This window comes from Martelella lutilitoris (assembly GCF_016598595.1).
GTDB lineage: Bacteria > Pseudomonadota > Alphaproteobacteria > Rhizobiales > Rhizobiaceae > Martelella > Martelella lutilitoris_A.
The window spans coordinates 2,271,391-2,326,966 of the sequence record NZ_CP066786.1 but is presented as its reverse complement, the minus strand read 5'-3'; the positions used below and the strand labels follow the sequence as shown (position 1 = coordinate 2,326,966).

The window sequence follows — 55,576 nt, the reverse complement described above, 5'->3', positions numbered from 1 at the left end:
AAGGGCGCGGATCTGGTCCTCCACGGCCTTGCGCATGGCCTTGGCGCTCTCGCGCGCCTCTTCGGGCATGTCGTGAATGCCGCGCTTGACCGCCTCGCGGGTGTTGTCGAGTTCGGCGCGGATCTCGGCGGATATCCGCTCGATTTCCTGCGTGGCGCCGGAGAACCGGCGGGCGGCGTCGTCCACCGAGCCGCGCATGGTTTCGGCAACCCGCTGCGACATGCTCTCGGCATCCTGCCCCGTCTTTTCCATCGTGGCGGCCACGGCTGCGGCGACACCCTTCAGTCCCTTCTCGATCTCCTGCGAACGCTCGGCGAGGCCCTGTGAAAGGAGGCCAAGCGCCTCCTGGCGTTCGGAAAGCGTGCTGGCGAGGTTCGACTGCGCGCTCTCGATCAGGTTCGAGGCGCGGTCGAGCACGCCGGCATGGCTTTCGATCTGCGCGACCAGGCTCTGCACTGTTTCAAGAGCGCCGGCGGCGCTGCCGTCGAGCGCGTCGACCTTGGCGCCAAGCAGGCTGCTGGACTGCTCGAGCGAGGCGGACGAACGTTCCGCGGTCTCGTTGATGCGGTTGGCGGTCGAAGCCAGTTGCTCGTCGGCGGAAGAGAGGCGGGCGGCGGCTTCATCCACCAGACCGGCGAGCATCTGGTGGCTCTGGGAGAGGTGGCTGACGAGCGCCTCGACATTGCCGGCAAGCGCGTTCCCGTCGGCGCGCAGTTGGCGGCTGCCTTCCTGCGAAGCCTGGTGGATCCGCTCGGCGGCGAGACGGCCGGTCTCGCCATAGCTCTCGATCAACGGGCGGGCCTTCTCCTCGATCAGGCTGCTGAGCGTGCTCGTGTGCCCGGAAAGCATCGAATTCATGTCGCGGGCGCGTTCGTCGAGCGCATTGCCGACGGCATCGCCGCGCGCAGCCAGCACGCGATCGACCGTGCCGAGCGTTTCCTCCAGCGCCTTCATCTGGGCGCCGAGGTTATCGCGCAGCGCCTGCGCCCGTTCGGTCATCGATTTCTCGGATGCCTCGAGTTGACCGGACAGCATGTCGGCCGTGCCGGCAATGCCGCTGTTCAGCCGTTCGCCGCGTTCGGCCAGCAATTGCTCGGCCTCGCCCATCGTCCGGCGGATCGTCTCGATCTGGTTGTCGATCCGGCTGCTGGTGGCAGACAGGATCTCGGAAATCCGCGTGCTGTTTTCCGACGCATGCTCGCCGGCAAGGGCTGCCTGACTGGCGAGTTCCGCCTGCATCTGACGGGCGCGGTCGAAGATTTCGTGGGCCGAGCCTTCCATGCTCTGCCGCGCGGAGGCGACGGCGCCGGAAACCTGTTCGGTGAAGCTCTGGCCGGCCTGTTCCAGCTTGAGGCGGGCGTCCTCGGCGCTGCGCTCCATATCGGCGGAGGTTTCGGAAACCGTGTCGCGGATGCGTCCGGCAAGCTCGCCGGAGCGGCGGTCCATTGTGTCGCTGATCCTGACGAGGCCCTGGTCGAGGGCGCTTTCAAGGCCGGAGAAGCGGCTCTCGATGTTTGCCTGGCCGTGCTCGAGCGTCGAAGCAATTGCGCTGCGGCGGGCGTCGAGGGTCTCGCCCAGCCGCTCGACGGCGGCGCCGCTCGCGGTCTCAATCATGCGCGCCTTTTCGTCCAGCGTGCCGCCGAGACGTTCGTCGAGCTGGGCGCCGGTCAGCATGAAGGCGTTTTCGTGGGTCAGCAATGTCTCGTTCAGGCTGTTGGCGACGGTTTCGCCCGCCTGTTCAAGCCGCGTTGCGTTCTCGGCAAGCGTATCGCTGATGCGGGTATGCGCGGCATCGGCGGAAGCGGTGAGCCGGTCTGCAGCTTCCCGCGAGGCGCGTTCGAAGCCGGAGTTCTGCTCCCCAAAGGTCGCCTCCAGCCGGTTGCGGGTGGTCTCGCCGGTCTCGGCCAGCCGTTCGACATGGCCGGAGAGCGAGGCGGTGAGGCGGCTCTCCACCGCGCTGCCGGTATTCTCAATGGCGCTTGCATGGTCGTTCAGCGCCCTGTCGAGCCGGCGTCCGGCCTCGTCAACGAGGCCTTCGATGCGGATGGCGCCGGCCTCCACGCTCTGGCCGTGCTTGTCGAGACTTTCCCCTAGCGCGCCGAAGGAGGATTCGACCCGGCCTGTCATGGTCTCGGCCGAGCGGGTGATCAGGCCTGCCGCGGTTGAGACCTTCTCGGCAATCGCGCCGGCGGAACCGCGCAGCCTGTCCTCAAGCGCCATGCCGGCCTTGTCGATGGTTTCGCGAAGCGCGGTCTCGCGGCCCTCCAGCGACATTTCGAGCAGGCTGGAGGAGGCGGCAATCGTGGCGGAAATGCTGGTCGTGCTGTCGGCGAGCGTCTCGGAAATGTCCGTGCTCGCCCGCTCGAGCGCTTTTTCGAGCGCGCCCGTTCCCGAACGAAGGCTGTCTTCGAGCCGCGTCTGGCCGTCTTCATAGGCGCTGCGAATGCCGGTTTCGCGCTCGGCGAAGGTTTTCGTGATGCGGTCGTCGATCTCGGAAATCCGGCCGTCGAACGCCCTGGCCTGGGTGTCGACCGTTTCCTGAAGGCTGGTTGCGACATCGCGATAGACGCCCGTCAGGCGCGTCTGGCCTTCTAAGAGCGTTTCGGCGAGACGCGTGGTCGAGGAATCGATTGTCTGGCTAAGGCTTTCCTCGCTGGTAGACAGCGTCGCAGCCAGCATCATGGCATGGTCGGAAAGGCGCTCGTCCAGGCGTTCGCCGGCGCCGGAGAGGGCGGCCGTGATGCTCTCCTCGCGGCGGCTCAGACCGGCCTCGAGCCTGTCGGCGGCGCCGCCGATCGTGGTCTCGAAGCGCTCGCCGGTATTGTCGAGTGTTTCCGCGATCCGCTGGCGGCTCTTCTCGCTCGTGTCGCTCATGCGGCGCTCATGCGCGTCGAAGGTTTCCTCAAGGGCTGCCTGCGCGGAAGAGAGCCTGAGGGAAAGCAGATCGGATTTCTCGGAAATCTGCGCCTCGATCCGTTCGGTCGCGCCGGAAAGGGCGGCGGTGATGCCGGCCTCGCCGCTGCCGAGGCGCTCGGTGAACTGTCCCAGCTGGCGGTCGATGTGACCTGTCGCTTCGCCAAGCGCGCGATCGAGCCGACCCTGGCCACCTTCGAGCGTTTCCCCGAGCCTTGCGGTCCTGGCGTCGATCGTCTGGGCGAAAGTCTCCTCAGCCGCCGAAAGCGTGGTGGCGAGCATGATGGACTGCTCGCTCATCTGCTCCCCGAGCTGTGCCGTGGCCGCGGAAAGCGTCGCGCCGATGCCGGTCGCGCCGTCATTGATCTGGGCGTTGAACCGCTCAAGCTCAGCTTCGAGACGTTCGGACGCGCCGGAAAGGGAGCCGTCGATGCGGCCATGGCCTTCGTTCAGCGTTTCCTGAAGCCTTTCGGAATGCGCGCTCAACGTCTGGCCGAAGGTCTCCTCGGCTGTCGAGAGCGTGTTGGCGAGCATGATCGCCTGATCGTTCATCTGTTCGTTGAGGCGCTCCGTCGCCGAGGACATCGCCGAGGCGATCCCCGTCTCGCCCGCGCTGACCGTGGCGTTGAAATTCGCAAGCTGCGACTGAAGCCGTTCGGAAGCGCCGGAGAGCGAGCCGTCGAGCCGCTCCTGGCCCTCGCGCAGGGCTATCTGCAGCCTTTCCGTATGCGCGCCGAGGCTTTCGCCGAAGGTATCCTCGCTGATCGACAGCGTCGTGGCCAGACCGGCCGCATGGTCGTTCATGCGCTCCTGCAGGCGTTCCGAGGCATTGTCCAGAACGGCGGCAATCCCGTTTTCGCCGTTGCCGATGCGCTCGTTGAACCGGGCAAGCTGGTCGTCGATTCGGTCCGATGCCCCCGTCAGCGTGCCGCTCAGGCGCTCGTTGCCCTCGCGCATCCGCTCCTCGATACGGGCGGTATGGCCTTCGAGCGACATCGCAAACGCTTCCTCGCTGGTCGAAAGCGTGGTGGCGAGCATGATCGCCTGGTCGTTCAGGCGCTCGCCGAGCCTTTCGCCGGCATCGTCGAGCGTTGCGCTGATATTGGCCTCGCCGCCGGTGATCTGCTGGCTGAAGCGGGTGAGCTTTTCTTCCAGCCGTTGCGAAGCGTCGGAGAAGACCTGCTCGAGTCTGCCGTGATCGGCTCCGATGGTTTCGCTGATCTCCTTGACGTTGGTCTTGAGCGTCTGGTCGAGCATTTCGGTGCTGGTCGACAGCGTCGTCGCCAGCGACAGCGTGTGATCGGTCATCTGCTCCTGAAGCCTGTCGGAGGCATGGGACAGCATCGTATCGATGCTCGAGCGGCCTTCGGAGACGATCTGGTTGAAACGTCCGAGCGTCGTGTCGATCCGGCCTTCCATGGCGCCGCCGCTTTCCTCGAAAGCGCTGGTGAAGGCATCGAGCCGGCTGTCGAGATCGGTCCCGAGGCGGGAGATCGTGGCCTCGAGGCGCTGGTCGACATACTGCGCGCGTTCCTCGACCTGACGGGCGATCTCGGCATCGGTCTCGCTGATCTGCCGGTTGAAACGGGCCTGGCTTTCGGTGAGCGTCGTCGACAGGCCGCCGACAACCCGCTCCAGCGCGGCGTTCATCGCGGTCTCGCTCTCTTCGGCAACGGCGCGCAGGGTCTGCGTGCGTTCGCCGAGAAGCGTTTCCAGCTGACCGCCGCGTTCGGAAAGCGCGGAAGTCAACTGTTCGGTCTCCGCGTTGAGCGCGGTGGCGCTTGCGGTGAAATCGCCGATCAGGGTACGGCCGCGTTCGTCGAAGCGCTGCGAAAGATCGGTGAAGCGTTGGTCAAACAGATCGGAAAGCGCGCCATAGTTTCGATCGAACTCGCTCCTGAGCGCGCTCGAGCGGTCCTCAAGCAGGTCGCCGATCGAGGCGACGGCGCGGGCGGTATTCTCGTTGATCACGGCGGCCCGGGTCTCGAGCATTTCGGCAACCCCGTCGCCGGCCGTGCTCACCTTGCGGGTGAGGTCATCCATGACCGTGCCGATCTGGTCCTTGAGCTGATCGTTGGTGCCGAGGATCGAGGTCCTGAGGCGGGCGGCGTGGCTGACCACGGCTTCGCGCTCGGCCGTCAGTTCCTGCACCAGGTTGCGGATGCGCATTTCGTTGTCGGCATAGCTGCGCTCCAGCGCATTGACCTCGGAATGAACGAGGTTCTCAAGTTCCGAAGCGCGGGCGATGGTGCGCTCGATGCCTTCGTTCATGGCATAGACTTCGCGGCGAACGGCCTGGCTGACGCTGCGCACCTGCTGGGCAGCGTTCTCGTCCGGATCGGAGAGGCGCAGCGCCACCTCGGCCATCGAGCGGGCGGCCTCCTGCATGTCGCGCGCGCGCGCCAGCATGATGTTGAAGGCGTAAAAGACGAAGATCGGTGCGACAGTCAGCGCCGCGGCGAGGCCGATGCCGTCAATGCTCAGAATGTCGGCGAAGGAGGAGGCGTTGAAGATGCGGCTGCCGAAGGCCACCAGCGTTCCCGTGACGCCAAGCGCCAGCCAGCCGGCTGACATGATCGTGGACGTGCGCAGGGCCCTGATGGTGGAGCGGCGTTCGAAGGCCTTGAGCACGCGCTGCGTCGACAGCATGCCCGGATCATTGGCGGGACGGAAGGCGGGCGATTTTGGCCGGGGGGCGTTGGCGCGCTCTTCCTCGGCGCGCGCGCTCTTGGCGGCCCGGCTCCCGAAAACGCTTTCCTTGCGCGGTGGCGCTTCCTGTTCGCGCGGCGTTTCGCCGTCGGCGTTCTGTTCGGACGGATCGGATGACAGGGCATCCTCCAGCGCGTGAAGTGCCTGATCGTCGAGCGAAGTGCCGCCTGATTGTTTCGCCATGGATACGCCTCGTGACACGCGGGCCGTTCCGGACGTCCGTCTTGAGTCGACGGGTCCGAAAAGCCCTGAAACTTCAAAACCGGTTCAGTCTGGCCCGAACTGGGCAGATGGCCGGCACACAGGTTCGAAACAGTCTTCATTTGCCTTGTCGCTGCGGCCCCCGCTTGAGGCGACGGGCGGTGGAAGACAGGCAAATGTCTTCTATTTCAAGGGATTACCCCCGTTTTCAATCGCATATTCACAAAAGCCGCACAACATCATCCGGCGTACCGGATCCGGCCGCAACGCGTTCCGGTGCTGAAATGCGGCCGGAAGGAGCTGCAAAAAGCGATCAAATTCCGTCATTTAGCAAATATTAACCATAATGCGCCTTTTCTGAGGCTTTCCACATATTGAACTTTTCTTTCCAGGGCGCCTTTTGCGATCCGGATCGTCACGTCGGACGCAAATATTGACTGTTCGCGCGGAATGAGGGAAGAACCGATCAATCCTCGATGCCGCCCGGCGCTTTGAACATTAAGGTCCATGACATGCTTAAACTGAAAATCATCGGCAATGATGACACCGTTTACGATCTCGAGGTGGAGGAAGGCTCGACGGTGATGGAAAACGCGGTGCGCAACGGCGTGCCGGGCATCGTGGCGGAATGCGGCGGCGCCTGCGCCTGCGCGACGTGCCACGTCTATGTCGATGAGGAATGGTTCGAAAAGGTCGGCGAGCCCGAGCCGATGGAAGAGGACATGCTGGATTTCGCGGTCGACCTTCGCGCCAATTCCCGGTTGTCCTGTCAGATCAACATGCGTCCGGAGTTTGATGGACTGACGGTGCGCGTGCCCGACGAACAGGGCTGATACGGGTGGCCGGGTGGCCGCTCGCGCCGCCGAAAAGACCAATCCGTCAGCACGCAAAGAGGGTAGGGCCATGATGCAAGCTCCGACGCCCTGTTTCAGGCCGCGCACGCTGTCCTGCGCTAAGGGCCGTACGCTTGCGCTTGGACCCGTCGGCGTGCTGATGGCGATCGTCAACGTGACGCCGGATTCCTTCTCCGACGGCGGACAGTTTGTCGATACAGAGGCTGCCGTCGATCATGCGCTGCAGGCTGTCGAGGAGGGAGCGGCCATCCTTGATATCGGCGGAGAATCGACCAGGCCGGGCGCGGCTCCGATATCAGCCGAGGAAGAGCAGGCGCGGGTTCTTCCCGTGGTAGAGGCGCTGGCGGAAAAGACCGGAGCGCTGATTTCCGTTGACACCTATCGCGCCGAGACCGCGCGGCTTGCGGTTTCATCCGGCGCCCATATCATCAACGACGTGAGCGGCGGCACGGCCGAGCCGAAAATCTTGCGGATCGCGGCGGAGACCGGGGCAGGTTACTGTCTGATGCATACGAGCCGGAACCGCGAAACGCTTGCCAACCCTGTCGCCGACCAGCTCTTTTTCCTCGACAAGGCGCTCGCAGCGGCGCGCGCAGCGGGCATTGACGACAGCCAGCTGGTCATCGATCCGGGATTCGGTTTCGGCAAGGATGTCGAGGACAACCTGGCGATCATGGCGCATCTCGACGCGCTTCATGCGCTCGACCTGCCGCTCCTGATCGGCACATCGCGCAAGCGCTTCGTTGCCGCAATCGGCGGCGCCGACGACAACCTGACCCGCGATTTCGCAACCGCATCGACCACCGCGATCACCCGCCTTGCCGGCGGCGCGATCTTTCGTGTCCACAATGTCGGCGCCAACCGCGCGGCGCTCGCATTCGCCGATGCCATGATTGCGCGACACACCGGAGACCCATCATGAACGGCCGCTATGTGATCACCCTGAAAAACTGCGCCTTCTTTTCCACCCACGGGGTGATGGAGGAGGAGGAGCGGCTCGGCCAGCGCTTCTATGTCGATATCATCATGCATATCGAGGACGAGGCGGCGGTGTTGCATGACGATTTCTCCGAGGCCGTCGATTACGGCGAGGTCTACCGCATCACCAAGGACGTTGTCACCGGCCGCCGCTTCAAGCTGATCGAGGCGCTGGCGCATGCGATCGCCGTTTCGGTTTCGCGCCACTACGATGCGATCAGGCGGATCGAAGTGACGGTGCGCAAGCCCGCCGCCCCCGTTCCCGGCCTTCTCGACCATGCCGAGGCCAAGGTCGCCTACGATGTCGAATGAGACGATCCGCGCCGCGCTCGGCCTCGGCGGCAATCTGGGGGAACCGGCCGAAGCCATGGCCCGGGCGCTGGCTCTTCTCGACGCAGACCCTCAGACCCGGGTCATCGCGGTCTCGCGCCTTTATCGCACGCCGCCCTGGGGGCCGGTCGAACAGCCGCCATTCATCAATTGCTGTGCCCTGATCGAGACGCAACGGGCGCCCGAAGAATTGATGCGCTTCTGCCTCGATATCGAGAAACGGTTGAAACGGGTGCGCGACAGGCGCTGGGGACCGCGCCTCATCGATATCGACATCCTGACCTTCGGCGACATCAGACAGGAAAGCGATCTTCTCACCGTCCCGCACCCGCGCATGACCGAGCGCGGCTTCGTGCTCGTGCCGCTTTCCGAGATCGCTCCGGACCTCGTCGTGGCGGGCCGCACGGTCGTCGAATGGCGTGATGAGGCGGAAAGGGGCGGCATCGATCCCGTCAGCGACGATGGGGACTGGTGGAAAAGCTAGGCCGTATCAGTCGATCGATCCGACCGAAAGCGGGTCCGTCTGGCGCTTCAGCGAGAGCCCGATGACCGGGACGTAGCGGGTGCCGCCCTTGATCAGGAGGGTGATGTTGAGGTCTTCCGGGCCTTTCAGGCTGGTGACCAGCGCGCCCTCGACATCCTCGCGTCTGAGTTCGATCACCGCCTTGCCGTCTTCGACCGAGCCGCCGGTCACCTCCAGGCCGTCGCCGTCCTCGCCGTCGAGAAAGCGACCGCGGTAACCGTCTTCCTCGCGAATGAACACGGCGGTCATCGGGTGGGAAAACAGGCCCGCGCGACATTTGCCGTCGAGCTTGAACCCGTCCTTCTCCCCCTCGATGGGAAGCCCGTCGAGTTCGCAGCGGAAGCGGGTGCCCTTCATCTTACCCTCGACGATCTTGCCGGGGCCCGACCATTTGCCCGCCACCTTGCGGAAGAAGGCGCTGTCGGCGCTTTCCGCGGCGGCGTTTGCGGGCAGGGCCGCGACGAAGGCTACGGCGATCATCGCGGAACTGAACAGGGGTGCTGGCCGTCGTTTCATCTTGGCGTTTCCGGGCAACTGCGCGTGGCAGGTCTGGTTTCGGTTGAGCGGCAAGAATGAAGAGGAAACGTTAAGCTTTGGTTTGTCTGCGCGCATCGCGGGTGGATGGGCGGTCAGGGAGTTGAGAGATCGCGCTTCTCGCCCGGGCCGAGATCGTTGATGAAATCGCCGATTCCCGGCCGCTTGAGGGCGGTGAACGGCATCGGGCGGCAGAGATCCATGGCGGCGATGCCGATGCGCGCCGTCATCAGCCCGTTGATCATGCCTTCGCCAAACCGGGCCGAAAGCCTGGAGGCGAGCCCGTGGCCGAGCACTTGCTGCACGAGGCTGTCGCCGACGGCGATCGAACCGGTGACGGCAAGATGTGCGAGCACGTCGCGGATCAGCCGGAAGAGACCGATCGAACCCGGTCGCCCGCCGTATAGCTCGGCCATGTTGCGGATCAGGCGGATCGATTCGTAGAAGACATAGAGGATATCGACCGCCGCGCGCGGACTGATGGCGGTGACCACGGAGACGCGTTTGGAGGCGTTGAGGATCAGCGCGCGCGCCTTGATATCGAGCGGCGCCATCATTTCGCGCTCGGCAAATTCCACCAATTGCGGGGCATCGATGATCGACTCCTCGAGTTCGCCGAGGCGCTTGCGTCCGCGGGCGGTTTCGGCCTTGCCGGCGACAAGCGATGCCAGCTCGCCCACGGCCTTGCGGGCGGCCTCCGCGTCGCGGCCGGCGTGGGCCTCGGCGATACGCAGCTTGATGGTCTGGATCGCGCCGAGCCTCAGGATCGCAATCGCCTCCCGCGTCGCGACCACGATCGCGGCCAGGACGCCGACGATGACCGCGCCGAGCGCAAGCCAGCCGAGCCATGGGGCGCGAGCGAACAGGCTGCGCACCAGATCGTCGATCCAGAGCCCGATTGCCAGCGACAGGACGATGGCGAAGGCGGCGGCAGCCAGTTTCGAGAAGGAGAAGCCGCGCTTCTTCATGGTCGCGACCGGCGGCTCGTCTTCTTCGGCGGCGATGGTTTCCGCTTCCCGCAGGAAGGGGTCCTCCTCATCCGGCGTCATCCTGACGTCCGGATCGTCAAAATGACGCGGCTTTCGCCTTTGGACGCTCTCTGCTTCGCGCTTTTCTTCCTCGATGTCGAAGGCGCCGGGTTTGCGCGGATCATTGGGTGTCATGCCAGCCGGTCTCCCAGAAGGAACTGCAGGGCGCGGTCGAGGCGGATATGCGGGATCGAAAGCCGCCCCTCCTGGCCCTCGATGTCGATCTCCGGCGGACGGAATCGCACGGCATTGATATCCGCCAGATTGTCCGGCGCCTTGCCGCCGCGCCGCAACAGCCGGAAAAAGGCATCCGGATTGGCCGGAAGGTCACCGGGAAAGATCGCCGTTTTCCGTTTTCCGTCAAAGGTTTCCGAGCCGATCTTCTCACCTTCCATCGGCGTCCCGACGATCACCGGCAACAGGCTTTCGCCGCTTTCGACCGTTGCCTCGCGGGTGGCCCGGACGGAGGCGAGCGCCATCACCTCGATGCCGGCGCCCGAGGCGCCGATCGTCTTTGCCGCATCGTCGACGAGGCGACGCGTCAGCTTTTCAAGCCGGTCATGGCTTTCGTGATGCAGGTGATCGGCCTTGGTCGCGGCGATCAGAACCCGGTCGATGCGCCGCCGCACCAGCGACGAGAGCCAGCTATTGCGGCCCGGCCGGAAACAGGCGAGGACCTCGCAGAGCGCGCGTTCCAGGTCGGCGACCGCTTCAGGGCCGCGACTCAGCGCCTGAAGCGTGTCGACCAGAACGATCTGACGGTCGAGACGGGCGAAGTGATTGCGGAAGAAGGGCTTGACGACCACGGACTTGTAGGCCTCGTAACGGCGCTCCATCAGGGCGGCGAGCGAGCCGCGTTTCGGCGTGCCCTCGCCAAGACCGGCAAGCGGCGCGAAGGTCAGCGCCGGCGACCCCTCAAGGTCTCCCGGCATCAGGAACCGGCCGGGTGGCAGCGTGGAAAGAGAGTGCTCGTCGGCCCGGCAGGCCGTCAGATAGGTCGTGAAGGTCTCATGCAGGGCCCTGACCGTCTTTTCGTCTGCCGGCGCGTCATAGTCGAGACCGTTGCAGGTCTCCAGCCAGCCTCGGGCAAGCGCCGCGCGTGCGCCGCTTTGCGCGCGCGCCTCGGTTTCAGCCGAGAAAGTACGAAAATCCTGGCCGAGAAGCGGCAGGTCGAGCAGCCATTCGCCCGGATAGTCGACAATGTCGATTGCGATTCTGCCGCGCGAGAACATCCGGTTCCAGCGGCTGGCGCTTTCAAATTCGATGGTCAGCCGCAATTCGGAGATCGCACGGGTTGATTCCGGCCAGATCCTGTCATCCACCAGCCGGTCGATATGGCTCTCATAGTCGAAGCGCGGAATCTGGTCGTCCGGCTGCTCGTCGAGGCTGACATTTGAAAGCCGGCCCGAACGCATGGCCTCGAACATCGGCAGCCGTCCGCGATGGAGAAGATTGTGGACGAGCGAGGCGATGAACACGGTCTTGCCCGCGCGCGAAAGCCCGGTGACGCCCAGGCGCAGCGTCGGCTGGATGAGATCGGATGCGCGATCGGAAATCGTGTCGAGCGTTATGCGGGCATTGTCGCCAAGCGACGTGTGGATCGGCATGAAGATCGGCTTCCTTTTCCGGTTCTGACCGCAATATAGGCAGGGCCGGGCCGGGTTGAAAGGCAGGATGCCGCCGGCTGGTTCACGGCGCCAGGAAAGCCGTGACCTTCCATTCGGGCGCTCCGTCGCCGGCCTGTTGCTGCGCGCCGGCATGGTCGAGCACGGCGATGCCGGCGGTGGGAAAGCCATAGGGGCAGGTGGCGTTGAAGGCCTCGTAGCCCACGAGCATCAGGAGCGTTTCCTCGATCCCGGGATTGTGGCCGCAGATCAGCACGGACTGGCGGTCGGCGTGGTCGGAAATCGCCTCGATATAGGTGACCGGCGCGGCCTGATAGAAATCGTCGATGAACCGGCAGGAGGGAATGCGATCAAGCGCGCGATAGGCCGCATCGGCGGTCTGGCGGCAGCGCATCGCGGAGGACGAAAGGATGACCTCCGGCACATAACCCGCAGCCTTCATCCGGCGGGCGATTTCGGCGGCATCATCGACGCCGCGCTTTGACAGCGGGCGCTCGAAGTCGCGCATGGTCGGTTCCGGCCAGACGGCCTGCGCGTGCCGGAAAAGATAGATCCGTTCAGGGTGAGGGCTGATCGTCGACATTGCTCATCTCGAAGCGGCATGAAGCGGTTTCGGCGGTGCGGAATCCGCCGTTTCCGGCGGATCAGCGGGTTCGAACATGTCCTTATCACGAAATTTCGGCAAGCCCGCCTGCTTTTTTTATTGCCGGACGCAGCCCATTCCGCAACGGCGCGGCACGTCGCCCGGCCACAATCCGGGCAAGGCAGGCGCCGGAGAACACACGAATCGACCGTGTGCCGCATAAAACCGGGCGTTGCCGGCCTTCGATGAATGTTTTATGGCAGTTGCCCTCTTTTCGCGCAGAAAAACCGGAAAACAGGCCTATTTTTTCAACATTTATTGGGCTGCTCAAATTTACAGCAGAGACTTGAATTATCAGGTTTGTTTGGGATATACAGCGCCCGTGGGGTGTTGTTCAGGAGAATGGCTTTGAACAAGAACATTGATCTTAGTAGCTATGTTCTCTCCGATAACGAAGAGTTCATGAATCCCAACCAGCGGGCCTATTTTCGGGCGAAACTGATCGCCTGGAAAAATGACATTTTGCGGGAAGCCCGCGAAACGCTCGATAACCTGGCCGCCGAAAGCGCCAATCATCCGGACCTCGCAGACCGGGCCTCTTCCGAAACCGACCGATCCATCGAATTGCGGGCGAGAGACCGTCAGCGCAAGCTGATTTCCAAGATCGATGCGGCATTGCGGCGGATCGACGACGGGACCTACGGCTATTGCGAGGAGACCGGCGAGCCGATTGGCCTGAAGCGGTTGGATGCGCGGCCGATCGCGACCTTGTCGATCGAGGCGCAGGAACGCCACGAGCGACGCGAGAAAGTCTACCGCGACGAATAGCAGAACACACCAAAAGGCCGCGCCCGATCAGGACGCGGCCTTTTGGTTTGATATTGCGGCTGTCGCAGCGATGCCCATTGCGATCGGGGTCTCCCGCGATCGCCTGCGGTGTTCGTCCTGTTGGCGAATCACTCGGCTTCTGGCTGCGCCTTGGCCGGAGCCTGCTGCTCGCTCTTTGCCGGCGGCTGAGCCGTTTCGGGTCTGTGGCGCGTGCCGATGGGGGCCGGGATCCGGGTTTCGAGCAGGATGTCGTTCGGTCCGCCGATCATCACCAGATGCTCGACATTGTCGCGCCGCACAAGCACGACGCGCCTGCGCGCGTCGACGGCAGCAGCGTCGACGACATAGAGCCGCGGCCTTCTGTTCTTTCCGCCCTTGATGAAGGGGGATGGCGGCCTGTGGCGCAGCAGGAACCAGATCGCCAGAACGGCCAGCACGATGACGCCCAGCGACAGAAGCGGGAAATCGAAAATGGCGTTGCTGAAGGTCATGTTTCCCATCATATGTCTTTCGCTCGGCAGTCTTCTTCAAGGAGCCGGAATCAATTGTGGCCGGTTTCGTATTTCGCGCCAGGGTTTCAAGCGCGTTGTGACCGGAATATCAACTTTTTGGCGGGCGCCTTCAAGGCAGAACTGCAGGGCATCGCCGTCCTCTGTAGAGATTCGCCCGTCCAATACCCAATTTTAAGCATTTCAGCCTATCTTGACGCGTCAGAATGACTAAAGCTTGCCCCTCGCGGGCGGCCTGGCGCATGCCGGGCGGAGGGGCGTCGGTCGCCTTTTCCGCAGAAGAAGAGATGCAGAGAATATGCGCTTCCGTGACTTACCGCCGGAAAGCGCAGATGATGAGGTTGCAATGGATCGACAGAGCGAAAAGGCTGCCAAGCCCGTCATCAGGCGAGGGCCCGGCTCCGGCGTTGTCGCCAAGCTTGCGCTGGTTCTGCTCATTCTGGCGGTGATCGTCACCATCGGCTATCAGTATCGCGGCTATCTGCCGGAGGATATCCTGCTCGCGATCCTCGGGCTTTTCGCGGTTCTCGGCGTGTTTTTCGGCCTTGCCGTGCTGACCGGCCTGGCCCAGCTCTTTCCCGGCGCCCGGCAGAACAGCTTTGCCGGTCCGTTTCTGGATCAGTTCCCCCAGGCCGTTGTCATTACCGACCACCGTGACCGCATGGTCTACGCCAATGCGGCCTATGGCCGGCTGACAGGCGCGACGGATGGCGGCCTGCCGCCCAGTCTAGAGGCCCTGCTGTCGGAGGAGCCGGAGAGCTCCGAAGTGCTCTACAGGCTGACGCAGTCTGTGCGCGGCGGCGACGACGACCAGGAGGAGTTCCGCCTGGCGCACCCGCTTTCGGGCAAGGGGGAGGCGCGCTGGTACCGCCTCGGCGCCCGTTTCTTTCCGGTGACCGACAGCCGCGCCCACACCCGCAATTTCAACATCTGGCAGATCTCCGACATTACCGAGGAGAGGCAGGAACAGGAGCGCTATTTCAAGGAGTTGCAGAAGGTAATTGATTATCTGGATCATGCGCCGGTCGGCTTTCTGACCTCAGATGGCGAAGGCAAGATCCGCTATCTGAACGCCACGCTCGCCGGCTGGCTCGGCATCGACCTGGCGGGTTTCGTCGCCGGGACGGTGCGTCTTGCCGATGTGATCGGCGGCGAGGGCATGACCCTTCTCGACACGCTTGAGGCCGAGCCGGGGCAGCGGTTGAGCGAGACGGTCGAGGCCTCGCTGCGTCTGCCGTCCGGGCGTCACATGCCGGTGACCTTGCTGCATGACATGACCGGAGGCCGCGACGGCCACCCGGCCGAAAGCCGCACCGTGGTGCTGAAGCGCGAGGAAGGCAGGGACGCCGAGACGGGCCTTGCCGGACAGGGCCGCTTCTTCGACGACACGCCGATGGCGATTGCCACGCTTGATCGCGACGGTCGCCTGTTGACCACCAATGCGCGTTTCCTGGCCATGTTCAGCGACCTCCTGAAGCGCGAGGAAGTGGGCCGGGGCGCGGGAATCGGCGGGCTGATCGAGGAGGGCGACCGGCAGAAGGCGCGTGACGCGCTGGCGGCTGCCGCCGACGGGCAGGGCGAGATCGCCCCCTTCGAGGTGCGCCATGCGCGCGATGACGCCCGCCATTTCCGGGTTTTCGTCCATGCCGCGCGCGATTGCGGGCCGGATGCCGTGGCGCTCGTCTATGTCATCGAGATCAGCGAGCAGAAGGCGCTCGAGGCGCAGATGGCGCGCACGCAGAAGCTCAATGCCGTCGCCACTCTTGCCGGCGGCATCGCCCATGACTTCAACAATGTGCTGACGGCCATTCTCCTGTCGGCCGATCATCTTCTGCTGCAGTCGCGCGCCTCCGACCCGGAATTCGCCGATCTGGTCGAGATCAAGCGCAATGCCAACCGCGCCTCGGGCCTGGTGCGGCAGTTGCTGGCCTTCTCGCGCCAGCAGACCATGCGGCCGGAAGTGGTCGATCTCAACGACGTCATCGGCGACAACCGGATGATGATCGAGCGGCTGACCGGCGGATCTGATATCCGGCTGACGACCGATTTTGCCCGCGATCTCTGGCCGGTGCGCACCGATCCGGGCCAGTTCGGCCAGGTGATCACCAATCTCTGCGTCAATGCGCGCGACGCCATGCCGGACGGCGGCACGCTGACGATCAGCACCCGCAATATCGCAGCCGGCGAGGTCGTGAGCCTTGGCCTGCGCGAGGTGCCGGAACGCGATTACGTGGAAATCGAAGTCGCCGACACCGGCACGGGCATTCCGCCGGAAGTGCTGGACAAGATCTTCGAGCCCTTCTTCACCACCAAGGATGTGGGCAAGGGCACCGGGCTCGGCCTTGCCATGGTCTATGGCATCGTCACCCAGTCGGGCGGGTTCCTCAACGCCGTCTCCGAGGTCGGCAAGGGCACCCGCTTCATCATCCTCCTGCCGCGCCATGTGCGCGTCGGAACAGAGGAAACGGTCGAAGCGCCGAAAGACCACAAGGGCCAGCCGATCGCCTCGGCCTTCTCCGAGGGCAATGAGAGCGACAACGAAGCCCCGCGCGAGGAGGATATGGACCTCACCGGCCAGTCGGCCGTGGTGCTCTTGGTGGAAGACGAGGACGCCGTGCGCCGCTCGGGCAAGCGCATGCTGGAAATGCGCGGCTTCACCGTGCACGAGGCCGATACCGGCGTGCATGCGCTGAAGATCCTGGAAAAGCTCGAAGGCGCGGTCGACATCGTCGTCTCCGACGTGGTCATGCCGGAAATGGACGGCCCGACGCTGCTGCGCGAGGCGCGCAAGGAATATCCGGAACTGAAATTCATCTTCGTCTCCGGCTATGCCGACGACGCCTTTGCGAAAAACCTGCCGGATGACGCCAAGTTCGGGTTTCTCCCGAAGCCGTATAATCTGAAGCAGTTGGTGGCGGCCGTGTGGGAGATGCTGCGGGAGGGGTGAGGTTTTTTTGGGGGGGCTTCCAGCCACGAGGGCGGCTGAAGCCTTGTCGTAGAGAGGCGAATATTTGCGACTGCTTTGTGCCCTCATTTCGGACGTTCCAGCAGACTTTTCTCTCGGCGAAATGCGGACGTCGTGGGTGAATTACACAGTAGATCGACGCAGCGACTAATCTCCCTTGCGTCTTAGTCTAAGCAAGAATGCTGTCGCAGTAGCGGTCATGCTGCTGGCGATCTGCCAAGCGTTGAAAAGCTCGACATGCATCGCCTCAAGGTCAGACATCATACCATCACGCCCTGCGTCGGTCTGGATTTTGAAGTTGTGGGATTCATAGAAGCGATGAAACAACCTGTTCCGCGTGTGCAGCGCGGACGCGAAGCGGTCAGCCAATCCATCGTCAAGCACTACGCATTTTTCCAAGCTGCGAAGCAGGTGGCCTAGCGTGCTCCGGTCGATGTCGCGAAGAAGCTTTCGCGCCTTATCGGGGTCAGCTTTAAAACTCCAGTCTTGTTCGATCGCGCGGGCGCAGAGAAGCAGAGAGCCTAGTTCAACCTCGAATAGCTGTGCGGCTTCCGCCGTTATGCCGAACTTTGCGTAGAGTTCATCACGTGTCGCCAATGTCCTAGCCTGCGATTGGCTGCGGCGCTGCCGGACCTAACTCGGCGATAAATTGGCTCGCGTGAAGAGACGCGATGCCATACTGCGTCTGCGCAGGCGTGATGCCTGCCCCAAGGGCAGATGCCACCGGCATTGTCTGTGAGTAGCTCAGAATCAGCGTGCCCGGCTTGCCAGCATTTGGCGCTGCTTTTACCCGCGTGATGCCAACATAGAACAGCCGCCGTTGCTCTTCCATTGCTAGGACTTGCTGGGCAGCGGGAAGTGCGTTGTCGGGCTGCTTTGGGAGTAAGCCTTGAATGCAGCCCGCGATGATCGTGACAGGCGCGCTAAGCCCTTTGCTCTTGTGAAGGCTCATGATCCGCACGTCTTGGATTTCCGAAGGGATGTCGGGCTGGTTTATCGCTTCTTGAAGCCGTGCCAGGAACTCGCCATTGATTTCCTCACCTTCAGCGCCTTCTTCCATATCCATTTCGGCAAGAATGTCGATCGACAGTTGCCGGATGTCACGTGTTGTGGTTTGCCCATCCGGGAATAGCTCATCGACGATAGAAGCTAAGTCCGGAAGCGCCTCCAACGCCGTCAGTTCCATTACGAGGTCATTGAAAGCGACGACGATGCCGCCAGTATGAGGCAAAGAAAGGTTTCCCGCTGCGATCTGCTCTAGCACATACCACGGCGTCAGACCGGAAGCCTCGCAATGGTCGCGCACACGACGGTAGCCTGCCGCGTGCCAATTATTGCCATCAATTCCGACCAGCCATCGCAGGGCGACACGGTCGTCTCTGTCGATAAGCAGTTTCAGCTTCGCGAACGCGCGGCGAGCTTCTAATGCGTCAAGTTCCGCTTCCGCATAGTAAGACCGCACTGGGATCTGTAGGGCGACAAGCGCCTCATAGATCGGCGTTCCGATCACGCCACGCTGCGCAAGCACCAGTATGTCGCCGGGTGGCGTACCGTTCGTAACCATCCCCGCGATGATGTTCGCAACGCCGTTCACCTCATTTGCGAGCGACTGGTATTGAATAATCCGGACATCGCCCGGCCCATTGGCGGGCAGCGAGACCAGCGCTCGAGGGACTGGTCTGATTTGGTTGTGGCCGATTAGGTTGTTGGCCATCTCTACGACGCAAGTCGGGCAACGGCGACAATCATCTAGCCCAAGATCATCCGCGTCGGAATTTGCAACGAGCCATTCGCGAATACCGTCTGGATGAGCATGCTTGAAGCTGTAGATCGACTGGTCATCGTCGCCGACAATGCAGACGTGAGCCTCATCAGAAAGAAGCTCGATGACCGATTGTTCCGCACGGTTGAGGTCCTGATACTCATCAACTAATATGTGCTGGAACTCCGTGCGCTCCTGCGCTGCCGGGTTGTTTCGGAGGTACTGATATAACTGAGGGATCACCTCGCCGATTAGCATAGCGCGATGAAAGTGGAGCCAATTTAGTAGGTCCTGTTGAAATGCCGCGTCTGCAGGATCGAGGACATATCCCGGCTGCTCATGTTGTAGTCGAGCCCAAGCCGCCTCATACGCTTGCTTGAACTTCTTTACCGTCTTTTTTCCTCCATGTGCGCCCATCAAGTCGCAAATGAGCGGTTCCAGTTCAAAGTCGTTGAGTGGCCGTGGCACTCTGCCAGTTGCGCCTAGCACGTGATTTCGCATCAGCATCCGCATGGCAAGACTATGGAGTGTAACGCCCGTCAATCTGTCGCTACCTACCACGTCCATACTGATTAACTCACGATGGAGGTCTTCTGCGGCGACACGAGTAAACGTAACCGGCAGGATTGACGCTGGCGGGATTCCTTGTTCCAAGAGCCGTGCCACCCGACGTTTCATCGCGAACGATTTACCCGTGCCGGGACCTGCCACAACGCGCACACGGAGATTATTTGACGCTGCAATTTGATAGGCAGGACTTCCTAGTGCTAACCCCTCAGACCAAGCCATTTCACCCCCCCCAAAAAAAAAGATTCTTGTGCACACATTGACTGCAACGGTTAGTCGGTCAAAGGCCCCACGCCATGTGTAGCATAAAACTGCGCGAGATACTTTTTGAACTTTTCACCGGCCATTCCAAGCTTCTCACGGATTGGTGCCAATTCAGCGTAAAGATCACGATCGATCGCTTCAAATATATCACCGTCATTGTGAAGTTCCGCTATCATCTTGTCGCGGCCGGCGCGATTGCTGAACTCGACTGCCCTTTCCCTAAAGTAGTGATGGCCCAGAAAATCCCTGCGCTTCTTAGCGTCCCTAAGCCTTTCTTTTAGGATATCACTGAGCTCGGGCAATGCCGAAACGCGCTTGATGAGATTGCCTAATGTCTGTGCGTGTTGGTTCTGCATAAACCGATCGAATTCAGCTTCGTACTGTGTCCGATCAAAGGATTTTCCCCGATCAGCCGAATATTGATCGTGGACGCGGCACAGGAAATTAATCTGCATGAGAGCAATCGCTAGTCCCGTTTCTAACACGCCCGCTTCGTAATATTCCCGACCGAAATAGGCGAATACTTCTTTGACATGCTCCCCTTCGTCATACGCCATATCCTTCCGATCCTTGTATTGACGCAACTCAATGAATAGCAGTTTTTCTACTATAGACGCTTCGAGTCCGCCAGTCCGCAACCGGCCCCAACTTGGTCGTGCATAGAATCTGCCGCAAAAGATCGCTGCCCGCCCTTCGTACGTCTTTCTGCCAGACGAGAACGGTGACTCCTCTTTGCGCCTTCCGTGTAACAAGACCGACGATGACACCGAGTCGGAATCGGGAGACAAAACAAAGGCCAGCCCTCAGGCCGGCCTCTGCTATTCCGCTTTGCCAAAAAATCAAACGATCACAGAACCACCCGATAAAGCGCAAAGCCGTTCTCGCCGTCGCCGGCGGTTTCGATTTTGGCGCCCTTCACGTCGTCGATATAGGCCTTGGCGCGCGGGCCGGTTTCGAAGGTGGCGGTGGTGCCGGGCATGGGGGCGAAGGTCCAGTTGAAGTCGGCGGACGGATTGATCGTGCCCTGATCGACGATGTAGCGGACGATGACGTCGCGGTTGGTGTCCGGGCCGACGAAGACGATGACGTCGCCATTGATGTCCGGGAAATTGCCGCCGCCGCCGGCGCGGTAATTATTGGTGGCGACGATGAATTTCTGCTCCGGATCGATCGGCTTGCCGTCAAAGGAAAGGTCGATGATGCGGTGGCTGTCGGGATTGGCGAGGCTGCCGTCCTTGGCGTAGCGCGCCGGCTTCGCGATGTCGATCTTGTAGGAAACGCCATCGATGATGTCGAAATTGTAGGACGGGAAATCCGGGTTCAGCAGGGCGGCATCCGTGGCGCCCGGTTCCACCTGGTTGAACATGCCCGCCGACATTTCCAGCCACTCGCGCACCTGCGCGCCATTGATCAGCACGGCGCGGGTGGTGTTCGGGTAGAGGTAGAGGTCGGCGACGTTCTTGATGGCGATGTCGCCCGCCGGCACTTCCGTATAATAGTCCGGACCGCCGCGACCGCCGGCCTTGAAGGGCGCTGCCGCGGACAGGACGGGGAAGTCCTTGTATTCGCTGTCCTTCAGCATCTCCTTCGTATACCACGTCTGCGCCCTGGAGACGATCTGGACGGAGGGATCATCGGCAACGAGCGCGAAATAGGACTGCAGCGGCGCCGAGGTCTTGCCGACGGGCGTGCGGACATATTCGAGCGTCGCCTCGTGATCGGCCTTGGCGGCGGCGACGACGGCGGTGTCGGAGGCGACATCGGCGACGACCTTGCGGTCCTCGGTGCGGTGATAGATCGGCCGCGCCTCGGTGGTGAAGTCGACGATCTTCCAGCTATTGCCGTCCTTTTCCAGAAGCAGGTCGATCAGGCCCATATGCGAACCCCAGAAGCCGGCCATGGCGGCGGGCTTGCCCTGCAGCGTGCCCTTTTGAGGGTCGACGCCGGCAATGCCCTGAAAATCGGTCGGGCCGGGGAAGACCAGATGCTGGTGGCCGGTGAAGACCGCATCGATACCGTCAACGCCGGCAAGATAGAGCGAGGCGTTTTCCATCAGTTCGGAAGGGCCGGTTCCGTCGATGCCGGAATGGGAAAGCGCGATGACGATATCCGCTCCCTCTTCCTTCATCACCGGTATCCAGGCTTGGGCCGCTTCGACGATGTCGCGGGTATTGGCCTTGCCGGAAAGGTTCTTCTCGTCCCAAACCATGATCTGCGGCGGCACGAAGCCGATGAAGCCGATTTTCACCGGGCTTGTGTTGCCGGCGCCGTCGGTGATCATCTTCTCCTTGATCAGAAAGGGCTTGAACATCAGGTCGTCATTGCGCGGGTCGCTGGCAAGCTGCCCCTTGGTCAGATTGGCGCAGACGAAGGGGAAGTTCGCGCCGCCGACGACCTTGAACATGAAGTCGAGGCCGTAGTTGAACTCGTGATTGCCGAGCGTGCCGACATCATAGCCAAGCACGTTCATCGCCTTGATCACCGGATGGACGTCGCCCTCGTTCATGCCCCGCTCATAGGCGATATAGTCGCCCATCGGGTTGCCCTGGAGGAAGTCGCCATTGTCGATCAGCATGGAATTGGCCGATTCGGCGCGGATCGCATCGATGATCGAGGCGGTGCGCGCCAGTCCCATCGTGTCGTTGGGCCTGTCGGCATAGTAGTCGTAGGGAAACACGTTGACGTGGATGTCCGTGGTTTCCATCAGCCGAAGATGCGCCTGGTTTTCTGCCGCATTGGCGGCGAAAGGGTGGAGCGCGATCAGCGCGGAGGCGGCCGTCATGCCCTTCAGAAGGGCGCGGCGCGAGATCGATGGCAAGAGAAGGGTCGTGGACATGAGAGCTCCGGGGTTCATCGCTTGCGCGGAAATTTATGGAACGCCATCATCGCTTCGCACCGTCATGTGACAGGCGGTTGACATCCGGCGGGATTAAGCACCAACCTTGGGTCGATTTTGAAACGATCATGGTACGCTATGTGGAGGGCGTGCCGGCCGTCAATACGGGAGGGAAGTTTGGTAACCAGTTTCACGATCCGAAATGCGGCCCGCGAGGATGTGCCGGACATGGTGCGGCTGATCAATATCGCCGGTCATCGCCTGCCGCTGTGGTGCTGGGGCCAGCTTGAGGGCGGGCGGGACGATCCGTGGCAGGTCGGCCGCACGCTTGCCGCGCGGGATGAAGGGGCGATTTCCTGGACCAATGGCACGGTCGCCACGCTCGGTTCGGACGTCGCCGCGCTGATGCTTGCCTACCCGCTCGAGGGCCAGGCGCCGGGCTATGGCTGCGAGATCGATCATCCCGTGGTGACGCCGCTCCGCGATCTGAAACGTCAGGCCGAGGGCACCTTCCACATTCATGTTCTGGCGGCCTATGCGGAATATCGGGGGCGCGGACTCGGCTCCTTTCTCCTCGACAAGGCGGATCGTATCTCTGGAGACAGCGATATCAGCCTGATCGTCTCGGATGCCAACGCGCCTGCCAGGCGGTTCTATGAACGCCTCGGTTTTGAGGAAAGGGCGCGGCAGGCCCTGGTGACGGCGCCCGACTGGCATGCCGACGGTGACGACTGGCTGCTGATGATCAAGAAGCCGTTGGCGCGGTGAACGCCTCGTCGACATCGACGTTGAGACGTTCGATGATGGGACGGAGCGCGAATGAGGAATTGATCTGCACCACATGGGGCAGCGCCGAGAGCCAGTCGCGGTGGATGCGCTCGTAATCCTTCAGGTCCTTTGCCGCCACGCGCAGGATATAGTCGTACTGGCCCGAGACCATGTAGCAGACAATGATGTTCGGGCAGCGCCTGACGGCCTCCTCGAATTCGGCAAGCGTGCGGGCGAACTGGCCGGAAAGCGAGATATGGACCAGCGCCGTCATCTTGTATCCAAGCGCATCGGGGGAGATCCTGGCGGTATAGCCCGCGATCACGCCGCTTTTTTCCAGAAGATCAAGCCGCCGCGAACAGGCCGAGGGCGACAGGCCCACGGTCTCGGCCAGCTCGGCATTGGTGATGCGGCCATTGTTCTGAAGCGTCTTCAGGATCGCACGATCGATATCATCCAGGTCCAATTTTCGAACTCCCTGCGAATTTTGTTGTTCTTGTTCGAATAATAGTCTGATTTGGCGGTGAGACAAGCCGTTATCCGCAAGGAAATCCTACTCAGGCCGGATTGCCCGGAACCTGCGGCCGGCAGGCTTTCCGCTGGTGGTCTTGATCTGATCGGCTAAAAATATGTTTTCGATATAACGAAATTCTTGCGGTTTTGCGACTCCGATCTATATTTAGATATATCGAAATAATATCGGAAAGGGTTCCCTCATGCATTCTCATTTTCATCAGCACGGCCACGCCATGCGCTTTGCCATGGGGCGCGGGCCCGACCACGGAGCGGGACGCGGGGGCCGCGGCGGCGGTCACGGTTTCGGCGGGGAGGATGGCGGCGGCCGGATCGGCCGATTTCTCGGCCAGGGTCGCATCCGCTTTCTCGTGCTGCAGCTGATCGCCGACGAACCGCGTCACGGCTACGATATCATCAAGGCGATCGAGGAACTGAGCGGGGGCTTCTATTCGCCGAGCCCCGGCGTGATCTATCCGACGCTCTCCTTTCTCGAGGACGGCGGCTATGTCGCGGTCTCGGCCGACGGCAACAAGAAGTCCTATGCGATCACGGAAGCAGGCCGGGCCTATCTCGAAGCTGAAGCGCCGGAAGCCGAAATGGCGGTGAAGGCGCTGAAGGCGGTCGCTGAACGCCTTGGCGCACGCGAGCGCAAACGCGAGCGCGCCCGCGGCGGCGACAACCTGCCGCGCAGCGTCGAGGCGGCCTTCCTGAACCTGCGCGAGGTGATTGACCGGCGCCTTGAACGCGATGCCGGCGCCGCGAGCGCGATTGTCGCGGAACTTCTGGCGATGGCCGAGCGTATCGAGGACGCCGGCACGGCGATGCCATCGGACGAAACGCCCGACGCGTAAAAACAATATCCACCCGCTGCGGTCTCACTCTCGCGGCGGGTGGCTTGTATTGGTTCAGAGCTTCCTGGCGAAGGCGAGCAGTTCGGCATCCGAAAGCGGGGTGATCTCGCTTTCGTACGTGGCGACCGGGGAGAAGCCGAACTGCTGGTAAAGCTGCAGGGCGCGCGGATGGTCGAGGCTGTTGGTTGCGGTGATGATCTTTTCCGGCTTGTCGGCCCACATCGCCTTCAGCCCTTGCAGCAGGAACCACTTGCCGACGCCGAGGCCGAGCGCGCGCTCGAACAGGCCGAAATGAACGAGTTCCGTAACCCCGTCATCCTGCTGCTGATATTCGTAGAAACCGGCAGGCGCGCCCTCGAGATAGAAGACCGTGATCGTGGTGCGCTGATTGTGGATGTTGGCCGAAAGCTCGTCGTCGTCCATCCGCACCCGGTCCACCCATTCCCAGCGCGTGCCGACCTGGCGATACAGGAAGCGGTAGAAGGGAAGCGGAATTTCCGGCACACGCATCAGCGCGATATGCAGGTTGGAGGGCGCGATCATATGCGTTTTCGGCGGGGCCGTCATCTCCAGCTCCGTGACATGGATCCGGATCGGCTTCTGCGCCTTGCTCTTGCTCATGCCTTATGCCTTTCCGGTAACAATGGCGGTGTCGTCGCGACCACCCCATTCCGACCAGGAGCCGTCATAGAGACTGTTGTCCTCGTGGCCGAGGCTTTCAAGCGCCAGCGTGATGATCGCCGCCGTCACGCCGGAGCCGCAACTGGTCACCACCGGGCGATCAAGATCGATCCCGGCATCATCGAAAAGCGCCTTCAACTCGTCATTGGCGAGAAACCGGCCGTCCTTCGAAAAGGCGGCGGCGGGCAGGTTTTTCGCGCCGGGCATATGGCCCGCGCGCATGCCCGGCCGGGGTTCGGGGTCTTCGGCGGCAAACCGGCCGGGGCCGCGCGCATCGGCGATCTGGCGGCTGCCGGAAGCGACGATATCGCGCATTGCGGAAAACGACGTGATCCTTTCGGCGGCAAGGCGCGGCGTGAAGGTCGCTGGCTGCGGCTCCGGCAGTCCGGTTTCGACCGGGTGACCTTTCGCCTTCCAGCCATCAAAGCCGCCGTTCAGCACATAGACGTCGCTTGCGCCCATGACCCGCAGCAGCCACCACAGGCGCGGCGCGGAGAAGAAGCCGGGCCCGTCATAGACGACGACGGTATGGCGTTCGCTGATGCCGCGCTTTCCCATTTCGGCGGCGAAGAATTCCGGCGCGGGCAGGGAGTGCGGCAGGCCCGTCGTGGTGTCAGCGATTTCGTCGTGATCGAAGAAGACGGCGCCGGGAATATGACCCTCGGCGTATTCGGCCTTGCCGTCGCGGTTGTGGGCGGGCAGATACCAGGAGGCGTCGATGACGGAAAATCCGGGCCTGTTCAGGCGCTCGGTCACCCAATCCGGCGAAACGACAAACCGGCTTTCAGCACTCATTCGATCATACTCCTTGAAACAATATGGGCTCACGCGCCGAAGCGGATGCGGAAGCGACGGTTCTCGCGGCCCTTCTTTTCGATCTTGCCGATGTGGATGGCGCCGACCTCTCCCGTCGAGGCCACATGGGTACCGCCGCAGGGCTGGCTGTCAACCGACGAACCCTCGCCGATGCACACAAGCGAAATCCGTCCCATGCCCATGGGCGGGCGGACATTCTTCGATTTGACGATTTCGGGACTGGCGACAAGCTCTTCGTCGCTGATCCACTGCACGTAGACCGGATGATTCTCATCGACGAGCCTCATCATCGCTTCGGTCACCGCCTGCTTGTCGACGGTCTCGCTCATGTCGAAATCGACGCGCGATTCGTCCTCGCCGACGGCTGCGCCGGTGATCGGAAAGGGACAGACGACCGAGAGAAGGTGACAGGCGGTGTGCATGCGCATCAGCTTCAACCGGCGCGGCCAGTCGATCGCAAGCGACAGGTTTTCGCCGGGGGATGGCGGGGCTTCGCCTTCCGCGGGAACATGGAGGATGACGTCCTTGCCGTCGCCGTTGCGGGTCACGTCGAGGCGAAGCGTCGAACCGTCGGCACGAACGGCCGTGCCCGTATCGCCCGGCTGGCCACCGGAGGTTGCGTAGAAACAGGTCCGGTCGGTTTCGAACGTACCGTCCTCATGCACCGTCGTGACCACCGCATCGCACCGTTGAAGGTAGAAATCGTCGCGGAAGAGGGCATCAACAGGCATGGGTCACTTTCTGGAGCGCTTCCGCTTTCACCGGATTGCGAAAGCGCTCTACCTCTTTGTTTTAGCGCGTTTCCGGACGGAAAACCGGTATCCGTTTTTCCCGGAAACGCTCTATTCGAACGGTACGGCGATCTCCGTTTGCGCCGTCAGCCATTCCGGCACGGGCAGGCCCTTTTCCTTGAGGAAGGAAGGGTTGTAGAGCTTCGACTGGTACCGGTTACCATAGTCACAGAGCACGGTGACGATGGTGTGGCCGGGGCCGAGCTCGCGCGCAAGCCGGATGGCGCCGGCTATATTGATGCCCGATGAACCGCCAAGGCACAAGCCCTCATGGGCGACCAGATCGAATATCAGCGGCAGGGCCTCGCTGTCGGCGATGCGGAAGGCGAAGTCGGGCGCAAAGCCCTCGAGATTGGCGGTGATGCGGCCCTGGCCGATGCCCTCGGTGATGGAGCCGCCCTCGCTCTTCAGTTCGCCATTCGTGTAATATTCGAAAAGCGCGGCGCCCTCGGGGTCGGCAATGCCGATCTTGATATCCCTGTTCTTCGCCTTCAGCCCCATGGCGGTGCCGGCAAGCGTGCCGCCCGAGCCGACGGCGCAGATGAACCCGTCGATCTTGCCGTCCGTATCGCGCCAGATCTCCTCCGCCGTCGTCTCGATATGGGCATTGCGGTTGGCGGTATTGTCAAACTGGTTGGCCCAGATTGCGCCGTTCGGCTCGCTCTTCGCCAACTGCTCGGCGAGACGGCCGGAAAGCTTCACGTAGTTGTTCGGGTCGCGATAGGGTTTCGCCGGCACCTCGACGAGCTTCGCGCCGAGGAGGCGCAGCGCGTCCTTCTTCTCCTCGGCCTGGGTTTCGGGAATAACGATCACAGTCTTGTAGCCGAGCGCGTTGGCGACCATGGCAAAGCCGATGCCGGTATTGCCGGCCGTTCCTTCGACAATGGTGCCGCCGGGCGCGATCAGGCCCCGCCGCTCGGCATCGCGGATGATATAGAGCGCAGCGCGGTCCTTGACCGACTGGCCGGGGTTCAAAAACTCGGCCTTGCCGTAGATGGCGCAGCCCGTCGCCTCCGAAGCCGCCTTCAGCTTGACCAGCGGCGTGTTGCCGATGAGATCGATGACCGTGTTGTGTGTCGTCATGGTCGTAAAATCCTTGATGTTTGGCCTGCTATGGACCGGACGGGCGGGCCCTGCCAAGGAAAACCATTGCGCGATTGTCCGTGTCGGCGCAAACTGATTTCAGTCCTTGATCTTTTCGAAGGCCGCAAGCGCGCGTTTGCGGGCCGCCTTGTGATCGACGATCGGCTCCGGATAGGTCTCGCCGAGCGTGACGCCGGCTTCCTCCAGTACGGCTTTCGGCGCATCGAAGGGCGCGTGGATGTGTTTTGCCGGCAATGCCGCAAGCTCCGGCACGTACCGGCGGACATAGGCGCCGTCGGGATCGAATTTCTCGCCCTGCAGCACCGGATTGAAAATACGGAAGAAGGGCGAGGCATCCGCGCCGGAGCCGGCCACCCACTGCCAGTTGGCCGGATTGGAAGCGGGATCGGCATCGACCAGCGTGTCGCGGAACCATTCTTCCCCCTTGCGCCAGTCGATCATCAGGTCCTTGACCAGGAAGGAGGCGGCGATCATCCGCACCCGGTTGTGCATCGTGCCTTCGCGCCAGAGCTGGCGCAGGCCGGCATCGACGATCGGATAGCCGGTCTCGCCCTTCCTCCAGGCCGCAAGGGCGTTGTCGTCCTCGACCCATTCAAAGCCGTCGAAGCGGTCGTTCCAGTTCTTGGTCGCGAGCGCGGGGGCGTGGAACAGAAGGTGGTGGCAGAAATCCCGCCAGACCAGTTCCTGCAGGAATTTCTTCCTGTTTTCCGCCGAGAGATTTTTGGCGCTGTCGATCCGATGCCAGATGGTCGCCGGCGAAATCTCGCCGAGCGCCAGATGCGGAGAGAGCATGGAGGTCGCCTCGATATCCGGCCGGTCGCGCGAAGCGGCATAGTGTTCGGCGATTTCGTCAATGAAGCGCTCCAACCTGTCGCGGGCCCCGGCTTCCCCCGGCGTCCAGAGCGCATCGAAGTCTGCCGCCCAGTCGGGCTTTCCGGGATAAAGTCCCCAGTCGGAGAGTTTCTCGCTTTCCGGCATCGTCTTCGCTGCCGTCAGTTTTTCCGGCGCGTCGAGCGGATCCGGCACGCTAGATTCTGCGGAAAATGCCTTCCAGAAGGGCGTATAGACCTTGTAGGGCCCGCCAGACTTGGTCTTGAATTTCGAGGGTTCATGCAGAATGTGGCCGGCAAAGCTTTCGACGTGAAGACCCGCATCCTTGAGTTTCTTCTTCAGCGCCGTGTCGGTCTCGATGCCGTCCGGCGTATAGCGCCGGTTCCAGAAGACGGATTGCGCGCCGGTTTCCGCGATCAGCGCGAAGATGACGTCTGCCGGATCGCCGCTTTTCAGGATCAGCCTGGAGCCGCTCTTCTCGTAAGCTTCTGCAAGGCGGGCGAGCGAGCGTTCCAGCCACCAGGCCTGCGCGCCGCCAAGCGCGCCGGCGCTGTCGTCTTCGCGGATGAAGACCGGGATAACCGGCCGCGCGTCTTCGCAGGCAGCAAGAAGCGCGCGATTGTCGGTGAGGCGGAGGTCCTTGCGGATCCAGTAGATGGCAGGTGTCTTGTCTGGCATGGCGTCCCGTCACGGCGATGAATGGCCATGATGTAGGGCCGGCGTCGCGCGAGAAAAGACCCGAAGCTTTTGATCGTGTCCGGCGTCAGTCCTGCAGGGCGTAGCGAATCGAACGGATGATAAGCACGGCAGAGGCGCAGCCCGGGTCCATCACCCTGTCCGGGTGGGCAAAGGGCAGGGGGTCTGGCCTCAGCGGATCCGGATCAGCGCCAGCAAGCGCTGCGTCGGCGGCCTCCGTCAGACAGGCGCCGAGGTCGCCGCCATTGTTTCTTGCCGAAAGATAGGCCGAGAGGGCCGGCTGCCAGGCATCGACCATGTTCTTGTGCGGTGCATTCGCCTGACCATGCGCGATGATCCCGTTCGCCATTGCCTCGAAGGCGCGGTCGAACTCCGCCTCGGTGATCACATGCCGGCCTGGAAGCGTGCTGCCCGCGCGGCGGAAAGCTGAGGCGTAAAGCCGGGCCGAGGCCGAATCGATGGTCAGGAAGGTTTCCGCCGCCATGTCGAACACGCGCGCCGGCGTGACGGAGGAGGGGTCGAGTGCCGCAAGTTGCTGTTCCATCGCCGTGAAGGCGGCTGCCATGACCTCGCCATGGTCGCCGTCCCCGGCCACCGCGTCGAGCCGGCTCAGCCAGTGGCTGTTGCACGACACAGCCGCCGCGATTTCGGAAAACATGCCTATGATCTCGAAGGAGGTAATATCGTTCATGTCCGGAACCAGCCGCTAAATCTGACCGCCGCTGCAGCGGAAGCCGCAATGAGTTTTGAAATATCGGAATTTGCTAAACTATAGGTCCGAACATAAACGAAGATTTCGCATTTGCGAAGACGGGGCGCGCCTGTTTTTGTAAACGGTCAACGTCACCCCGGCTGAATGGCGGCGGCGGTCGTTCGTTTGAGGACGGCTCAGTCGATGAACTCGACCGTGACGCCCGGGCTGACCATGCCGGCCAGTTCCTGCGCGTCCCAGTTTGTCAAGCGCACGCAACCGTGGCTGGAGGTCTTGCCGATCCTGTCGGGGTCGGGCGTGCCGTGGATGCCGTAGCTCGGCTTCGACAGCGCGATCCAGACATTGCCGACCGGCCCGTTCGGACCCGGATTGATGGTCAGAACCCGGTCATTGTCGCCCTGCTTGAAGTTCTTTTTCGGGTCATAGGTATAGTTCGGATCGATCGCGATCCGCTCGACGGTGACGGTGCCGGAGGGCGAGGGCGTGTCGTTGGAGCCGATGGTGGCCGGATAAGCGGCGACGAGCCCGCCCTCCGCATCATAGGCGAACAGCTGCTTGCGGCCCTTGTCGGCGATGATGCGGGCTACGGCGCCCTTCTGCTTTCCGCCGGGGGTGACCACCTTGATGACGGTGCCCGGTCGGGAGAAATCGGCATCGGGGTTGAGCGTCTTGAGGAGAGCTTCATCCATATGGAATTTCTCGGCCAGCATCTCGGAAACAGAAGTATAGGAAAGCGCGGGTAGTTGCGCCTTCTCGCCATAGTCCGAGGGGATGCTCGCGACATAGGGGCCGGCCGCGTCTTCGGCGGTGATCGTATAGGTCCGCACCGGCAGGCCGCCCTCCAGCGACAGCGATTGCAGGATGGTCTCCTTGTCGGCCTCCGGGTCGATCGCGCGACCGCTCTTCTCGGCATAGGCCTCAAGCGCCTTGCGGACATTGTCGCCCATCAGCCCGTCGATAACGCCGGGCGATGTGCCGTTGCGGTCGAGAAACACCTGAAGCGCGACAACATTCATGTCGGCCTTCGCGCTGCTCGTTCTCGCGGCTGGGCGCTCCCCCGAGGTATCGGGATTGGCCGGCGCCGGGATCGCGGGCGCCTGGGGGAAAGCTGCACGCGGGCCGTCATTCCAGCGCGGCGGCGGCGTTTCGGCGAAGCGGTCGTCGTTCTGCCGCCAGTCCCTGCGGCCCCAGCCGTTGGCCGCCGGGGCCGGCGCGCCGCCATAGCTGTCGCGAATAGCGCGGTAATCGCCGGCAGACATCTCGGTTGCAACCAGATTGCCGTTTCGATCAAGCAGGATCGGCCGTCCCCGGCCGTCCCGCCCCATCACCACGCTTCCATATTCGGGGATGTAGTCGAGCAGGCTTCCGTCCGGCGCGACAAGGAAGATCTGCCGCCCGTTCTTGTAGAGCGGTTCATGCGCATGGGCGGCGGTTGCCGGCAGGGCGAGCGCGGCGATCATCAAGGGAATAGTGTAAAACGTCGCTTTTTTCATGGTCTCGATGCATTTTGTCGCTGTTATTGGCGCGGTGTTTCGCCTAGCGTGGCCTCTGCCTATTCAGGCGCTTGTCAGGTGAACGCTCGCTGAACGCGCTTGTTTCCGTTATCTCGAGACTTGGTTAAAAAGATGATCGAATTTGCCGCCGGTAACGGTCCCCGCGTCTTTCTTGATCCCACCTCCGTCATGGATATCGCCGGCTGTGTCGTCGCCGGCATCGACATCGCGCCGAAGCGGGCGATTCCCGATGACGGCGATGCCCGGATCGATCATTCGCTCGAAGGCTTTCTGTTCACCTGCGGTCCGGACCATATCCGTCATCCCGAACCGGTGGAGGGGGACGAGGGCCGTTTCTTTCCGCTGCATGGCTCCGCCTCAGGCAACGCGGCGGCGGTGAAATCGTTGGAGATCAGCGATATGGGCGCGGAATGCGTCTGCCATATCCCGGTCGCTACCGCCAATGGCGGCGAGATGCTAATCGAGCGTCAGTGGACGCTGAACGGGACCTCAGGCGTTCTGGAACTCACCGACGTCGTGATCAACAAGTCGGATCGCCCGCTGCCGGCGATGATGATGTATCATATCAATTTCGGAGCCAGGCACCTCGATGACGGCGTGCGGCTGGAGAGCCGCTCGCTGCCGGAAAAATCGCTGCCCTGGCGCTTCGGCGAGGGTGACCACGGCATTTTCTGCGTGCCGGCGGTCGCCGGCGAAGACGGCTGGTCGGCGACGCGTTTCGGCCCGATCGCCGCCCTTGGCGGGTTGTCGTTCCATCTCGAGGTGGATACGGCGACGCTGCCTTTCCTGCAGGTCTGGCGTAACCAGGAAGCGCCGGCCCATATCGTCGGCATCGAGCCTGCCTCGCATCGCTGGACCAGCCGGCGGAAACTGGCGGAGGAGGGCGCCCTGGCGCCGCTTTCGCCGGACGAATCCCGGACGTTTCGCCTGCGCATCCGTTTCTCTTGAGCCCTACGCCCTTGCATTGATGCGCTTTTGTCTTAATTTCCTGACAAAACGCAAGGAGTGCCGGAATGAATATCCGTCCGATCGATGATTTTTATGCCGTAAGCGAGCAGATCACCCCGGAAGACGTCGCCGAGATCAAGGCGGCCGGCTACAGGTCCATCGTCTGCCACAGGCCCGACGAGGAGGAGCCCGGCCAACCCGCCTTTGCTGAGGTCGCGGCTGCCGCCGAGAAGGAAGGCCTTTACGTCGCCCATGTGCCGGTCGGCGGCATGGGACTGACCCCGGACGCGGTGACCGGCATGGTCGACGCGCTGGATGATCTCGAAAAGCCGGTGCTCGGCTATTGCCGGTCCGGTGCCCGCTCCACCCGCATCTACGAAGAGGCGAAGCGGTTCCGCGGCTGACGACAGTTTACAAACAACTTTGGAAAGATCGCATAAATGACTGTAAAACGTATCGAAACTGGCCCTTTGATGACCGGCGCCGTGGTTCATGGCAACACCGTCTATCTGTCCGGCCAGACCGGTTCGGGCGCGACCGTGACTGAGCAGGCGAAGGATTGCCTTGCCAAGGTTGACCGGCTGCTTGCCGCCGCCGGCAGCGACAAGTCGAAGCTTCTGCAGACGCTGATCTACCTGAAGGACATGGGCGATTTCGCCGAGATGAACGCCGTGTGGAAGGACTGGATCGATCCGGAAAACCCGCCGGCGCGCGCCACCAGCCAGGCCGAACTCGCCAAGCCCGAGATTCTCGTCGAGTTTACCGTGACGGCGGCGCTCGACTGATCCGCGACGCCGTTTGGACTGGAATGGCCTGGCGCTCAACCAGGCCATTTTCCCGCGACTTGTATTAAAAACTCTGCAGCCGGCAGGTATCCTGCGTCGGTTTCAACTTTGGGTGATCGGGGGGAGAAATGAAAATCAAGGCAGCTTTGATCGGAATATCGATGATGGCGACTGCGGCGATGCCGGCGATGGCGCGGGAAACCGTGGCGATCCTGGCCGTTAGCTGGCAGCCGGCCTTCTGCGAAGGCCATCAGGACAAGCCCGAGTGCCAGAGCCAGACGGAAAGCCGCTTTGATGCCGGTCATTTCGCGCTGCATGGGCTCTGGCCGCTCGGCGAGAACTATTGCGGCGTTGCGGCGGATGTCCGCGCCGAAGATGAAAACGGGAATTGGAACGCCTTGCCGGCGCTGTCGCTGAGCGATGACCTTCGTCAAACGCTGGAGAAGGTCATGCCGGGGACACAATCCAATCTACAGCGCCACGAATGGATAAAGCACGGCGCGTGCACCAGATTCACGCCGGGAAACTACTTCCAGACGTCTGTGGACCTGCTTGAGCAATTGAACGGTTCGGAGGTCGCCAGGCTGTTTCAGTCGAATATCGGCAGGGAACTCTCGGCCGACGAGATTGCCAAGGCGTTTGATAGCGCATTCGGGCGCGGTGCCAAGGATCGCATCAAGATCAGCTGCGTTACTGATGGAGATCGCCAGTTGATAGACGAGATCACGATAGGTCTATCCGACAAGTATGCGCCGGGGACGTCTCTGGAAGATTTGATACAGGGCGCCGGCAGGACTGCGATCGGATGCGACGGCGGGATCGTCGACCCCGCCGGTCTGCAATAGTTTCGTCAGAGCGTGCGTGTCTGGGCGCGGGCGTCGGCTTCCTTGCCCTTGCTCTGGATCGAGTGCTCGCGCGCTCTCAGCGCGTTCCTGACGCGGCTGATGCCCTCGACGCCAAGTGCGATATTGCCGGCAGTGGCGATCTCCTCGCGCAGGTAGACGTCGCCGGTCAGCCGTGCCTCGTCGCCTTCGACGGCAACCTGCACCTCGGTCGCGTCCACAAGGCCGGAGGCAGCCAGCTCGGTGGCGATTGCGTCTTCCTTTTGGGCGCTGTCCTTCCACTCCCCGGTGTTTTCAACCGGTTTACCGAAGAAAGCTGCTTTCTTCTGCACCATCGTCGCGTCCTTCCTCTTCTCGTTTTCGCGTAAGAACAAAACGTATGACGGCGGCGATTGTTCAATTCGTGACCTGAGCAAGGCCTCCATGGGGCATGGACAAATCGGTCAATTCTCTCAAGGCGCATTGTTAATGAGGCGCGTTTCGCCTAAATAGCGGCCCGAGAACCCGAAGAATCTCAAATCAGGATCACGCGGCATATGGCACGTCAGTTCATCTATCACATGGCAGGCCTCAACAAGGCCTATGGCAACAAGAAGGTTCTGGAGAACATTCACCTGTCCTTCTATCCGGATGCCAAGATCGGCATTCTGGGCCCGAACGGCGCCGGTAAGTCGACGGTTCTGCGCATCATGGCCGGCCTCGACAAGGAGTATACCGGCGAGGCCTGGGTGGCGGACGGCGCGACCGTTGGCTACCTGCCGCAGGAGCCGGAGCTTGATGCGGAAAAGACGGTGCTGGAAAACGCCATGGAAGGCGTTGCCGAGAAACAGGCCGTCCTCGACCGCTACAACGAACTGATGATGAACTATTCCGACGAGACGGCCGACGAGGCCGCCAAGCTGCAGGATGTCATCGACAGCCAGAACCTCTGGGACCTTGAAAGCCAGGTCGAAATGGCCATGGACGCGCTGCGCTGCCCGCCGGGCGACGCCAATGTCGTCAACCTCTCCGGCGGCGAGAAACGCCGCGTGGCGCTCTGCCGCCTGCTGCTGTCGCAGCCCGACCTCCTGCTCCTCGACGAGCCGACCAACCATCTCGACGCCGAGACCATCGCCTGGCTGGAAAAGCATCTGCGCGAATATCCGGGCGCCGTCCTGATGATCACCCATGACCGCTACTTCCTCGACAATGTCACCGGCTGGATCCTCGAACTCGACCGCGGCCGCGGCATTCCCTATGAGGGCAACTACACCGCCTACCTGCAGGCCAAGGCCAAGCGCATGGCCCAGGAGGGCCGCGAGGATGCCGCCCGCCAGAAGGCGATTTCGCGCGAGCAGGAATGGATTTCCTCCAATCCCAAGGCCCGCCAGACCAAGTCGAAAGCCCGTATCCGCGCCTATGACGATCTCGTCAAGTCGGCGGCCGATCGCCGTCCGGGCGACGCCCAGATCGTCATCCCGATGGGCGAGCGTCTCGGCCAGGTTGTCATCGAGGCCGAGGGGCTTTCCAAGGGTTATGGCGACCGCCTGCTGATCGACGATCTGTCCTTCAAGCTGCCGCCCGGCGGCATTGTCGGCATTATCGGCCCGAACGGCGCCGGCAAATCGACGCTGTTCCGCATGATCACCGGCCAGGAAACGCCGGACGCCGGCGAAATCCGCGTCGGCGAGACGGTCGATCTCGGCTATGTCGACCAGAGCCGCGATACGCTCGACGGCAGCAAGACGGTCTGGGAAGAGATTTCCGGCGGCAATGACGTGATCAAGCTCGGCAGCCACGAGGTCAACAGCCGCGCCTATTGTGGCTCGTTCAACTTCAAGGGCGGCGACCAGCAGCAGAAGGTCGGCACGCTTTCAGGCGGCCAGCGCAACCGCGTGCACCTTGCCAAGATGCTGAAATCCGGTTCCAACGTGCTGCTCCTCGACGAGCCCACCAACGACCTCGACACCGAGACGCTGGCGGCGCTGGAAGACGCGCTGGAAAACTTCGCCGGCTGCGCCGTGGTCATCAGCCACGACCGCATGTTCCTCGACCGCCTCGCCACCCACATCCTCGCCTTCGAGGGCGACAGCCATGTGGAATGGTTCGAGGGCAACTTCGCCGACTATGAAGCCGACAAGATCAGAAGGCTCGGCCCGGACAGCGTCAACCCGAAGCGGGTGACGTACAAGCGGCTGACGCGGTAACCGAGGCCGGAACAAACAGGTGGCGGGCCTCAGGCTCGCCGCTGGTTTATTGAAACAACGCTCACCCGCTGTGAGGCTGGCCCGAGCTTTCATCGCCACTGCCTTGACCAGCGTGACGTGTTTGCGGGGCTGAGCGCAACGTTCGCGGGACGACTGCCTCAAAGGCCTTGAAATGCCGCCTGGATCCTCGGGTCAAGCCCGAGGATCCAGGCCCCAAGGCACGTCATTTCTGCGGCTGGTCTGGCGAATGGTCACCCAACAGCCAAGCCTTCATCCGCAAAGACCTCACGTCCGCCCGTAGATCAAATCCCGTGCGATGTCCGTCGGTTGGCCGAGGCGGGCCTTGTAGATTTCGTAGTTCTCCATGATGCGTTGAACGTAGTTGCGCGTTTCCGGATAGGGGATCGATTCGATCCAGTCGATGACGAAATCGAGGTTCTTGCCGCGCGGGTCGCCGAAGCGTTCGATCCATTGCGGCACGCGCGCGGGGCCGGCATTGTAGGCGACGAAGGTGAGGATGTAGGAACCGTCGAAACGGTCGATCTGCTCGCCGAGATAATGGGCGCCGAGCGTCGCGTTATAGGCGGGATCGGTCGTCAGGCGGCTTGCGGAATAGGCAAGGCCGTGACGGCTTGCCACGCGCTGGGCCGTCGTCGGCAGAAGCTGCAGCAGGCCGCGCGCATCGGCAGGTGAAACGGCGCCCGGATTGAAGGCGCTTTCCTGACGCGCGATCGCATAGGCAAGCGCCATGCCGGAGCCGGAAATATTGGCATCCGTCGGAATGACGCCGATGGGGAAGGCAAGCGCCGCCACATCGATCCCGCGCCCGTAGGCAATCTTGCCGATCTGCAGCGAAAGCGAGTGGGTGCGGTCCTGCTCGGCCTGATAGGCGAGGATCGCCAGTTCGCCGGGACTGGTCAGTTCGTCGGCAAGTGCAAGGTAAAGCCGGTCGGCGCGCCAGCCGTGGCCGACCGATTGCAGCCGGTTGATGGCCTGCACGGCGGGGTTCTTCTGGAAACTGGCGCGGTCGGCCGGCGTCGGGCTCGGATAGTCGACGTCAAACTGCGTCTGGCCGAGCTTCTGCAGGGCAAGCTGGCCGTAGAAGGTTGTCGGGTACTGTCCGGCGCGGCGATAGAAATCGCGCGCATTGCCCGGCCCTCCGGCTTCGGCCGCGCGGCCCTGCCAGTAATAGGAGCGTGCGGCCGAGATCGGCGTCGGCGAAATCTCGACGATCTTGGCGAAATGACCGGCGGCGGTGCGACCGTCATTGAGGCCGCGCAGCGCGATCCAGCCGGCGTGGAAGGCCTCGTCCAGCTGGTCCAGACGCCCGTCGGGCATGGCCGCTGCTACGATCTGGTAGGCCTGGCGCGGATTGCCCTCCTCATAGAAGTGGCGGCCGACAATGCGGCTTTCATCCCACCACTGGTCCGGGTTGACGAGCGCCGCCTGGTTGCGCGGCATCTTCTTCAGCAGTGCGGCGGCCGTGTCGAAACGGTTGTTCTGCCGGGCATTGCGGATCTGGATATAGAGAAAGCCCGGATCGCTGCGCCAGGAGGAATGGACGGCGTTGATCAGGCTGTCGGCATTGGACTGGCGGCGGATCACGGCCGCCCAGGCATTGTAGAAGGACTGCGCGTTGCCGTATTCGGAGAAGCGCTTGGCCTGCGTCGCGCGGTCGCGGTAGAGCAGGTAGATCATGCGGTTCTTGTGATCCTCCTGCGAAAGGATCGAACCGAAGGCGTTGATGAACTGGTTTTCCGTCGCCGTGTCGAGCGCCCACCCGCTCCAGGCGCGGTTGACGATGTCATGCGCCTTCTGGCGCTGGCCGCTCGCGAGCAGGGCTTTGCCGAGCAGCAGCGTGCCTTCCGACGTCTCCGGCAGGGAATTGCCGAAGGCGGCGATGACGGCGCTGGGGGAAGGGTTCTCATCGGCGAAGGCGCGCTCGGAATGGGCCCTCAAGGCAGAAAGTCCGGGCCATCCCTTCAGTTCCTGCTGCGCCTCGGCGATCTCGGAGGAGGGGACGCCCTTGTCGCCTGAAAGCGCGATCGCCCAGCTGAGGATCTGGTGGTCGAGCGAGTTTTCGGGAAGACGGTTGCGGTCGCGCAGAGCGGTCGAGACGTCGGATTCCTTCAGCGCGTCGAGTCCGTGCTTCAGGATCGAGCTTGAGGCGGGGTTCGCCACGGGCTGGGTGATTGCGCCGGTGATCTCCATGGAGGGTGTTCCGGCCAAGCCATCGGGTCTGGCATAGGGAATGGGGGCGACGGAGGGAAACTCCTGCGCGGCGGCAAGCGCAAAGTCGGTCACGGCCACGGAAGCGGCGAGCGAGAGCATCAACAGGGTTTTCTTCATTCGAGCGTCCCGGGAACGAATTCAACAGCGCCTGAAACTATCGGTCTCCTCGGTTAAAATCGGCTTAACCCTGACGAATTTCAAGGGCTGCGGAAGACCCCTCCAATGCCGAACGCAATGCTTGCAGTGCCCCATGTCCGGCATTATGGTGCGATCGATTTTGAAACAGGAATGCGGCTTTAAAATGAATGCCGCCAGGAGAAGCCGCATGTTCAAGGGGTCCATTCCCGCCCTTGTCACCCCGTTTGCCGAGAACGGAGCGTTGGACGAGGCGGGCTTTGTCGATCACGTCAACTGGATGATCGACGAAGGCAGCCACGGGCTCGTGCCGGTCGGGACCACCGGCGAATCGCCGACGCTCAGCCACGACGAGCATCGGCGCGTCGTCGATCTGTGCGTCGAGGCTGCTGCGGGCCGCGTGCCCGTCATTGCCGGCGCGGGATCCAACAATACGCGCGAGGCGATCGAGCTCGCGCAGCATGCGGAGAAGGCCGGCGCGGACGCCGTTCTGGTGGTGACGCCCTATTACAACAAGCCGACCCAGAAGGGCCTTTATGCCCATTTTGCCGCTGTTGCCGAGGCCATCACGCTGCCGATCATCATTTACAACATCCCGCCGCGCTCGGTTATCGACATGCTGCCGGAAACGATGGGCCAGCTTGCCAGGGACTGTCCGAATATCGTCGGCGTGAAGGACGCCACCGGCAAGATCGAGCGCGTTTCCGAACAGCGCATCTCCTGCGGCCCGGATTTCATCCAGATATCCGGCGAGGACGCCACCGCGCTCGGCTTTGTCGCCCACGGCGGCGTCGGCTGCATCTCGGTGACGGCCAATGTGGCGCCGAAGCTTTGCTGCGCGTTCCAGACGGCCTTGATGAAGGGGGATTTCAAGACCGCGCTTTCCTATCAGGACCGGCTGATGCCGCTGCACAAGGCGCTGTTTCTTGAACCCGGCGTCAGCGGCACTAAATATGCGCTCAAGAGAATCGGACGGATGAGCGACGCCGTGCGTCTGCCGCTTCTCGGCGTGGAGGAACGCACGGCCGGCGCCATCGATGCCGCCCTGCGCCACGCCGGGTTGATCGACTAGCGTATCGCTCCGGAAGTCGGATTGAATTCAATAAGTTAGAACGTCGGTCGTAAAAGCGGAACCCGTTTTTTTTCGACCGGCGCGACAAGGGAAAGAAACGAGATCATCGGGCGCTTCATAATGAGCGCCCAATGGTCCAGCCGCAGGCAAGCGCCGCTCAGGCATACGGAAAAGACCATGGCTCCGAAGGGCAGCAAGGGCGACGCTTTCAAGACGGTCGCCGAAAACCGCAAGGCGCGGTTCAATTACGAAATCCTCGACACGCTCGAGGCAGGCCTGGTTCTGACCGGAACCGAGGTCAAGTCGTTGCGCGAAGGCAAGGCCAATATCGCCGAATCCTATGCCTCCGACGAGGATGGCGAGATGTGGCTGATCAACTCCTATCTGCCTGAATATCTGCAGGGCAATCGCTTCAACCACCAACCCCGCCGCCGCCGGAAACTGCTTCTCGGCCGACGGGAGATCAACCGGTTGCGCTCGGCGGTCAACCGCGAGGGCATGACGCTTATTCCGTTGAAGCTCTATTTCAATGAACGGGGACTGGCGAAGCTGCAGTTAGCGCTGGGCAAGGGCAAGAAGGCGCACGACAAGCGCGAGACGGTCAAGAAGCGCGACTGGAATCGCGAAAAGAGCAGGCTTCTGAAGCAGCTTGGCTGATAATTTCTTCGCCTTAAGGTTGTTTTAAGGCGGTCTCTGTTAACGCTGTCAGTCGGAGCGCGGCAGAGCCGCGCGGTTGCGCGGGTCTGGTCGTCAGTCGTCGAAATCCGATGAGACGACTTCCGCCTGCCGCTGCGGACGCTCTGAAGGTTCACGTCCGACTTCGCTGCGCAGCGAGACCAGATCGATGAAATGGTCCGCCTGGCGGCGCAGGTCATCGGCGATCATCGGCGGCTGGGTCGACATGGTGGAAACGACGGAAACCTTGCGCCCCTTGCGTTGCAGCGCCTCGACAAGGGTGGTGAAGTCGCCGTCGCCGGAGAAGATGACGAGATGGTCCACCGTGGCGGACTGTTCCATCGCGTCGATCGCCAGCTCTATGTCCATGTTGCCCTTGATCTTCCGGCGTCCCATGGAATCGGTGAACTCCTTGGCCGGCTTGGTCACCACCTTGTAGCCATTGTAGTCGAGCCAGTCGATCAACGGCCTGATCGAGGAGTATTCCTGATCCTCGATCAGCGCGGTATAATAGTAGGCACGCAGGAGATAAGCCTTGTTGTTGAACGTTTTCAGCAGCTTCCGATAATCGATGTCGAATCCCAGGCTTTTCGAAGCGGCATAGAGGTTCGCTCCATCAATAAAAAGCGCAATCTTTTCGCGCGGATCAAACATGCAAAATACCCTTCACTAAAACCAGTTTTGCGTGGGCCGGGCCCGAATTGCGATAAATAAAGAACCTTCAAAATAAAGGCAGCAGCTCGAAAATGCCAGTCGCACTTTTACGTGATGTAATCACGTATGCGGAAACATTCAACCCATAGTTATATCCCGTGAACGGACAAAAGCTCCGTTTGTTCCGAAACCCCCTGGCGGGATTGAAAATGCGCTCTTGAATTCCGATATGTGAGTCTCTATGAGAGGCATTTCCACAGAAATCACCTAAAAGGACAGTCAATGGCACGTGTCACAGTTGAAGACTGTATCGACAAAGTTGACAACCGGTTCGACCTGGTTCTGCTCGCCGGACATCGTGCGCGTCTCATCTCCCAGGGCGCTCCGATCACTGTCGACCGCGATAACGACAAGAACCCCGTTGTCGCGCTGCGTGAAATCGCTGACGAGACACTTTCGCCCGACGACCTCAAGGAAGACCTGATTCACTCCCTGCAGCGTCACGTCGAGGTGGACGAGCCGGAAGCCGAACAGACGCAGAGCGCCGCTTCCGAGGACGATGTCGGCGCAGAGACCGCAGACCGCCCCGACCAGCCCGAAGCCATCCCCTTCGACCAGATGTCGGAGGAAGAGCTGCGCGCCGGGATCGAGGGTCTGGTTCCGCCGGAAAAGGGCGACGACTACTGATTGCCCGTGATGCGGGGTCCATGCGCCCCGCACCGCATTTCCCTTTCCTGTCAGAACGGGCCGCGCCTGACCCGTATTTCGCCCGACCGGGCCTGGTCTTTCAGCCATGATGCGGCAATACGAACTTGTTGAGCGGGTACAGAAATACAAGCCTGACGCCGACATAGCACTGCTCAACAAAGCCTATGTCTACGCCATGCAGAAGCATGGCCGACAGAGGCGCGCGAGCGGCGACCCCTACATCTCGCATCCGCTGGAAGTCGCGGCGATCCTGACCGAGCTGCATATGGACGAGTCCACGATCGCGGTCGCGCTTTTGCATGACACGATCGAGGACACGTCGGCGACGAGGGCCGAGATCGACGCGTTTTTCGGCGACGAGATCGGCGCGCTGGTCGAGGGGCTGACCAAGATCAAGCGGCTCGACCTCGTCTCCCGCAAGGCCCAGCAGGCGGAGAACCTGCGCAAGCTGCTCCTGTCCGTTGCCGATGACGTGCGCGTGTTGCTGGTCAAGCTTGCCGACCGGCTGCACAATATGCGCACGCTCTATTACATGCGCCCGGACAAGCGCCGGCGTATTTCCGAGGAAACGATGGAAATCTATGCGCCGCTCGCCGGCCGCATGGGCATGCAGGACATGCGCGAGGAACTGGAGGACCTTTCCTTCCAGTATATCAATCCGGATGCCTACCAGACCATCAAGGGCAAGCTGCAGGACCTCTCCGGCCAGAACGAGGCCCTGGTCAAGAGCATCGAGGACGAACTGAAGGCGCTTCTGCAGAAGAACGGACTGGAGGACGTCAAGGTCAAGGGCCGGCAGAAGAAGCCTTTTTCGATATTCAACAAGATGCAGTCGAAATCGCTCTCCTTCGAGCAGATGTCGGACCTCTACGGATTCCGCATCATTGTCGACGAGGTGGAGACCTGCTACCGGGCGCTCGGCCTCGTGCACACCACCTGGCGGATGGTGCCGGAGCGGTTCAAGGACTATATCTCCAACCCCAAGCAGAACGGCTACCAGTCCCTGCATACGACCATCGTCGGGCCGATGCGCCAGCGCATCGAACTGCAGATCCGCACCAAGCACATGCACGAGATCGCCGAATACGGTATTGCCGCGCATTCGCTCTACAAGGACGGCAAGACCGTCAAGGGGCAGGTCGGGGACGAGGAGACCAGCGTCTTCTCATGGTTCCGCAAGACGATCGAGGCGTTGGCGGAGGGCGACAGTCCGGAGGAATTCCTCGAGCATACCAAGCTGGAACTCTTCCAGGATCAGGTGTTCTGCTTCACGCCGAAGGGCAAGCTGATCGCCCTGCCGAAGGACGCGACGCCGATCGACTTTGCCTATGCGGTGCACACCAATGTGGGCGACACCTGCGTGGGCGCCAAGGTGAACGGACGGATGATGCCGCTCGTCACCAGGCTCAACAATGGCGACGAGGTCGAGATCATCCGCTCGGGTGTTCAGGTTCCCCCGCCCGCCTGGGAAGGCATCGTGGTCACCGGCAAGGCGCGCGCGGCCATTCGCCGCGCCACGCGGGCGGCAATCCGCAAACAGTACAGCGGCCTCGGCTACCGCATCCTGGAGCGCACCTTCGCCCGCTCCGGAAAGACCTTTTCGCGCGAGGTGCTGTCGACCGTGCTGCATCGTCTCGGGCAGAGCGATGTCGAGGACGTGATCGCCGCGGTTGGCCGCAACGAAATGTCGTCGAGCGATGTGCTGCGCGCTGTCTTTCCCGATCACAAGGATGAGCGCGTCACCATCAAGCCGAGCATCGAGGAGGGTTGGGTCAACCTGCCGAAGGGCGAGGGCATGGCCTTCAAGCTTCCCGAACCTGCAGACGGCGGCGAGGCCGGGGCAGGCTTTCCACTGCGCGGTCTGGATGCCGGGGCAACCGTGCGCTTCGCGCCGTCGGGCGCCGTGCCGGGGGACCGGATCGTCGGCATTGCGGGCGATGACGGCAGCATCACCGTCTACCCGATCCAGTCCCCGGACCTGCAGCATTTCGACGATGAGCCCGATCGCTGGATCGACATCCGCTGGGACATCGATTCCACCAATGACAAGCGCTTCCGCGCCCGCGTCGGCATCAGCGTCCTGAACGAGCCGGGCACGCTCGCCCGTATCACGGAGACGATCGCGACGCTCGGCGTCAATATCCGCGCGATCCAGATGAAGGTCGTCGCCGAGGATTTCGCCGAGGTGACGATGGATATGGAAGTCTGGGACCTGCGCCAGTTGACGCAGACATTGAACCAGCTCAAGGCGCTCGATTGCGTTGCAACGGTAAACCGTCTTTTCGAATAGCGCGGCAACCGCGAAAATATGGAACTTTCCACGATTTCGCCGCGTCTTTCTGTTAACGCTTGTTGTGTCTCTCGGACATAGCGAACGAGGAAAGGAAGGTATGAGATGCTGGATCGTCTGACGCGCTTCTTCAAGCGCTTTACCAGTCCCAAGGTCACCGACAAGGAGGTCGACGGCGTGAAGCATGTGATCGACAATATCGACCACAGCTTCGACCCCAACCGGCCGACGCCGCAACACCGTTCCGGCGAACAGAAGGAAAATTGACCGGCCGGTCCCCGACAGGCGACATCTGGCGTGTGAAGCCGGCGGACAGATATGCGCTTGATTGCGCCTTGTCTCGGCCCCGCCGTCGCCGTGCCCGGCGATCGGTGTTGCAGCGGGCGAAGAAACCGTCTACGCCCTTGCAATCCCCCCGCCAGATGTCAAAAGTAGGCGATGCTTTTTAAGAGACGTTCCCAGGCAAACTATTGGCAACGGTTTCGCGCCGCGATCTGGCCCAGGAAGGGCTTCTGGCGCGTGCCGGTCTATCTTTATCACCGCACAGTGCGGCTGAGGGCGACGCCGCATGCGATTGCCATGGGCATTGCGGCCGGCGTCGCCGTCTCATGGACGCCTTTCATCGGCGGTCATTTTCTCTCGGCCTTTCTGCTGGCCTTCCTCTTCGGCGGCAATTACGCAGCGGCGGCCCTCGGCACGGCTTTTGGCAATCCGCTCACCTTTCCCTTCATCTGGCTCTCCACCTGGCGGTTCGGCAGCGCGCTGCTCGGGCGTGATGTCGGCGGACGCGATCATATCGACCTTGTCGACATGGTCCATCGCTTCGAGCTCTCCGATCTCTGGCGCCCCCTGCTGGAGCCGATGGTCGTCGGCGCGGTGCTGCCGGCGCTCTTGAGCGGCGCCTTGTTCTACGGGCTGACCTATTTTGCCGTGCAGTCCTTCCAGCAGCGACGCCAGGCCATGCTCGAGGCGCGCGGCAACAAGCCGCAGGAAAACCGGGCCGCCGAGGGCAGCAAGAGCTGATCCGATGCGGAGAACAAGACGATGATCCTCGGAATGGGCAGTGATCTCATCGATATCAGGCGGATCGAGAAATCGATCGAGCGCCACGGCGATCGCTTCACCGCGCGCTGTTTCACGCAGATCGAGCAGCAACGGTCTGACGCGCGCCGCAATCGCGCCGCATCCTACGCCAAGCGCTTCGCCGCCAAGGAGGCCTGCGCCAAGGCGCTCGGCACGGGTATCGCCCGCGGCGTGTTCTGGCGGGAGATGGGCGTGGTCAATCTTGACGGCGGAAAGCCGACCATGGAACTGACCGGCCGGGCCGCCGAGCACCTTGCCGGGTTGACGCCGGATGGGATGACGGCGCGCATCCACCTGACGATCACCGATGACTACCCGCTCGCCCAGGCCTTCGTCATCATCGAAGCTGTGTAGAGGCGGCAATTTCGTTTAAAAACATTGCCCGTGCCGCATGGAGGGGCTAAAGCTCAGGCAAACGGACTACCTGGGTGTAAGAAGGAAACAAAGCGTGGCCGAAGAAGAAGAAAAAAAGGAGAGCTCGCTCTGGAGCAATGTCAAAGTCATTGTTCAGGCGCTGCTTCTCGCTCTTGTCATCAAGACATTTTTGTTTCAGCCCTTCACCATTCCTTCCGGTTCGATGATGCCGACGCTGCTGGTGGGCGACTATCTGTTCGTCAACAAGTTCTCCTACGGCTATTCGCGCTATTCTCTGCCGTTCTCGCCCAACCTTTTCGAGGGCCGCATTTTCGGCTCCGATCCCGATCGCGGCGACGTTGTGGTGTTTCGCTATCCGCCGAATCCGAGTGTCGACTACATCAAGCGCGTGATCGGTCTTCCAGGCGACCGGGTGCAGGTGCAGAACGGCATTCTCTACCTGAACGGCGAGCCGGTTCCGCGTACCGCTGACGGCACCTTCACCTCCGACTATCGCCGGGATCCGGGCCGCGACATTCCGGTCTTCCGCGAGACCCTTCCCGATGGCGTGAGCTATGACACGCTTGACGAGATCCGCAATTCGCCCGGCGACAACACCCGCGAATTCATCGTGCCCGAGGGGCACTACTTCATGATGGGCGACAACCGCGACAATTCGCTCGACAGCCGTTTCGATGTCGGCTTCGTGCCGGCGGAGAACCTGATCGGCCGCGCCAGCCTGATTTTCTTCTCGCTCGGCAACGACACGTCCTTCGCTGAAATCTGGAAGTGGCCGTTCAACATGCGCTGGGATCGCCTGTTTAAGGTCATCGGTGGCTGAATGGCGGCACGGGACGCAAGAGAGGAAGACGTCGATGCGCTGGCGAGTCTGATCGGCTTCGCGTTTGCCGATCGCGAGCGCATCGCGCGGGCGCTGACCCATTCGAGCGCGCGCAACGGCAAGGACGGCAATTACGAGCGGCTGGAGTTTCTCGGCGACCGCGTGCTGGGGCTGGTGATTGCGGAGAACCTGTTCAAGCTTTTTCCGACGGCGAGCGAGGGCGAGCTTTCCGTGCGCCTCAACCAGTTGGTGAGTGCGGAGGCCTGCGCCCGGGTCGCCGACGATCTCGGCCTGCACCGCTTCATCAAGACCGGCCAGGACGTGAAGAAGCTGACGGGCAAACGCGTTCTCTCCATCCGCGCCGACGTGGTCGAGAGCGTGATCGCGGCGATCTACCTGGAAGGCGGACTGGAGCCGGCGCGCCGCTTCATCGAGACGCACTGGAAGCCGCTCTTTGCCGATGGCGTCAAACTGCGACGCGACGCCAAGACGGAACTGCAGGAATGGGCGCATGCCAAACACGGCGAAACACCGGCCTATCACGTCGAGGACAGGTCGGGGCCGGATCATGAACCGCGGTTTACTGTCAAGGTCACTGTAAAGGGCGTCGCGCCGGAGGTCGGCGTTGACCGCTCCAAGCGCGCGGCCGAGCAGGTTGCCGCTACAAAGCTCCTGGAGCGCGAAGGCGTCTGGACAGCCGGGAGCTGATGCTTCTCGCATTCATGAGTGCGTTTAGTTTGGCGTAGTAATTTACTGAATTCAAAATGTTTTATCGTCTTTCGCTTTCTGGCGTGAGCCGCAGGAGAAACAAATGACAGACGAAGAAACTGGTGCAGAGATAGCCGCGACCCGCTCCGGCTTCGTCGCGCTGATAGGCCCGACCAATGCCGGCAAATCGACATTGGTCAACCGGCTCGTCGGCGCCAAGGTCTCGATCGTCAGCCATAAGGTGCAGACCACGCGCGCCACGCTGCGCGGCATCGCCATTCATGACAATGCCCAGATCGTGTTCATGGATACGCCCGGCATCTTCAAGCCGCGCCGCAGGCTGGACCGCGCCATGGTGCTGGCGGCCTGGAGCGGCGCGCGCGATGCCGATCTCATCATGATGCTGATCGATGCCGAGCGCGGGCTTAAGGGCGACGCGGAAGCCATTCTCGAAGGTCTGAAAGAGGTCCGCCAGCCGAAGATCCTGGTGCTCAACAAGATCGACCGCGTGCGTCATGAAGACCTGCTGAAGCTTGCGGCGGCCGCCAACGAGGCGATCGGCTTCGAGCAGACCTTCATGATCTCGGCCACCAATGGCTCGGGCTGTGACGACCTGATGGACTATCTGGCGAAGGCCCTGCCGGAGGGCCCGTGGTACTATCCCGAGGATCAGATCTCCGATCTGCCGATGCGCCAGCTTGCCGCCGAAATCACCCGCGAAAAACTGTTCCTTAGGCTTCACCAGGAACTGCCTTACTCTGCCCATGTCGAAACCGAGAAGTGGGAGGAGCGCAAGGACGGTTCGGTGCGCATCGAGCAGGTGGTCTATCTGGAACGCCACAGCCAGAAGAAGATCGCGCTTGGCAAGGGCGGCGAGGCGATCAAGTCGATTTCCATGGCCGCCCGCAAGGAGCTGTCCGAGATCCTCGAACAGAAGGTCCACCTGTTCCTGTTCGTCAAGGTGCGCGAGAACTGGGGCGACGATCCTGAGCGCTACCGCGAGATGGGGCTCGACTATTCGCAGTGAAAGCCGGGCGGTGTAAGCAATGGAGTGGCAGGACGAAGGCATTGTTCTGGGCGTGCGCCGCCACGGCGAGACCAGCGCCATTGCCGAGGTGATGACGCTTGCCCATGGCCGGCATCTGGGGCTGGTGCGCGGCGGACGCTCGCGCGCCATGCGGCCGGTTCTGCAACCCGGTAACCGGGTCTCGCTCATCTGGCGGGCCAGGCTTTCCGAGCATCTCGGCGAGTTCCGGGTGGAGCCGCTCAGCCAGCGTGCTGGGCTCCTGATGCAGTCGGCAACCGCGCTGCACGGCATGCGGGCCATGGCGGCGCTGCTGCGCCTGCTTCCGGAACGCGATCCGCACCGGCACCTGTGCGAGGCCGTCGAGGTGATCATCGCCCATCTCGATGACCCGGCATCGGCGGGCGAGCTTTTCGTTCGCTTCGAACTGGCGCTTCTGAACGAACTCGGTTTCGGGCTTGATCTGGCGCGCTGCGCCGCCAACGGTTCCGTGGTCGATCTTGTCTATGTGTCGCCGAAATCGGGCAGGGCGGTGTCGCGGGATGCCGGCGCGCCCTATGCCGACCGGATGCTGGCGCTTCCGGATTTTCTGAGGACCGATCTCAACGCGGCCGCCGATCCGAATGGTCTTTCCGCTGGCTTTCGCTTGACCGGTTTCTTTCTCGATCGTCACGTCTACGAGCCGCGCGGGATCAAGCCGGACGGCGCCCGCGACAGTTTCATTGCGGCAACGCTGAAGGCGCTGGAGAGACAGGAAACGACCTGAACTTCAGCCCCGCCGCCTCAGCGGCCAGCGCTCGTCCCGCGTTCCGGAGACTTTCACCGCGTCGCCGACCCGCAGCAGACCTTCGCCGCGCGGCACGGCGTTCCAGCCGAACAGCGGACCGGGCACCCGCCTGTCCGCCGACATGCGGATGCGCCCCATCGCCGGTAGCGGATTGGCGCCGTCGCGCGATCCGGTCGCCTGGTCCTGCGTGGTCATGATACAGCGGGCGCAGGGTTTGACGAAGTCGAACCGGATTCCGGCAATCTCGATACCGGTCCAGCCGTCCTCCGCCCAGGGTTCCGCGCAGTCGAGCACGATATTCGGCCGGAACCGCTCCATGCCGACCGTTTCGGCCCCGTGGGCCCTAAGATCGGCATTGAGCGCGGCGAGCGAACCCGTTGTGGTCACCAGAAGCTGGAAGCCGTCGGCGAAGGACACCGGCGTGTCCGTTTCAACCCAGTCGCGACTTGCGACGCGGCGGGCAGAATCGTCAAAGAAGGCAAGGCGAACCGGGCGATCGAGCCATTCCGAGAGCGTCTCATCGACGTCTTTCGAGGCGGTTGCGGCATTGACCGTGTCTCTCCACACTGTGACATCAAGCCTGTCGGCATGGCGCGGAGCAGCAAAAATCGGTTTTGAACCGTCCATCGCGAGCACCAGCCCGTCGTCCTGACGGACAGCGGAAAGCCGGGCCAGCGCCGGCATGTCGCGCTGGGTAATGAACCGACCGGCCGCGTCCGTGATCACCGCGGTCCTGTCGCCGACAAGTCCCGAAGGGCCGCACTGGCTTTCCTCAAGCGCGATCCCGCGCGCGCTTTTCAGCGGGTAGATGTTGAGGGCGGCAATCTTCATGACAGGCTCCGGCGTAAAGGATCAAAAAAGAAGCCGGCGCGAGGCCGGCAACTTTGTTCCTGATCCTAGCTCTTCTCCGCCGGTTTGTCTCCGGCCTCGTCCCCTTTTTCGAGGAGCTGTTCGTCGCCGTCCAGAGTCGACAGCGTGACCTGCGGGAAGGGAATGGAAATGCCGGCCTCGTCGAAGGCGAGCTTGGCATCGCGGGTCATGATATGCGTCGTCTTCCACCACACGGGGCCCGGTGCCCAGTAGCGCATCGCGACGACAACGGCGCTGTCGCCGAGCTCCTTGACGAAGGCGTAGGGCTCGGGATCGGCGAGAACGTTCTCATTGTTCCGGGCGAGATCGAGCAGGATCTCGATCGCCTTCTTCAGGTCATCGTCATAGCCGATACCGATGGCAAGCTCGTGCATGCGCTGGGTGACGCGCGAATAATTGGTGATCGAGACGTTCCAGAGCGTCGAGTTCGGGGCCAGGCGGAAGAGGCCGTCAAACGTCTTCAGTTCGGTGGCGAAAAGACCGACTTCCTGCACCGTGCCGTCGATCGAGCCGGTGCTGATATATTCGCCGACGCGGAAGGGGCGCAACACGAGAAGCATGATGCCCGCCGCGATATTCTGCAGCGTTCCCTGCAGGGCGAGACCGATGGCCAGGCCGGCGGCGCCGAGAGCGGCAAGGATGGAGGCCGTCTGCACGCCGAACTGGCCGAGCACCATGATGATGACGATGGTCAGTATGCCGTAGCGCGCTATGTTGCCGAAGAAACCGGCAAGCGTGCGGTCGACATTCTCGAATTTGAGGAATGCGTTCTTGATCGATCGCTGCACCAGCGCGGCCACGATCCATCCGACGATCAGCAGGATGACGGCGCCCAGAACCGAAAATGTGTAGGTGATGACCAGCGCCCACATGGCGTTGGCGAAATCGCCAGACGCCTTGAACATGTCGCCGACCTGTTGCTCTATACCATCCATTGAAAATGCCTTGTCTTGGGAAGTTCGAGTTGAGTTATTGCCTAGCTAGGGCGTTTTCAGCGTAAGTCCATGCTACGAAAACTCGCGCATCGCTGCAACTTCGCCACCGTCATCGAAAAGCCGCTGCGGTTCCAGCACGAAGGGCAGGTTCAGCTGGCAGTCGCGCCCGCGCCCGATCGCGCTGACCGCTTCGGCAAGGCGCCCCTTCCGATCGAGCGCCTCGTCGCCAAGGGCAATGAGACGCGCATTCGGCGTGGCAAAGGGCGATGCCGCCCTCAGCGCCTTTGCCAGCGCAAGATCATCGAGCAGAGGCGCGCGCGCCAGCGCCGCGATCAGCGCTGCGGCCGGAGAGCGGGATACGCCCATCCAGCAGTGGACAAGCAGGGGACCATCGGAGACCCGTGCAAAGCGGATGATCTCTTCGACGTGAGAAGCCTCCGGCGCAACCAGCTTGCCGCTGCCGGCAAAGGCGATATCGTTCATCCGCAACGTCAGGTGCCGGGCCGGATCGATCACCCCAGGCCGAGAAAAGTCATGGCCGTTCGCCATCAGCGACAGCATGGACCGGCACTTGTGACGGGCAGCCATCTCGCCGATGCGCGCCAGCGGGCTGACGACGATGGCTGAACTCATCCGACGCTCCCCTTCGCCGTCGCCTCCCGGCTGGCGCGCTCGGCCTCGATCTCGGAGAACCGGGCCAAGAACCGCGTCTGGGCGTCGGTTGTCGCCATCGGCTCGATCGCGAGCATCTCGATCGACACCCCGTTGGGCTCGCCGAAAAAGCGCTTTGCCTCGGCACGCGAAAAGCCGGCAAGGGTGATCGCCTCGAAATAGGCGGCGATGCGGTCGGCAGCCTTGATTCGCGCCTTCAGCGTGCGCGAGGGATGCGGCGGCAGGCCGAAGCGCAGGTGAACGGCCGATTCCAGCCGCTTCTCGACACTCTTGTATCCGCCGCCGACGACTGCCTTGAACGGAGAGATCATGTCGCCGATCACATATTCGGGCGCATCGTGCAGAAGCGCCATCTGGCAGTCTTCGGGGCTTGCCTTGTGGCAATGGACGAAGATCGTCTCGACAACAAGGCTGTGCTGGGCAACGGAATAGGCGTGGGCGCCGACCGTCTGGCCGTTCCAGCGGGCAACGCGGGCCAGCCCGTGGGCGATGTCGGAGATCTCGACATCAAGCGGGGAGGGATCGAGCAGGTCCAGCCGGCGGCCGGAAAGCATGCGCTGCCAGGCTCGGGCATCAGTCTTGGCCATGGTTACTCGGGCTCCGCGCCGGTCGGCTCGAGCGATACGCCGCTCCAGGCATAGGGCGTGACGCTGACCGGTAAGCCGCCGACGCTGACATCGCCGGCGGCCGCCGCGATCCGGTCGATGCGCACGATCGCCATGGCGGCATGTCCGCTGACCGAACCGAGGCTGCCGGCATACTTGCCGCCGGCCTCGACAGTGCCCTGATCCGTGTTGAAGGGTTCGGAGGCCTCCAGCCGCACCAGCCTTCGCCGCGCCGTGCCGCGATGCTGCATGCGCGAGACCACTTCCTGGCCGACATAGCAGCCCTTGCGGAAGTTGAGACCGCCATTCCTGTCGAACAGCACGTCATGGGGAAAGGCGTCTTCGGCGGCGAAATCCGCGTGCATCTCCGCCGCGCCGGCTTCGATCCGTAAGGCAGTATAAGTCTCGGGGTCATCCGCTGCGCCGTCCAGTCGATCGGGCAGGCGGAAGAGCGCGACATCGGAGAGCGAAAAGCGCCTGTCCGCAACAGCGCTGTCCGGAATAGTGTCCTCGCCGACGATCGCCGTGACGCCGTCATGAGCCGGCGTGCCGATCGTCACCTTGGCGCGTAGCTTGTAAAGCATCAGCCGCTTGGCGAGCGCGGCCTGGTCCCCGGCATGGGTCTCGATCAGAAAACCCGCCGGACCGCGCGAAATCAGGAAATCGAACATGATCTTGCCCTGTGGCGTCAACAGCGCGCCGGGCCAGGCCTCGCCGGGGGCAAGCCCATCGATGTTGGTGGTGATCAGGTTCTGCAGAAACGCTTCGGCGTCTTCGCCCTCAAGCGTGATGAAGGCTCTGTCCGGAAGATGGATCAATGCCATTGTCGTCCCTTTCATGCGCGGCGCGGATCGAATCGCGATCCGATTTGTCACGCGCGAAGCGGCATTCGTCAATGCGGGGAGGAGGGCGGCTCGGCAGCCAGGCCGGGATTACTGAAGGATGCGATCGGGCGAGAACTCACCGGCCAGCATGCGCTCGCGCAGCGATTCCAGCATCGCCTCCGCGCCTTCCTCGCCGATCATGCGGACGGTTTCACGCATGGCGAGCGCCAGCGCCGCATCGGCGATGATCTCGGGTTCGATGCCGTCGGCAACGCCGTCGGCCCAAGCTTCGTTCTGGTATTCGAGAGCCGCCTGCATCTTTTCGCGCACGATCATGTCGTCGATTTCATTGGCATTCGGCTTCATCTCTGTTCCTTGCTGGCTTCTCGTTCTTGGTCGTTCGGTCACTACCGTATCAACATTTTGGTCGTTCTGTCAGCGGCGCTGCCATAAAAAGTGAACAGCCGGTTAACGCGACGGCATCGCCGCGATTGTTCCCGCGTTGCTGTGACGCCCGCGCCACAGTTCAATCCGGCGATGCGAGCCTTTCGGCGCATTCGAGCACGCTGGTCGGCACGTTCAGGACGCGGATTTCCTCAAGCGCGTACCAGCCGAGGTCATCGGCATCGTCGGCAGCGGCCGCGACGGCTGCCCCATCGACATCCGCGAGAAAGACGCTCAGCCGGTAGAAGCTCGTGATGCGCCCATCGTCGTCGCGGTCGATCAGGTCGTAGACGGCATATCTTCGGGCGGACGCGGCAATAAGCCCCGTTTCCTCGGCCAGTTCGCGGATTGCGGCCTGTTCGGCCGTCTCGCCTTCCTCTGCCTTGCCGCCGGGAAAGGCATACATCGCCTGCGCCGGCGGATTGGCCCTGCGCACGAGCAGGAATTTCTCGCCGCGTCTGACGATCACGGAGGAGGCGGGTTTGGGTGAAACGGTCATGATAGTCCTTCCGGCATGCGTTGACGGACCTTGTCTTCCGCCGCGCAAGATGAAATCTATTCAGAATGTGCGGACGTTTCGGATTGATAACAAGCCCAGAGGCGACAGCGGAAGCCTTCGATCTGACCGGGATCGACCCGTTTCCGCCACGCTACAATATCGCCCCCTCGCAACCGATCCTGATGGTTGTCAACGCCTCGGAACTGACCGGCGGCGGTCAAGGACGGACGGCGCTTCTGGTGCGCTGGGGGCTTATTCCGGCCTGGGTGAAGGATGGCCGGGACTTCCCGCTTCTTTTCAATGCGCGCGCGGAAAGCGCTGCGGAAAAGCCGGCCTTTCGCGGCGCCCTGCGCCATTTCCGCACGCTGGTGCCGGCAAGCGGCTTCTTCGAGTGGCGCAAGGCGGGCGGCAAGGGCACGGCCCAGCCCTACTGGATCCGCCCGCGCCATGGCGGACTCATCGCCTTCGCCGGCCTGATGTCGCCCTGGCAGGGCGCGGACGGCACGGAGCTTGATACCGGCACGATCCTGACCACGCAGGCAAGCGGCGTGGTGGCGAAACTGCACGACCGCTCGCCGGTGATCATCATGCCGGAGGATTTCGAACGCTGGCTTGATTGCCGCGATCTCGAGCCGCGCCATGTGGCCGACCTGATGAAGCCGGCGCCGGATGACTTCTTCGAGGCCTTTCCAGTTTCAAAGGCTGTCAGCAATGCCCGCAATCTGGGCGCGGATCTGATCGAGCCCATCGGACCCGCGCTTCTGCCGGACGCGCCGGAGCCGCGGTCCGGCGAACAGATGGACCTCTTCTGAGGCGCCCGCATCCGGAAGGTCGGGTCAGATATCGAGATCGAGCCGGTTCTTGCGCGGGTGGTCCGGATCGTCCTCGTCATCGTCATCGCCGTCCTCCTCCATCACCAGCGTGCCGTATTTCGAGTGCCAGGCGCGGGCGCCGAGCGGCAGGGCCGCAAGGTAGAGCGCGGAGCCGGCAATCATCATATGCCAGGTATAGGCCACGAGAAGCGCGACCGAGAGAACGGCCAGCAGCATCATCGGCAGCGCGAATTCGCGACGGACATTGAGGCCGAGGCTCTTGCCCGACCAGACAGGCAGGCGGCTGATCAGGAGGAAGCCGATGAGCACCGTATAGAGCGACGCGGCAAGCGCGATGCCGCGGCTCGGCTCCATGCCGAGAAAGCCGAGATAGACCGGCAGAAGCACGATGATCGCGCCCGCAGGCGCAGGCACGCCGACGAAATACTCGCCCTGCCAGCTGGCCTTGCGCTTGCGGTCGGCCATCACGTTGAAGCGCGCAAGGCGCAGCGCGGCGGCAATCGCATAGAGCAGCGCGGCGATCCAGCCCGGCGTTCCGGCATTGTCAAGCAGATAGATATAGGAGACCAGCGCCGGAGCGATGCCGAAATTGACGATGTCGGCAAGCGAATCCATCTGCTCGCCGAATTTCGAAGATGCTTTCAGAAGCCGCGCCAGCCGGCCGTCGATGCCGTCGAGAAAGGCTGCGATCAGCAGCATCATCACGGCTTCGGGGAACTTCCCCTCGATCGCCTGCCTGATGCCGGAAAGTCCGGCACAGATGGCAAGGACGGTGACGAGATTGGGGAGGATCAGGCGCAGCGGAATTTCGCGCAGACGCGGACCCCGGCCGGACAGGTCCGAGCCGGATGTCTTCCGCGTCGCGAGGGGGCCGTCGGTCTCATTCCGACTCATCAGATCCGCCGTCCGGCCACAGGCAGTTCAAAGTCACCGAAAACGGCGAGAACCGTTTCGCCCGCGGTCGCCGTCTGACCGACCGCGACGCGCGGCGTGGCGCCGGCGGGAAGGTAAACGTCAAGCCTGGAGCCGAAACGGATGAGGCCGAAACGCTCGCCGGCGTCGACCACATCGCCGTTTTCGACGAAGCAGACGATGCGGCGGGCGACGAGACCGGCGATCTGGACGACGCCGATGGACCCATGGGCCGTTTCCAGCACCACGCCGTTGCGCTCATTGTCCTCGCTCGCCTTGTCGAGTTCGGCATTGAGGAACTTGCCCGGGCGATAGTGAATGCCGCGCACCGTGCCGGCCATGGGGGCGCGGTTCACATGGCAGTTGAAC

56 protein-coding genes (2 of these 56 running past the window's edge) are annotated in these 55,576 nt (G+C 62.5%); 26 read left to right on the top strand and 30 right to left on the bottom strand.

What is annotated here, in order from left to right; genetic code table 11:
• Positions 1-5,805 carry the 5' portion of a hypothetical protein gene (locus JET14_RS10995; protein WP_200333518.1) on the bottom strand. Its footprint begins 684 nt before the window's first position, so 5,805 of the gene's 6,489 nt are visible here — the first part of the coding sequence; its start codon is at positions 5,803-5,805; the stop codon falls past the left edge of the window.
• A 530-nt stretch (positions 5,806-6,335) separates the two neighbouring features.
• On the opposite strand from JET14_RS10995, the gene JET14_RS10990 reads away from it, so the two are divergent.
• The 4 genes from JET14_RS10990 to folK all read left to right on the top strand — a co-directional run bounded on the left by JET14_RS10990 (position 6,336) and on the right by folK (position 8,469).
• Complete coding sequence (locus tag JET14_RS10990; RefSeq protein ID WP_061449870.1) at positions 6,336-6,656, top strand: 2Fe-2S iron-sulfur cluster-binding protein; 321 nt, start codon at positions 6,336-6,338, stop codon at positions 6,654-6,656.
• A gap of 70 nt (positions 6,657-6,726) precedes the next feature.
• A complete protein-coding gene (gene folP, locus JET14_RS10985) occupies positions 6,727-7,599 on the top strand; it encodes a dihydropteroate synthase (RefSeq protein WP_200333516.1) in 873 nt (290 codons plus the stop codon).
• Complete coding sequence (folB, locus tag JET14_RS10980; RefSeq protein WP_200333514.1) at positions 7,596-7,967, top strand: dihydroneopterin aldolase; 372 nt, start codon at positions 7,596-7,598, stop codon at positions 7,965-7,967. The genes folP and folB overlap by 4 nt, the downstream gene beginning before the upstream one ends.
• On the top strand, positions 7,957-8,469 hold the full coding sequence (folK, locus tag JET14_RS10975) for a 2-amino-4-hydroxy-6-hydroxymethyldihydropteridine diphosphokinase (RefSeq protein WP_200333512.1): 513 nt from the start codon (positions 7,957-7,959) through the stop codon (positions 8,467-8,469). Before folB ends, folK begins: the two co-directional genes overlap by 11 nt.
• A gap of 6 nt (positions 8,470-8,475) precedes the next feature.
• On the opposite strand, the gene JET14_RS10970 is transcribed toward folK, so the two are convergent.
• From JET14_RS10970 to JET14_RS10955, 4 genes are all read right to left on the bottom strand, one after another.
• Complete coding sequence (locus JET14_RS10970) at positions 8,476-9,024, bottom strand: hypothetical protein (protein ID WP_200333510.1); 549 nt, start codon at positions 9,022-9,024, stop codon at positions 8,476-8,478.
• Positions 9,025-9,137: 113 nt separating this feature from the next.
• On the bottom strand, positions 9,138-10,205 hold the full coding sequence (locus JET14_RS10965) for a YcjF family protein (RefSeq protein ID WP_200333508.1): 1,068 nt from the start codon (positions 10,203-10,205) through the stop codon (positions 9,138-9,140).
• Positions 10,202-11,677, bottom strand: a complete 1,476-nt coding sequence (locus JET14_RS10960) for a YcjX family protein (protein WP_200333506.1) — start codon at positions 11,675-11,677, stop codon at positions 10,202-10,204. The genes JET14_RS10965 and JET14_RS10960 overlap by 4 nt, the downstream gene beginning before the upstream one ends.
• 82 nt (positions 11,678-11,759) lie before the next feature.
• The gene (locus JET14_RS10955; protein ID WP_200333504.1) at positions 11,760-12,278 is read right to left on the bottom strand and encodes a SixA phosphatase family protein; all 519 of its coding nucleotides are present in this window, start codon (positions 12,276-12,278) and stop codon (positions 11,760-11,762) included.
• Here JET14_RS10955 and JET14_RS10950 point away from each other — a divergent pair.
• Both JET14_RS10950 and dksA read left to right on the top strand, forming a co-directional pair.
• The gene (locus tag JET14_RS10950) at positions 12,278-12,628 is read left to right on the top strand and encodes a hypothetical protein (protein ID WP_200333503.1); all 351 of its coding nucleotides are present in this window, start codon (positions 12,278-12,280) and stop codon (positions 12,626-12,628) included. The genes JET14_RS10955 and JET14_RS10950 overlap by 1 nt on opposite strands.
• A gap of 58 nt (positions 12,629-12,686) precedes the next feature.
• Positions 12,687-13,106 (top strand): RNA polymerase-binding protein DksA, encoded by a 420-nt coding sequence (dksA, locus tag JET14_RS10945; protein WP_200333502.1) that lies wholly within the window; start codon positions 12,687-12,689, stop codon positions 13,104-13,106.
• A 128-nt stretch (positions 13,107-13,234) separates the two neighbouring features.
• On the opposite strand, the gene JET14_RS10940 is transcribed toward dksA, so the two are convergent.
• Positions 13,235-13,597: a flagellar biosynthetic protein FliO gene (locus JET14_RS10940; RefSeq protein ID WP_246750288.1), complete on the bottom strand. Its 363-nt coding sequence runs from the start codon at positions 13,595-13,597 to the stop codon at positions 13,235-13,237.
• Positions 13,598-13,961: 364 nt separating this feature from the next.
• Between JET14_RS10940 and cckA the strand changes: the two genes are divergently transcribed.
• Positions 13,962-16,562: a cell cycle histidine kinase CckA gene (cckA, locus tag JET14_RS10935; RefSeq protein ID WP_200333496.1), complete on the top strand. Its 2,601-nt coding sequence runs from the start codon at positions 13,962-13,964 to the stop codon at positions 16,560-16,562.
• A 165-nt stretch (positions 16,563-16,727) separates the two neighbouring features.
• On the opposite strand, the gene JET14_RS10930 is transcribed toward cckA, so the two are convergent.
• From JET14_RS10930 to JET14_RS10915, 4 genes are all read right to left on the bottom strand, one after another.
• Positions 16,728-17,177, bottom strand: coding sequence for a hypothetical protein (locus JET14_RS10930; RefSeq protein ID WP_200333494.1), 450 nt, complete (start codon positions 17,175-17,177; stop codon positions 16,728-16,730).
• Between the two features lie 4 nt (positions 17,178-17,181).
• A complete protein-coding gene (locus tag JET14_RS10925; protein WP_200333492.1) occupies positions 17,182-19,131 on the bottom strand; it encodes a UvrD-helicase domain-containing protein in 1,950 nt (649 codons plus the stop codon).
• 50 nt (positions 19,132-19,181) lie between these two features.
• On the bottom strand, positions 19,182-19,730 hold the full coding sequence (locus JET14_RS10920; RefSeq protein ID WP_200333489.1) for a hypothetical protein: 549 nt from the start codon (positions 19,728-19,730) through the stop codon (positions 19,182-19,184).
• A gap of 290 nt (positions 19,731-20,020) precedes the next feature.
• Positions 20,021-22,009, bottom strand: a complete 1,989-nt coding sequence (locus JET14_RS10915) for a bifunctional 2',3'-cyclic-nucleotide 2'-phosphodiesterase/3'-nucleotidase (protein WP_200333487.1) — start codon at positions 22,007-22,009, stop codon at positions 20,021-20,023.
• Between the two features lie 177 nt (positions 22,010-22,186).
• Here JET14_RS10915 and JET14_RS10910 point away from each other — a divergent pair, with 177 nt between their 5' ends.
• Positions 22,187-22,777 carry a GNAT family N-acetyltransferase gene (locus JET14_RS10910; protein WP_200333485.1) on the top strand — a complete coding sequence of 197 codons (591 nt, stop codon included), beginning with the start codon at positions 22,187-22,189 and terminating at the stop codon, positions 22,775-22,777.
• Here the strand turns inward: JET14_RS10910 and JET14_RS10905 are convergent.
• Entirely contained in the window at positions 22,755-23,243 is a 489-nt protein-coding gene (locus tag JET14_RS10905; RefSeq protein WP_200333483.1) for an Lrp/AsnC family transcriptional regulator, read from the bottom strand. The genes JET14_RS10910 and JET14_RS10905 overlap by 23 nt on opposite strands.
• A gap of 250 nt (positions 23,244-23,493) precedes the next feature.
• On the opposite strand from JET14_RS10905, the gene JET14_RS10900 reads away from it, so the two are divergent.
• Positions 23,494-24,144 carry a PadR family transcriptional regulator gene (locus tag JET14_RS10900; RefSeq protein ID WP_246750287.1) on the top strand — a complete coding sequence of 217 codons (651 nt, stop codon included), beginning with the start codon at positions 23,494-23,496 and terminating at the stop codon, positions 24,142-24,144.
• Positions 24,145-24,198: 54 nt separating this feature from the next.
• Here JET14_RS10900 and JET14_RS10895 read toward each other — a convergent pair whose 3' ends face one another.
• From JET14_RS10895 to JET14_RS10865, 7 genes are all read right to left on the bottom strand, one after another.
• On the bottom strand, positions 24,199-24,765 hold the full coding sequence (locus tag JET14_RS10895; protein WP_200333481.1) for a GNAT family N-acetyltransferase: 567 nt from the start codon (positions 24,763-24,765) through the stop codon (positions 24,199-24,201).
• 3 nt (positions 24,766-24,768) lie between these two features.
• Positions 24,769-25,620 (bottom strand): 3-mercaptopyruvate sulfurtransferase, encoded by an 852-nt coding sequence (gene sseA, locus JET14_RS10890; RefSeq protein WP_200333479.1) that lies wholly within the window; start codon positions 25,618-25,620, stop codon positions 24,769-24,771.
• A gap of 29 nt (positions 25,621-25,649) precedes the next feature.
• The gene (locus JET14_RS10885) at positions 25,650-26,372 is read right to left on the bottom strand and encodes an alanyl-tRNA editing protein (protein WP_200333477.1); all 723 of its coding nucleotides are present in this window, start codon (positions 26,370-26,372) and stop codon (positions 25,650-25,652) included.
• 111 nt (positions 26,373-26,483) lie between these two features.
• Entirely contained in the window at positions 26,484-27,515 is a 1,032-nt protein-coding gene (locus JET14_RS10880; RefSeq protein ID WP_200333476.1) for a cysteine synthase A, read from the bottom strand.
• A gap of 99 nt (positions 27,516-27,614) precedes the next feature.
• Complete coding sequence (locus tag JET14_RS10875) at positions 27,615-29,045, bottom strand: cryptochrome/photolyase family protein (protein WP_200333475.1); 1,431 nt, start codon at positions 29,043-29,045, stop codon at positions 27,615-27,617.
• Between the two features lie 85 nt (positions 29,046-29,130).
• Complete coding sequence (locus tag JET14_RS10870) at positions 29,131-29,754, bottom strand: DAK2 domain-containing protein (protein WP_200333474.1); 624 nt, start codon at positions 29,752-29,754, stop codon at positions 29,131-29,133.
• Between the two features lie 197 nt (positions 29,755-29,951).
• Positions 29,952-31,268 carry a L,D-transpeptidase family protein gene (locus tag JET14_RS10865; protein ID WP_200333473.1) on the bottom strand — a complete coding sequence of 439 codons (1,317 nt, stop codon included), beginning with the start codon at positions 31,266-31,268 and terminating at the stop codon, positions 29,952-29,954.
• Positions 31,269-31,400: 132 nt separating this feature from the next.
• Between JET14_RS10865 and JET14_RS10860 the strand changes: the two genes are divergently transcribed.
• The 4 genes from JET14_RS10860 to JET14_RS10845 all read left to right on the top strand — a co-directional run bounded on the left by JET14_RS10860 (position 31,401) and on the right by JET14_RS10845 (position 33,867).
• Positions 31,401-32,237 (top strand): DUF4432 family protein, encoded by an 837-nt coding sequence (locus JET14_RS10860; RefSeq protein ID WP_200333472.1) that lies wholly within the window; start codon positions 31,401-31,403, stop codon positions 32,235-32,237.
• A 65-nt stretch (positions 32,238-32,302) separates the two neighbouring features.
• Complete coding sequence (locus JET14_RS10855) at positions 32,303-32,641, top strand: TIGR01244 family sulfur transferase (protein ID WP_200333470.1); 339 nt, start codon at positions 32,303-32,305, stop codon at positions 32,639-32,641.
• Positions 32,642-32,677: 36 nt separating this feature from the next.
• Positions 32,678-33,022, top strand: coding sequence for a RidA family protein (locus JET14_RS10850; protein ID WP_200333469.1), 345 nt, complete (start codon positions 32,678-32,680; stop codon positions 33,020-33,022).
• Between the two features lie 128 nt (positions 33,023-33,150).
• Positions 33,151-33,867, top strand: coding sequence for a ribonuclease T2 family protein (locus JET14_RS10845; protein WP_200333468.1), 717 nt, complete (start codon positions 33,151-33,153; stop codon positions 33,865-33,867).
• A gap of 5 nt (positions 33,868-33,872) precedes the next feature.
• Here JET14_RS10845 and JET14_RS10840 read toward each other — a convergent pair whose 3' ends face one another.
• Positions 33,873-34,199: a BON domain-containing protein gene (locus tag JET14_RS10840; protein WP_200333467.1), complete on the bottom strand. Its 327-nt coding sequence runs from the start codon at positions 34,197-34,199 to the stop codon at positions 33,873-33,875.
• Positions 34,200-34,400: 201 nt separating this feature from the next.
• On the opposite strand from JET14_RS10840, the gene ettA reads away from it, so the two are divergent.
• The gene (ettA, locus tag JET14_RS10835; RefSeq protein WP_200333466.1) at positions 34,401-36,050 is read left to right on the top strand and encodes an energy-dependent translational throttle protein EttA; all 1,650 of its coding nucleotides are present in this window, start codon (positions 34,401-34,403) and stop codon (positions 36,048-36,050) included.
• Between the two features lie 285 nt (positions 36,051-36,335).
• On the opposite strand, the gene JET14_RS10830 is transcribed toward ettA, so the two are convergent.
• On the bottom strand, positions 36,336-38,399 hold the full coding sequence (locus JET14_RS10830) for a lytic transglycosylase domain-containing protein (protein ID WP_200333465.1): 2,064 nt from the start codon (positions 38,397-38,399) through the stop codon (positions 36,336-36,338).
• 208 nt (positions 38,400-38,607) lie between these two features.
• Between JET14_RS10830 and dapA the strand changes: the two genes are divergently transcribed.
• Positions 38,608-39,489 (top strand): 4-hydroxy-tetrahydrodipicolinate synthase, encoded by an 882-nt coding sequence (dapA, locus tag JET14_RS10825; RefSeq protein WP_200333464.1) that lies wholly within the window; start codon positions 38,608-38,610, stop codon positions 39,487-39,489.
• A 177-nt stretch (positions 39,490-39,666) separates the two neighbouring features.
• Positions 39,667-40,146 (top strand): SsrA-binding protein SmpB, encoded by a 480-nt coding sequence (gene smpB, locus JET14_RS10820; RefSeq protein ID WP_200333462.1) that lies wholly within the window; start codon positions 39,667-39,669, stop codon positions 40,144-40,146.
• 93 nt (positions 40,147-40,239) lie between these two features.
• On the opposite strand, the gene JET14_RS10815 is transcribed toward smpB, so the two are convergent.
• The gene (locus JET14_RS10815; RefSeq protein ID WP_200333461.1) at positions 40,240-40,818 is read right to left on the bottom strand and encodes an NYN domain-containing protein; all 579 of its coding nucleotides are present in this window, start codon (positions 40,816-40,818) and stop codon (positions 40,240-40,242) included.
• 282 nt (positions 40,819-41,100) lie between these two features.
• Here JET14_RS10815 and rpoZ point away from each other — a divergent pair, with 282 nt between their 5' ends.
• The 9 genes from rpoZ (at position 41,101) to recO (ending at position 48,592) form a co-directional block, all read left to right on the top strand.
• The gene (gene rpoZ, locus JET14_RS10810; RefSeq protein WP_024707065.1) at positions 41,101-41,505 is read left to right on the top strand and encodes a DNA-directed RNA polymerase subunit omega; all 405 of its coding nucleotides are present in this window, start codon (positions 41,101-41,103) and stop codon (positions 41,503-41,505) included.
• Positions 41,506-41,611: 106 nt separating this feature from the next.
• Positions 41,612-43,816 (top strand): RelA/SpoT family protein, encoded by a 2,205-nt coding sequence (locus JET14_RS10805; protein ID WP_200333460.1) that lies wholly within the window; start codon positions 41,612-41,614, stop codon positions 43,814-43,816.
• A 105-nt stretch (positions 43,817-43,921) separates the two neighbouring features.
• Entirely contained in the window at positions 43,922-44,083 is a 162-nt protein-coding gene (locus tag JET14_RS10800; RefSeq protein WP_200333459.1) for a hypothetical protein, read from the top strand.
• A gap of 171 nt (positions 44,084-44,254) precedes the next feature.
• The gene (locus tag JET14_RS10795; protein WP_200333458.1) at positions 44,255-44,839 is read left to right on the top strand and encodes a DUF2062 domain-containing protein; all 585 of its coding nucleotides are present in this window, start codon (positions 44,255-44,257) and stop codon (positions 44,837-44,839) included.
• A 21-nt stretch (positions 44,840-44,860) separates the two neighbouring features.
• Positions 44,861-45,253, top strand: a complete 393-nt coding sequence (gene acpS, locus JET14_RS10790) for a holo-ACP synthase (RefSeq protein ID WP_036236298.1) — start codon at positions 44,861-44,863, stop codon at positions 45,251-45,253.
• Positions 45,254-45,347: 94 nt separating this feature from the next.
• Positions 45,348-46,094, top strand: a complete 747-nt coding sequence (lepB, locus tag JET14_RS10785; protein WP_200333457.1) for a signal peptidase I — start codon at positions 45,348-45,350, stop codon at positions 46,092-46,094.
• Positions 46,095-46,802 (top strand): ribonuclease III, encoded by a 708-nt coding sequence (gene rnc / locus JET14_RS10780; RefSeq protein ID WP_200333456.1) that lies wholly within the window; start codon positions 46,095-46,097, stop codon positions 46,800-46,802.
• 103 nt (positions 46,803-46,905) lie between these two features.
• Positions 46,906-47,829, top strand: coding sequence for a GTPase Era (gene era, locus JET14_RS10775; protein WP_200333455.1), 924 nt, complete (start codon positions 46,906-46,908; stop codon positions 47,827-47,829).
• A gap of 19 nt (positions 47,830-47,848) precedes the next feature.
• Positions 47,849-48,592, top strand: a complete 744-nt coding sequence (gene recO, locus JET14_RS10770) for a DNA repair protein RecO (protein WP_200333454.1) — start codon at positions 47,849-47,851, stop codon at positions 48,590-48,592.
• Between the two features lie 3 nt (positions 48,593-48,595).
• Here the strand turns inward: recO and JET14_RS10765 are convergent, their stop codons facing one another.
• From JET14_RS10765 to JET14_RS10735, 7 genes are all read right to left on the bottom strand, one after another.
• Positions 48,596-49,444, bottom strand: a complete 849-nt coding sequence (locus JET14_RS10765) for an MOSC domain-containing protein (RefSeq protein WP_200333452.1) — start codon at positions 49,442-49,444, stop codon at positions 48,596-48,598.
• Between the two features lie 65 nt (positions 49,445-49,509).
• Positions 49,510-50,418, bottom strand: a complete 909-nt coding sequence (locus JET14_RS10760; protein ID WP_200333451.1) for a mechanosensitive ion channel family protein — start codon at positions 50,416-50,418, stop codon at positions 49,510-49,512.
• Between the two features lie 72 nt (positions 50,419-50,490).
• Positions 50,491-51,051 carry a tyrosine phosphatase family protein gene (locus JET14_RS10755; protein WP_200333450.1) on the bottom strand — a complete coding sequence of 187 codons (561 nt, stop codon included), beginning with the start codon at positions 51,049-51,051 and terminating at the stop codon, positions 50,491-50,493.
• Positions 51,048-51,677: a YfbR-like 5'-deoxynucleotidase gene (locus JET14_RS10750; protein WP_200333449.1), complete on the bottom strand. Its 630-nt coding sequence runs from the start codon at positions 51,675-51,677 to the stop codon at positions 51,048-51,050. The genes JET14_RS10755 and JET14_RS10750 overlap by 4 nt, the downstream gene beginning before the upstream one ends.
• Before the next feature lie 2 nt (positions 51,678-51,679).
• A complete protein-coding gene (locus JET14_RS10745) occupies positions 51,680-52,519 on the bottom strand; it encodes a YgfZ/GcvT domain-containing protein (RefSeq protein WP_200333448.1) in 840 nt (279 codons plus the stop codon).
• 108 nt (positions 52,520-52,627) lie between these two features.
• Positions 52,628-52,885 (bottom strand): hypothetical protein, encoded by a 258-nt coding sequence (locus tag JET14_RS10740; protein WP_024707077.1) that lies wholly within the window; start codon positions 52,883-52,885, stop codon positions 52,628-52,630.
• Between the two features lie 160 nt (positions 52,886-53,045).
• Positions 53,046-53,462 (bottom strand): NUDIX hydrolase, encoded by a 417-nt coding sequence (locus JET14_RS10735; protein ID WP_200333447.1) that lies wholly within the window; start codon positions 53,460-53,462, stop codon positions 53,046-53,048.
• 65 nt (positions 53,463-53,527) lie between these two features.
• Between JET14_RS10735 and JET14_RS10730 the strand changes: the two genes are divergently transcribed.
• Entirely contained in the window at positions 53,528-54,274 is a 747-nt protein-coding gene (locus JET14_RS10730; RefSeq protein WP_200333446.1) for an SOS response-associated peptidase, read from the top strand.
• Positions 54,275-54,298: 24 nt separating this feature from the next.
• Here JET14_RS10730 and pssA read toward each other — a convergent pair whose 3' ends face one another.
• A complete protein-coding gene (gene pssA, locus JET14_RS10725) occupies positions 54,299-55,189 on the bottom strand; it encodes a CDP-diacylglycerol--serine O-phosphatidyltransferase (RefSeq protein ID WP_200333445.1) in 891 nt (296 codons plus the stop codon).
• A protein-coding gene (locus JET14_RS10720) for a phosphatidylserine decarboxylase (protein WP_200333444.1) crosses the window boundary here: on the bottom strand, positions 55,189-55,576 show its 3' portion. It continues 311 nt past the right edge of the window; only the last 388 of its 699 coding nucleotides appear in the window; its start codon lies beyond the right edge, outside the window; the stop codon is at positions 55,189-55,191. Before JET14_RS10720 ends, pssA begins: the two co-directional genes overlap by 1 nt.

Bases quoted from the DNA above. Each gene is read 5' to 3' on its own strand.
- JET14_RS10920 (WP_200333489.1), bottom strand. From the start codon at position 19,730: ATGGCGTATGACGAAGGGGAGCATGTCAAAGAAGTATTCGCCTATTTC.
- JET14_RS10895 (WP_200333481.1), bottom strand. From the start codon at position 24,765: ATGAGCAAGAGCAAGGCGCAGAAGCCGATCCGGATCCATGTCACGGAG.
- JET14_RS10735 (WP_200333447.1), bottom strand. From the start codon at position 53,462: ATGACCGTTTCACCCAAACCCGCCTCCTCCGTGATCGTCAGACGCGGC.
- JET14_RS10970 (WP_200333510.1), bottom strand. From the start codon at position 9,024: ATGAAACGACGGCCAGCACCCCTGTTCAGTTCCGCGATGATCGCCGTA.
- folP (WP_200333516.1), top strand. From the start codon at position 6,727: ATGATGCAAGCTCCGACGCCCTGTTTCAGGCCGCGCACGCTGTCCTGC.
- sseA (WP_200333479.1), bottom strand. From the start codon at position 25,620: ATGAGTGCTGAAAGCCGGTTTGTCGTTTCGCCGGATTGGGTGACCGAG.
- JET14_RS10990 (WP_061449870.1), top strand. From the start codon at position 6,336: ATGCTTAAACTGAAAATCATCGGCAATGATGACACCGTTTACGATCTC.
- JET14_RS10730 (WP_200333446.1), top strand. From the start codon at position 53,528: ATGTGCGGACGTTTCGGATTGATAACAAGCCCAGAGGCGACAGCGGAA.
- JET14_RS10940 (WP_246750288.1), bottom strand. From the start codon at position 13,597: ATGACCTTCAGCAACGCCATTTTCGATTTCCCGCTTCTGTCGCTGGGC.
- JET14_RS10800 (WP_200333459.1), top strand. From the start codon at position 43,922: ATGCTGGATCGTCTGACGCGCTTCTTCAAGCGCTTTACCAGTCCCAAG.
- ettA (WP_200333466.1), top strand. From the start codon at position 34,401: ATGGCACGTCAGTTCATCTATCACATGGCAGGCCTCAACAAGGCCTAT.
- JET14_RS10865 (WP_200333473.1), bottom strand. From the start codon at position 31,268: ATGAAAAAAGCGACGTTTTACACTATTCCCTTGATGATCGCCGCGCTC.
- JET14_RS10875 (WP_200333475.1), bottom strand. From the start codon at position 29,045: ATGCCAGACAAGACACCTGCCATCTACTGGATCCGCAAGGACCTCCGC.
- JET14_RS10960 (WP_200333506.1), bottom strand. From the start codon at position 11,677: ATGCCGATCCACACGTCGCTTGGCGACAATGCCCGCATAACGCTCGAC.
- JET14_RS10795 (WP_200333458.1), top strand. From the start codon at position 44,255: ATGCTTTTTAAGAGACGTTCCCAGGCAAACTATTGGCAACGGTTTCGC.
- JET14_RS10965 (WP_200333508.1), bottom strand. From the start codon at position 10,205: ATGACACCCAATGATCCGCGCAAACCCGGCGCCTTCGACATCGAGGAA.
- JET14_RS10870 (WP_200333474.1), bottom strand. From the start codon at position 29,754: ATGAACGATATTACCTCCTTCGAGATCATAGGCATGTTTTCCGAAATC.
- JET14_RS10900 (WP_246750287.1), top strand. From the start codon at position 23,494: ATGCATTCTCATTTTCATCAGCACGGCCACGCCATGCGCTTTGCCATG.
- folK (WP_200333512.1), top strand. From the start codon at position 7,957: ATGTCGAATGAGACGATCCGCGCCGCGCTCGGCCTCGGCGGCAATCTG.
- JET14_RS10955 (WP_200333504.1), bottom strand. From the start codon at position 12,278: ATGTCGACGATCAGCCCTCACCCTGAACGGATCTATCTTTTCCGGCAC.
- JET14_RS10855 (WP_200333470.1), top strand. From the start codon at position 32,303: ATGAATATCCGTCCGATCGATGATTTTTATGCCGTAAGCGAGCAGATC.
- JET14_RS10840 (WP_200333467.1), bottom strand. From the start codon at position 34,199: ATGGTGCAGAAGAAAGCAGCTTTCTTCGGTAAACCGGTTGAAAACACC.
- smpB (WP_200333462.1), top strand. From the start codon at position 39,667: ATGGCTCCGAAGGGCAGCAAGGGCGACGCTTTCAAGACGGTCGCCGAA.
- JET14_RS10885 (WP_200333477.1), bottom strand. From the start codon at position 26,372: ATGCCTGTTGATGCCCTCTTCCGCGACGATTTCTACCTTCAACGGTGC.
- JET14_RS10750 (WP_200333449.1), bottom strand. From the start codon at position 51,677: ATGGCCAAGACTGATGCCCGAGCCTGGCAGCGCATGCTTTCCGGCCGC.
- JET14_RS10845 (WP_200333468.1), top strand. From the start codon at position 33,151: ATGAAAATCAAGGCAGCTTTGATCGGAATATCGATGATGGCGACTGCG.
- rnc (WP_200333456.1), top strand. From the start codon at position 46,095: ATGGCGGCACGGGACGCAAGAGAGGAAGACGTCGATGCGCTGGCGAGT.
- JET14_RS10740 (WP_024707077.1), bottom strand. From the start codon at position 52,885: ATGAAGCCGAATGCCAATGAAATCGACGACATGATCGTGCGCGAAAAG.
- era (WP_200333455.1), top strand. From the start codon at position 46,906: ATGACAGACGAAGAAACTGGTGCAGAGATAGCCGCGACCCGCTCCGGC.
- JET14_RS10755 (WP_200333450.1), bottom strand. From the start codon at position 51,051: ATGAGTTCAGCCATCGTCGTCAGCCCGCTGGCGCGCATCGGCGAGATG.
- JET14_RS10805 (WP_200333460.1), top strand. From the start codon at position 41,612: ATGATGCGGCAATACGAACTTGTTGAGCGGGTACAGAAATACAAGCCT.
- JET14_RS10830 (WP_200333465.1), bottom strand. From the start codon at position 38,399: ATGAAGAAAACCCTGTTGATGCTCTCGCTCGCCGCTTCCGTGGCCGTG.
- folB (WP_200333514.1), top strand. From the start codon at position 7,596: ATGAACGGCCGCTATGTGATCACCCTGAAAAACTGCGCCTTCTTTTCC.
- JET14_RS10765 (WP_200333452.1), bottom strand. From the start codon at position 49,444: ATGAAGATTGCCGCCCTCAACATCTACCCGCTGAAAAGCGCGCGCGGG.
- JET14_RS10915 (WP_200333487.1), bottom strand. From the start codon at position 22,009: ATGTCCACGACCCTTCTCTTGCCATCGATCTCGCGCCGCGCCCTTCTG.
- dapA (WP_200333464.1), top strand. From the start codon at position 38,608: ATGTTCAAGGGGTCCATTCCCGCCCTTGTCACCCCGTTTGCCGAGAAC.
- recO (WP_200333454.1), top strand. From the start codon at position 47,849: ATGGAGTGGCAGGACGAAGGCATTGTTCTGGGCGTGCGCCGCCACGGC.
- JET14_RS10880 (WP_200333476.1), bottom strand. From the start codon at position 27,515: ATGACGACACACAACACGGTCATCGATCTCATCGGCAACACGCCGCTG.
- JET14_RS10925 (WP_200333492.1), bottom strand. From the start codon at position 19,131: ATGGCTTGGTCTGAGGGGTTAGCACTAGGAAGTCCTGCCTATCAAATT.
- rpoZ (WP_024707065.1), top strand. From the start codon at position 41,101: ATGGCACGTGTCACAGTTGAAGACTGTATCGACAAAGTTGACAACCGG.
- pssA (WP_200333445.1), bottom strand. From the start codon at position 55,189: ATGAGTCGGAATGAGACCGACGGCCCCCTCGCGACGCGGAAGACATCC.
- cckA (WP_200333496.1), top strand. From the start codon at position 13,962: ATGGATCGACAGAGCGAAAAGGCTGCCAAGCCCGTCATCAGGCGAGGG.
- JET14_RS10745 (WP_200333448.1), bottom strand. From the start codon at position 52,519: ATGGCATTGATCCATCTTCCGGACAGAGCCTTCATCACGCTTGAGGGC.
- acpS (WP_036236298.1), top strand. From the start codon at position 44,861: ATGATCCTCGGAATGGGCAGTGATCTCATCGATATCAGGCGGATCGAG.
- JET14_RS10815 (WP_200333461.1), bottom strand. From the start codon at position 40,818: ATGTTTGATCCGCGCGAAAAGATTGCGCTTTTTATTGATGGAGCGAAC.
- JET14_RS10850 (WP_200333469.1), top strand. From the start codon at position 32,678: ATGACTGTAAAACGTATCGAAACTGGCCCTTTGATGACCGGCGCCGTG.
- JET14_RS10860 (WP_200333472.1), top strand. From the start codon at position 31,401: ATGATCGAATTTGCCGCCGGTAACGGTCCCCGCGTCTTTCTTGATCCC.
- JET14_RS10760 (WP_200333451.1), bottom strand. From the start codon at position 50,418: ATGGATGGTATAGAGCAACAGGTCGGCGACATGTTCAAGGCGTCTGGC.